This window comes from Sulfitobacter sp. 1A12056 (assembly GCF_043558125.1).
Taxonomy (GTDB): Bacteria; Pseudomonadota; Alphaproteobacteria; order Rhodobacterales; family Rhodobacteraceae; genus Sulfitobacter; species Sulfitobacter faviae.
The window spans coordinates 1-54816 of sequence record NZ_JBIFFY010000010.1; the positions used below are offsets into that span (position 1 = coordinate 1).

Below are 54816 nucleotides of genomic sequence, written 5' to 3' on the forward strand. Positions count from 1 at the left end.
CGCTCAGTGAACGAGCAACACCAGCTATGAAGAAGCAGGTGGACGCCAGCTCCTACACCACTCCCCGGGACACTACCTAAATCAGCAAGGTACCACCGCTTCGCCATCAGTCCTTGGGCAGGAAATCGAGACAAAAATCAGCAAAATCTCCAAACTTCTAGATGACTTATCGACGTCCGAGATCGCGCCCCCCTTGGCCGCCCGGCTGGAACAGCGTCTGCAGATGGCACGGCGTGCGACGGATGCGACAGTAGTCAGCCTTCAGGAGATGCGGCGCGCAGAGGCGCAAATCGTCTCAACCCTCGATTCTGTCGAGCAAATTCAAGAGCAAAGTCACCTCATTATCGACGAGCTGGCCTATCGGCTTTCCAGGCAGACCGAAGCTGTTCTGGACGAACCCTTTGGGATTTCGAGTTCCGGCCAGCTTCAAAATCCTACGTCCCGCTTTCCCGAATTGCTGTTAAGTGCGGTCAATTTGAATGACATTCGGCTCAGTCTCGACACGCTGATCAATATCGTCATGTCGCAAGGGCTACAGAACCAACCCCTTCAACTCGAGCGTGCGAAACTACTTGTCGACGAACATTTTCAGGATGCCATAACCCGCTTACCGCGCATTCACGAGACAGCAAGCAGGCGGTCACTTGCCCGCCAAATTGACGCGTTGCGCGACCTGCTGCTGCGTGCCGAAACAGGGTTCTTTGCCCATACAACGGCCCGCCTGCGGTTCCATAATAGCTTCGAAAGGCTGCAAGCCGAACACCTTCCCATGATCGTGGAAATTTCCGATATCTCCTCCGATCTGACCCAGAATACCCTAGAGCGGGTGGATGCTGCGACGCAGGCCCTGCGTGATACCATCAACCAAGTCATTTGGACCGTGGGTCTCACCATGGCCTGCGCCTTTCTCGTGATTGCGATGGCAAACGGCTTGGTTATCGAACGGCAGTTTAACCGCCGGATCAGACGCTTGACCGATTCCGTGACCGCGATTGCTCGGGGGGATCTCGACCATCCGATTACCGTGAGAGGGCGGGACGAACTTGGAGAGATGGCGCGCGCATTGACCGTCTTCCGCACCACGGCGGAGGAGCTTCGGCGCTCGAATATCGAGTTGGAAAAATTCGCCTATGTCGCTGCGCACGACCTGCGGTCGCCCCTCCGGGCGGTGCATGAATTGAGCCTTTGGGTGCTGGAGGACGAGGACAACGCGCTAAGTGCCGAAAGCCGAAGCTATTTGCTGATGTCTCAACAGCGGATCGACCGGCTAAACCGTCTTTTGGCCGATCTGTTGGACTACGCCCGCGCAGGGCAGGACCAACCTGCGTCGGAGCCCGTGCATCTTGGCCGCTTGGTGACGGAGCTCGCTCGCTACATTGATACCGAAGGCCGTTTCAAAATCACCTTTACCGGGGCGGAGCAGGTCGTCGACGCGCAGCTCACACCCTTGCAGCAAATCTTGGGCAATCTCATCTCGAATGCGATCAAGCACCATGACCGGGATCATGGGACGATCCATATCAGTGCACAACGTCGGCAGAACCACCTTGTCTTGACCGTCCGCGATGATGGGCCGGGTATAGAGCTTCGGCATCAGCAAAAGATATTTGAACTCTTTCAAACCCTTAAACCCCGCGATGAGGTTGAGGGGAGCGGCTTGGGCCTCGCCATCGTAAGCAAGCTTGCGGCCCACCAAAAAGGCAAGGTCACGCTATTTTCCGACCCTGACAAAGGGCGCGGCGCGACCTTTGTGGTTGAGCTTCCACTGGCACCACAAGCACATCAATTCCTGCCCGTGGCGGCCGCAGCGTGACAGAAGTCGGAAAGGAATATCGGATGAAAACGACGCCCGCGAAATTTCTTATCGTCGATGACGACAAAGTCAGCGTGATGGCCATGCAACGGGCGATGCGCAAATTGAAAATCGTCAATGAGACGGCGGTTTGCCATGACGGCCAGCAGGCGCTTGAGTTTCTGGCGGAGGAGGTGAAGCGGCACGGGCGATTGCCGCCTTACATCATCACGCTCGACCTCAATATGCCGCGCATGGGCGGGCTTGAGTTCTTGGAGGTCGTTCGGGCCGATCCCGCCTTGGAGCGTATGGTGGTTTTCGTCTTCACCACCTCCGACATGCCCACGGATGTGCAATCGGCCTATAGCAAGAATGTCGCGGGCTATATCGTGAAGGAGAACCCGTCAGAGACCTTTGCCAATGCGCTCGACATGCTTAATACCTACGCGCGGATTGTGGAGCTGCCCAGTTAGCCCGATGAGAACCGGTTAACCGCCAGTCAAAGCCCCCCGAAATGAAAAGAGGCGCGCCATTGCTGGCGCGCCTCCGGAACCTTAGCCGAAAGGGCTGGCTTACATCATGCCGCCCATGCCGCCCATGTCGGGCATGCCGCCTGCGGGGGCTGCGCCCTCTTTGGCGGGCTTGTCGGCAACCATCGCTTCGGTGGTGATCAGCAGACCTGCGATCGAAGCTGCGTCTTGCAGTGCGGTGCGCACCACTTTCGCCGGGTCGATGACGCCGAAGGAGAACATGTCGCCATATTCTTCGGTCTGTGCGTTGAAGCCGAACTTCAGGTCGTCGCTTTCGCGGATTTTGCCGGCCACAACCGAACCGTCCACACCGGCGTTCTCAGCGATTTGACGCAGCGGTGCTTCCAGCGCCTTGCGGACGATGGAGATACCGACGTTCTGGTCGTTGTTGTCGCCTGTGAGGCCTTCCAGCTTCTTGGCGCCTTGAACCAGAGCCACACCACCGCCAACGACGATGCCTTCTTGAACAGCGGCACGTGTCGCGTTCAGCGCGTCATCGACGCGGTCTTTGCGCTCTTTCACTTCGACTTCGGTCATGCCGCCAACGCGGATCACGGCAACACCGCCTGCCAGTTTGGCAACGCGCTCTTGCAGCTTCTCGCGGTCGTAGTCGGAGGTGGTCTCTTCGATCTGGTTGCGGATCTGGGCCACGCGGGCTTCGATCTCGGCCTTCTCGCCAGCACCGTCGACGACGGTTGTCTCGTCCTTAGTGATGGAGACCTTCTTGGCCGAACCCAGCATGTCCATGGTCACGGACTCGAGCTTCATGCCGAGGTCTTCGGAGATCACTTGACCACCGGTCAGGATCGCGAGGTCTTGCAGCATCGCTTTGCGACGGTCACCGAAGCCCGGTGCCTTCACAGCAGCAATTTTCAGACCGCCACGCAGCTTGTTCACGACGAGGGTCGCCAGGGCTTCGCCCTCGACGTCTTCGGCGATGATCAGCAGCGGCTTCTGGGACTGGATCACCTGCTCGAGCAGCGGCACCATCGGCTGAAGGCTCGACAGTTTTTTCTCGTGCAGCAGGATGATCGCGTCTTCCAGCTCGACAGTCATCTTGTCGGAGTTAGTGACGAAATAGGGGCTCAGGTAGCCACGGTCGAACTGCATGCCTTCGACGACATCGGTCTCGGTTTCCAGACCTTTGTTCTCTTCGACGGTGATCACACCTTCGTTGCCGACTTTCTGCATCGCGTCCGCGATCTGGCGGCCGATTTCACGCTCGCCGTTGGCGGAGATGGTGCCAACCTGCGCGACTTCGTCGCTATCGGACACGTCGCGTGCGGCGGCTTTGATCGCGTCGACGACCTTCGCAGTTGCCAGATCGATGCCGCGCTTGAGGTCCATCGGGTTCATGCCAGCGGCAACCGATTTCATGCCTTCGCGCACGATGGCTTGGGCCAGAACGGTCGCGGTGGTGGTGCCGTCACCGGCTTCGTCGTTGGTCCGGGAAGCGACTTCCTTGACCATCTGCGCGCCCATGTTTTCGAACTTGTCTTCCAGTTCGATTTCCTTCGCCACGGATACACCGTCTTTGGTGATGCGCGGTGCGCCGAAGGATTTGTCCAGAACCACGTTCCGGCCTTTGGGGCCGAGTGTGACTTTCACCGCATCGGCAAGGATGTTCACACCCTTGAGCATCCGGTTGCGGGCATCGGTGTCAAATTTGACGTCCTTAGCAGCCATGTTGTCTTCTCCTAAAATCTTGGATTGATGTGAGCGTCTTCAAAGGGTCGGCAAGCCAGGTGGCTTACGCGATGATCCCCATGATGTCGCTTTCTTTCATCATCAGCATTTCTTCGCCGTCGACGGTGACCTCTGTGCCGGACCACTTGCCGAACAGGATTTTGTCGCCGGGTGCGACGGCCATTTCGATCAGCTCGCCGTTGTCTTTGCGGGCGCCGGTGCCGACAGCCACGACTTCACCTTCGGAAGGCTTTTCCTTGGCGGAATCGGGGATGATCAGCCCGCCGGCGGTTTTCTCTTCGCTTTCTGTGCGCTTGACCAGCACACGGTCATGAAGCGGTTTCAATGCCATCTTTGCAGCTCCTTAAGGCTCAAAGTTACTCTTCCAAGCCACCCCCTCCGGGCGAGGGGTGCAGCCGTTAGCACTCGACCCATGTGAGTGATAACGATGCATAGCTAAGGAGCGGCCCGCGGCCTGTCAACAACGGCGTTGAAAAATTTTTAGCGCATTGGAACCATCATTCGGCCCCCAAAATGCGCCCCGCAGTCGCAACGGCCTCGGCCCCCTTTGGGGTCAGCCCGTATATGCCTTTGTCGACCTTTTCAAACCAACCATAGTGATCGTCCCGCATCATGCGGGTCGCCGCCGAGACGCCTGTCGCGCGGGCCACATCCGCGCCTTTGCTGGCGCCCGCTTCGAACAGATAAACCGCGAGCTTCAGCGCATCCTGTCGGTAAGCCGTCACCAACCCCGCCCGGGTCTGGCCGCCGTCGTTCGGATCGCCCTGCCGCCGGGCAAACTCTCGCAAGAGCAGCGCTGCCCGTTTGGCATTCTTGCGCGGCGCATAGGGGCCGGGATCGCAATGCACCTCGACCAGCCCATCCGACAGCCGTACGGTGATCAGCCCCAGCCCCAGCCGCCGGGCCAGCGTGACGTTGTCCTTCACCGCTTTGGCAAAGCGCTTTCCCGGTTGGCGCGCCACAGCAAGGTAGACATCATCCGCCACTTTCAGCCGCGCCAGACATTGGTGGAACAGGGCCAGCGAAAAGCCGAGCTTCAACTCGACCACTACCGGCGGCTCTGCCCCGCGCACGGCCACCACATCCGCCGCGCCGACCTCGGCCTTCACCACATAGCCCTGATCCTCAAGGAAGGCTTTGATCGGCGGGTAAAGATCGGTTTCGCGCGGATTGCTCATGGCGCGCAACTTGCCCCATCGCGCGGCGCTATGCAAAGGGCGGCAGCGGCTGAAAGTGCCGCGCAATGCCGCATTGCAGCGCGCGCAGGTGACAAGCCTATTCAACCTGCTATAAGGCGCGCAAATCCACCCGAACAGACAGGACCGCCCCATGACAACGCTTGTTTTTGGCCATAAATCCCCCGACACCGACAGCACCGGCAGCCCGATCGTTTGGGCGTGGTATCTCAATGAGATCAAAGGCATCCCCGCCAAACCCGTCCTGCTGGGCGAGCCGAATACCGAAGCGCTGTTCATGCTCGACAAATGGGACCTCGAAAAGCCCGAAATCCTGACCGAGCTTGAAGCCGACACCAAGGTTGTCATTGTCGACACCAACAACCCCGCCGAACTGCCCGACAACATCAACGATGCCGACATCACCGGCATCATCGACCACCACCGTCTGGTGGCGGGGCTTGAGACACGCGGCCCGATCGAGATCAACATCCAGCCGCTCGCCTGCACCGCGACGATCATGTACAAGATGATCGGCAAGGATTGGGCGCAGGCCCCGCGCGGTGTGAAGGCCGCGGCCCTGTCGTGCATCCTGTCGGACACGCTTGAGTTCCGCAGCCCGACCACCACCCAAGAAGACCGCGCCATCGCCCATGACATCGCGCAGGATCTCGGCGTCGATATCACGGATTATGCGACCGAAATGTTCGCCGCGAAATCCGATGTGTCCTCCTTCAGCGAAGCGGAACTGCTGCGCATGGACAGCAAGGGCTTCGACCTTGATGGTACCAACCTGCGCGTGAGCGTGTTGGAAACCACCTCCCCCGCGCCGCTGCTCGAGCGTAAGGACGCGCTGATGGCCGAGATGCCCAAAGTGGCCGAAGCCGACGGTGCCGCGCAGGTGCTTTTGTTCATCGTCGACATTCTGAAAGAAGAGGCGACGCTCTTGGTGCCCAACGACATGGTCAAACATATCGCCGAGCAGAGCTTCGGCGCTGAGGTCTCCGGCGACACGGTCGTGCTGCCCGGTGTGATGAGCCGCAAAAAGCAGATCATCCCGAACCTCAAGATGTAAGCCAATCGGGCGGGCCAAGTGCCCGCCTCACTTTTTGAAAGGCCGCCCATGACCCGCATTATCTCTGCTCTGCCCGACGTATCCGATCAATATGACGCGCTTTTCGTCGATCTTTGGGGCTGCGTGCATGATGGGCGCAAAGCGCTGCCCGCGGCGGTGGCGGCCTTGCAGGCCTATCGCAAGACCGGCGGCAAGGTCGTCTTGGTCACCAACTCCCCCCGCCCCCGCGAAGGCGTGGAGAAACAGTTGCAGCAATTCGGCGTGCCGCAAGACGCATGGGACAGCATCGCAACCTCCGGCGATTCCGCCCGGTCGGCGATGTTCCGGGGGGCCGTGGGCGAAAAGGTCTGGTTCATCGGCCATCCCGGAGAGCGCAAGTTTTTCGAGCCGCTGACCATTCTGAAAGACCCGGTCGAGATCGAGACCGTCCCGCTGGCGCAGGCCGAGGGGATCGTCTGCACCGGCCCCGTCGACGCCATGGCCGATCCGGAAGTCATGCGCCCCGAATTTGAGCAGGCCATCGCCCGCGGGCTGAAGCTGCTCTGCGCCAACCCCGATATCGTGGTCGACCGGGGCGAGGTACGCGAATGGTGCGCCGGGGCGCTGGCTGCGCTCTATACGGAAATGGGGGGCGAAAGCCTCTATTTCGGCAAGCCGCATGCCCCGATCTATGACCTCGCCCGCCGCCGTCTTGACGCGCTTGAGGTCGACATCCCCGACAATCGCATCCTCGCCATCGGCGACGGCATCCTGACGGATGTCAAAGGCGCAATGGACGAAGGCATCGATTCGCTCTTCATCACCGGGGGGCTGGCCGCCGCGGAAACCGCTACGACCGAGCAGCCTGACGAAGCCAAGCTCCGCGCCTATCTCGACCGCGAGGCATCGGCCCCGACCTATGCCATCGGATTCCTACGCTAACCCAGAAAGAGCTTGATTTTCTGCGTCTGCGAAGTAATAAAGTTGCAACTCGACGCAGCTTAGCGTCACTTTGTTACCAAGGAGCCGTCATGTTGGACAATATGCCACGCGGGACGATCTGCATCGAAGATATCGAAATCGGCATGTCGCGCCATCTGCGCAAGGTCGTGACCGATATGGATATCGAACTTTTCGCGCAGGTCTCGACCGACCGCAACCCGGTGCATCTGGATGACGACTATGCCCGCGAAACGATATTCGAGGGGCGCATCGCCCATGGGATGCTGACCGCCGGGCTGATCTCGGCGGTGATCGGGGAACAGCTGCCCGGTCATGGCACGATCTACCTTGGGCAATCGCTCAAATTCCTCGGCCCCGTGCGCCCCGGCGATATGGTGCTGGCCGAAGTCACCGTGACCGACATGGACATCGCCAAACGCCGCGTGAAAATGGACTGCCGCTGTACGGTCGACGGCAAACCCGTGCTGGCCGGAGAGGCCACGGTGCTGGCGCCCTCGGCCAAGCTTGACTGAGCGGGCAGTTTTCGCCGCCCGTGCATCTTGCTCTTGCCCCGCTGCACGGCTAGGCAAGGCGCATGCGGATCATCCGAGATTATCAATTCGTCGACCTGCCATATCGCGGTGCCACCGCCGCGATCGGCAATTTCGATGGCGTCCACCTTGGCCACCGGTCGGTGATCGAACTGGCGCAGCAGGCGGCCCCCGACGCGCCGCTTGGCGTCGTCACCTTTGAGCCGCATCCCCGCGAATATTTCGCCCCCGACGCCCCGCCCTTTCGCCTGATGGGGCGCGAAGCCCGCGCGCACCGGCTGGAGAAGATCGGCGTCAAACGGCTCTATGAACTGGCCTTCAACAGCACGCTTGCGGGCCTCTCGCCCGAGGCTTTTGCCCGCGACGTGCTCCACGAAGGGCTGGGGCTGGCCCATGTGGTCGTCGGCGCTGACTTCTGCTTTGGCAAGGGCCGCGAAGGCACGGCTGAGGATCTGGTCCGCTTCGGCGTGCAATATGACTTTGGCGTCACCATTGCCCCGCTGATGGCGCGTGATGAGCTGACCGTGTCGTCGACCGCCATCCGCGAAGCACTGACCCGCGGCGCGCCGCGCGAGGCCGCCGCCATGCTGGGCCATTGGCACCGTATTGACGGGCCCGTTATCTCGGGCGAGCAGCGTGGCCGCGAGTTGGGCTTTCCCACCGCGAATATGTCCATCGACGGCCTGCACCCGCCCGCCTTTGGCGTCTATGCCGTGCTGGTTGACGTGCTGGAGGGGCCGCATAAGGGCAGCTATCACGGTGCGGCCAGCATCGGCACCCGTCCGATGTTCGGTGAGAACAAAGCCAATATCGAGACCTATGTCTTTGACTTCAAAGGCGACCTTTATGGCGCGCCGCTCTCGGTCGGGCTGGTCGAACATCTGCGCGGCGAAGAGAAGTTTGACAGCCTCGATGCGCTGATCGCCCAGATGGGGCAGGACTGCGACCGCGCCCGGACCATTCTGGCGGCGTTATGAGCGATCCGATCCCCCGCAAGGGCCTGACCCCGAAGTTCTGGGAGAAGAAACCCCTGACGGAAATGTCCCAGACCGAATGGGAAGCGCTCTGCGACGGTTGCGGCAAATGCTGCCTCAACAAGCTCGAAGACGAAGACAGCGGCGAAGTGGCCCTGACCCGCGTCGCCTGTCGCCTGCTCGACGACAGCAGCTGCCGCTGCGTGCATTACGAGAACCGGCATGAATTCGTGCCCGATTGCATCGTGCTGCGCCCCGACAACCTTGATACCCACGCCTATTGGATGCCGCAGACCTGCGCTTACCGCCTGCTGTGGGAGGGCAAGCCCCTGCCCGAGTGGCACCCGCTCAAGACCGGCACGCCGGACAGCGTGCATGACGCCGGGGTCAGCGTGCAATTTGATACCGTGTCTGAATTTGATACCCCGTTCGAAGAATGGGAAGACCATATTATCGAGGAGCCCACCTGATGTTTTTCGCCTCTGACAACGCCGGTCCCGTCCACCCCAAGGTGATGGAGCGCGTGATCGCCGCCAATACCGATTACGCGATGCCCTACGGCAAAGACCCGATCATGGATGAGGTCCGCGACCAAATCAGGCAGCAGTTCGAGGCACCAGAAGCCGAGGTCTACCTCGTTGCCACCGGCACCGCGGCCAATGCGCTGGCGCTGGCCTGCTACACCCAGCCGTGGCAGACGATCTTCTGTTCCAAGGTCGCGCATATCGAAGAGGATGAGTGCAACGCGCCCGAGTTCTACGCAGGTGCGGCCAAGCTGACGCTGGTAGAGACCGAAGACAAGATGACTCCCAAGGCGCTGCGCCGCGCCATCGTCGCGCGGGTGGCGGGCGACGTGCACACGCCGCAACGCGGTCCGGTGTCGATCACGCAAGTCACAGAACGCGGCGGGGTGCACAGCCTTGAAGAGCTGCGCGCGCTGACCGCGGTGGCCAAGGAATACGACCTGCCCGTCCATATGGACGGCGCGCGTTTTGCCAATGCGCTAGTGGCCTTGGGCTGCACCCCGGCTGAGATGACGTGGAAATCGGGCGTCGATGTGGTGAGCTTTGGCGGCACCAAGAACGGCTGCATGGGTGTCGAAGCCGTGGTCTTCTTCGACCCCAAGAAGGCGTGGGAGTTCGAGTTGCGCCGCAAGCGCGGGGCGCATCTCTTCTCCAAACATCGGTATCTCTCGGCCCAGATGGCGGGCTACCTTGCAGATAGCACATGGCTGGAAACGGCCAAAGCGGCCAATGCCAATGCGGCCCATCTTGCCCAAGGGCTGCGCGCGGCGGGGGCGGAATTCCTGCATGAGCCTGCGGCGAACATGATCTTCGCCCGCTTCCCCCGCGCCATCCACCGCAAGCTGCATGAAGCGGGCGCGCGCTATTATCTGTGGGACGGCACGCTGGACGGTGATGATGACGAGATGGTCGCGGCGCGTATGGTCTGCGACTGGTCAATCAGCCGTGAGCAGATCGACCAGTTCCTAAGCCACTTCTAAACGCTCACGCCAGCGGCACGTCGTTCAGGAAATCACGGATCGCCTCGGCGACCTCGGCGGCATGGGTGATGGGCACCATATGCCCTGCCCCCTCGACCGAGACGCGCCGCGCGTCCGGCAAGCGGCGCATCAGCGACGCGTTGATCGCATGGGCCGCTTTGGGAGAGGCGCTGCCTTCGACCAAAAGCGCGGGCATCGACGCACGGTCGAACATGCCCGGCGCCAGCAAGCCAGCGCTATCCTCGCCCAAGAAGGGCGAAGAGGCGGGGATGAAGCCGATGCGATCGACCATATAGGCGCGGGTCGGCTCGGGGATTTGATCCCATTTCGTGCCATCGCCCCAAACCCGGTTGAAGAGCCGCGCGGCGGTTTCCGCGTCGCCTTCGGCCAAAGCCGCCTCAAAGGCCGCGTTCTGTTCGTTGTATTCGGCCATCGCCTCGGGGTCATCCTGTTTGGCGGCGGCGAAATAGACCGGCTCGATCAGTGTGATGCTGCGCACCAGTTCGGGATGTTCAATCGCCAACCGCATCGCCACGGTTGCGCCAAAGGAATGGCCGATCAGGTCCATCGGCGCTTCGAGCAGGCTCAGCGCCATCTCGGTCGCCACGTCGTGGATATTCCCCTGCCCGTCCCAATCGCCCGACCGCCCGTGCATCGGCAGATCGAAGGCGCGGAGGGTCAGCTCATCCGACAGCGCCGCCCCGATGCCCCGCCAAGCGCCGGAATGCGCCAGCGAGCAATGGATCGCCAAGGCCGGGCGCGGACCGTGACCAAAACGGCGCGCGTTAATCTCTGGAATCACAGCTTGCCCCCGAGGTGCAGATCGAGGTCTTCTAAACGGTCCTGCCCCCAGAACTTCTGATCCCCGACGATATAGAAAGGCGCGCCAAAGACGCCCTGCGCCACAGCCTCTTCAAGGTTCGCGGCATAGGTTTCGGCCCCCTGCAACAACCCGCTGTCAGCCAGCGCGGGATCGAACCCTGCCTCACTCAGACAGGCGCGGACCACATCGTCATGGCCGATGTCCTTTTCCTCGGCCCAGACGGCGCGGGTGATGGCATGTGTCAGCTTGCCCAAATCACCCCCGCCCGCGTTCTGCGCCGCGATCACCGCATAGGCCGCGGGCGCGCCATTCGTCGGCCAATGCGCGGGCTTAAGGTTGAACGGCAGGCCCAGCTTGCGCGCCTGCCGCGGCAGGTCTTGGGCGCGGTATTCATTCCGGCTGGGGTGACGCTCTGCCGGGGGCAGCCCGCCGGTACGCGGGAACGCAGCAACGATGTCGAAAGGTTTGTAAACGATCTCGGCCCCGTGCTTTTCGGCAATCGCCTCAAGCCGATTCCCGGCGAGGTAGCAATAGGGTGACAGCGTTGCGAAAAAATAGTCGATCCGGGCCATTTGGCTCTCCTTCGGGGGCGGTGCAGCTTTGCCCGACCGTAAGCGCATGCTAAGCGGTGTCAACGTCACGAATCTGCAACCTACCGCTGCCCCGGAGCTCCTATGCCACGCACTTCAGAACCTAAACTGATCTCAGGCAATGCCAATATGCCGCTTGCCAAGGCCATCGCGCGGCGCATGTCGCTGCACCGCGGCGTCAATGTCGGCCTTGTCGATGCACGGGTCGAACGGTTCAACGACGGCGAGATTTTCGTCGAGGTTTATGAGAACGTGCGCGGCGAGGATATGTTCATCATCCAGCCCACGTCGAACCCCGCGAACGACAACCTGATGGAACTGATGATCATGGCCGACGCGCTGCGCCGATCCTCTGCCGCGCGGGTCACTGCCGTGCTGCCCTATTTTGGCTACGCCCGTCAGGACCGCCGCACCAAGGCGCGCACGCCGATCACCGCCAAGATGGTCGCCAACATGCTGACCGGCAGCGGGATCGAGCGGATCCTGACCATGGACCTGCACGCCGCGCAGATCCAAGGTTTCTTCGACATTCCGGTCGACAACCTCTACGCCTCCCCGATCTTTGCGCTGGATATCAAGGACGCTTTCAAAGACCGTATGGATGAGTTGATGGTCGTCAGCCCCGACGTTGGCGGCGTGGCCCGCGCACGCGAACTGGCCAAGCGGATCAACTCCCCCCTGTCGATCGTCGACAAACGCCGCGAGAAAGCGGGCGAAGTGGCCGAGATGACCGTGATCGGCGATGTAAAGGGCAAGACCTGCCTGATCGTGGACGACATCTGCGACACCGCGGGCACGCTCTGCAAAGCCGCCGAAGTGCTGCTTGAGAACGGCGCAAAGGAAGTGCACTCCTACATCACCCACGGCGTCATGTCCGGCCCGGCGGTCGAACGTGTGGCCAATTCGGTAATGAAATCGTTGGTCATCACCGACAGCATCGCGCCGACCCCCGCGGTCAAGAAAGCGCCGAACATCCGCATCGTGCCCACCGCGCCGATGTTCGCCCAAGCGATCCTGAACATCTGGAACGGCACCTCCGTCTCCTCGCTGTTCGAGGCGGAAACGCTGGGCCCGATCTATGACGGGATGTATGCCGCGAGCTAAGCCGCGTGTTGTGATCTAGGGCCGGCCCAAACGGGCCGCCCGCGCCTTCTGGGCCCCTCCCGCCGAAGCGACGGGCCTAGCCGATGACCCAGTCATCCTCCTCCCCCAGTGATCCAATCGCCGTCCAAGCCAGCCGCGCCCGTGCGACGCGGGTGTCTCCCCATGTGCGGAACACCATGTCAAAGCCTGCCTCGGTCACCGCCTCGGCGCAGATGTCGGCGCGGGTGACGGTGCTGGCATCAATGTCCCAAAGCGACATCGTGACCTGAACATGCGGCGGCTCTCGGAAAGGTTCGGAAAAATTGATCCGGCGGCGGCGTTCACGCTGGCCATGGCCCGTCCACATCGAACCGCCGTCTTCGAACTCTGAAAACAGCATGACATCGCCATTATCCACGCCGATGGTATGGCTGCGCAGTCGTTTCATATCCCTAGCCTGCCCGCTTTTTTGTTCACTTCACAATGATGCCGCAGCAGCGAGAGGCAGAAAAGCAAAAAGCCCCGCCGAAGCGGGGCTTTTCACGAATTTTCAACGCATTACAGGTTGGGCTGCTTGCTCGACAGACCGATGTGATCGCCAACGGCAACCATGTCGGCCAGAAGCTTGGCCGCGTCATCCACGGGACCGGGCTCGTTCTCCCAGTTGTCCTTGGCGCGGGTGTAGAGGGCATGCGCCTCTGCCACCATGTCGTCCATCTGCTCCTGCGTCATGTCGGCACGCGCCACGGCACGTTCCGCCAGCACAGACACGCCGCCCTGACCGCCGATTTCGGCGAAGCCGCCGGTCACGACATATTCGGTCGTGCCCTCCGGCCCTTCCACGCGCAGAAGGCCCGGACGCAGGGTGGTGATGGTGGGCGCATGATCGGCCATGGCCGTCATGTCGCCCTCAGTGCCCGGAATCTGCACGGCCGTCACCTGCATCGATGCCAGCCGCCGTTCCGGCGAAACGAGGTCGAATTGCATTGTGTCTGCCATTGTCAGCGCTCCTTAAGCGGCGTCTGCCGCCATTTTCTCGGCTTTCGCCTTCACTTCGTCGATGCCGCCAACCATGTAGAAGGCACCTTCGGGCAGGTGGTCATACTCACCGGCAACCACGGCCTTGAAGGAGGCAATGGTTTCTTCCAGCGGCACCTGAACGCCGTCGGACCCGGTGAAGACTTTCGCCACGTCGAAGGGCTGGCTGAGGAAACGCTCGATCTTACGGGCGCGTGCCACGGTCAGCTTGTCCTCCTCGCTCAACTCGTCCATGCCGAGAATGGCGATGATGTCTTGAAGCGATTTGTAGCGCTGAAGCACCTGCTGCACGTCCGTCGCCACCTTGTAGTGCTCGTCGCCGATGATCAGCGGGTCAAGCAGACGCGAGGTGGAGCCGAGCGGGTCAACCGCAGGGTAGATGCCCTTTTCCGAGATCGAACGGTCGAGAACCGTTGTCGCGTCGAGGTGCGCAAAGGAGGTCGCCGGCGCGGGGTCGGTAAGGTCGTCCGCGGGAACGTAGACGGCCTGAACCGAGGTGATCGAACCGTTCTTGGTCGAAGCAATACGCTCCTGCATCACGCCCATGTCGGTCGCCAGTGTCGGCTGGTAGCCCACGGCCGAAGGAATACGGCCCAGAAGGGCGGACACTTCGGAACCGGCCTGTGTGAAGCGGAAGATGTTGTCGACGAAGAACAGAACGTCGGAACCGGATTCGTCGCGGAACTGCTCGGCCAGTGTCAGGCCGGTCAGGGCGATACGCATACGCGCGCCCGGAGGCTCGTTCATCTGGCCGTAGACCAGCGCAATTTTCGAATCGACGAGGTTATCGGGGACGATAACGCCAGATTCGATCATCTCGTGGTAGAGGTCGTTGCCCTCACGGGTCCGCTCACCCACGCCCGCGAACACGGAAAGACCCGAGTGCACTTTGGCGATGTTGTTGATCAGTTCCATAATGAGAACGGTCTTGCCCACGCCGGCACCGCCGAAGAGGCCAATTTTACCGCCCTTGGTGTAGGGGGCCAGCAGATCGATGACCTTGATGCCGGTGACGAGGATCTCCGTCTCGGTCGACTGGGCCGCGAACTCGGGCGCTTCGCCGTGAATGGCGCGGGAGTTGTCCGCGTTGACCGGGCCCTGCTCGTCCACGGCTTCGCCGGTGACGTTCATGATGCGGCCCAGGGTCGCGTTGCCGACGGGCACGCGGATCTGGTCGCCTGTGTCTGTCACCGCTTGACCGCGCACCAGACCTTCGGTCGCGTCCATCGCAATGGCACGCACAGTGTTTTCGCCAAGGTGCTGCGCCACTTCGAGAACCAGCGTCTTGCCTTGGTTCTCGGTGTGGAGCGCGTTGAGAATCTCGGGCAGGTCGCCCTCGAATTGAACGTCAACGACAGCGCCGATGACCTGTGTAATTTTACCGACAGCTTTTGCCATGTCGTGTCTCCGATTTGCTTACAGCGCTTCCGCGCCGGAAATGATTTCGATCAGCTCGTTGGTGATGACAGCCTGACGCGAGCGGTTGTACTCGATGGTCAGCTTGTCGATCATCTCACCCGCGTTGCGTGTGGCGTTGTCCATCGCCGACATCCGGGCACCCTGTTCGGATGCACCGTTCTCCAGCAGGGCCGAGAAGATCGCCGTGGCGACCCCGCGCGGCAGAAGGTCGGCCAAGACCGCCTCTTCGCTGGGTTCATAGTCGAACAATGTGGACGCTGCGCTGTCGTCGCCTTCTTCGCCGTCGAATTTGGCGGGGATGATCTGCTGCGCCGTCGGCGTCTGCATGACCACGTTGACGAACTTCGCGTAGAAGATCGTCGCCACGTCGAATTCGCCCGCGTCAAAGCGGTTCAGCACGTCCTGCGCGATGTTCTGCGCGTCGCCGTAGCCGATCTTTTTGACTTCGCTGAGGTCAACATGGCCCACCAGATGATCGCCCAGATCGCGGCGCAGCGCGTCGCGGCCTTTCTTACCAACGGTGAGGATTTTCACCTCTTTGCCCTGGGCCAGCAGATCGCGCGCATGGGCCTTGGCCTTCTTCGCGATGTTGCTGTTGAAGCCGCCGCACAGCCCGCGTTCGGCGGTCATGACCACCAGCAGATGCACCTTGTCTTCACCCGTGCCGCTGAGCAGCTTGGGCGCGCTGTCGGAACCGCCGATGCTGGCCGCGAGCCCTGCCATCACGGCATTGAACCGCTCAGAATAGGGACGCGAAGCCTCGGCAGCCTCCTGCGCGCGGCGAAGTTTCGCCGCGGCAACCATTTGCATGGCCTTGGTGATCTTGCGGGTCGATTTGACCGACGAGATCCTGTTCTTCAGGTCCTTGAGATTTGGCATTGCCTTATCTCCCGTTTAAGCGAAGTCGGCGGCGAAACCGTCGATGGCGGCTTTGATCTTCTCTTCCAACTCGCCTTTGACCTTGCGGTCGTTGTTGGTGATGTCCTTGAGAAGGTCGTCGTGCTTGCTGCGCAGATGCGCCAGCAGACCCGCTTCGAAACGGCCGACGTCCGAGATGTCCACCTTGTCGAGATAGCCGTGGGTACCGGCGTAGATCACGCAGACGATTTCGGAGTTGGTCAGCGGCGCGTACTGCGGCTGCTTCATCAGTTCGGTCAGACGCGCACCACGGTTCAGCAGCTGCTGGGTCGCGGCGTCGAGGTCGGAGCCGAACTGGGCGAAGGCCGCCATTTCGCGGTACTGGGCCAGCGACAGTTTCACCGGACCGGCCACCGAGGACATCGCCTTGGTCTGGGCCGAGGAGCCCACGCGGGACACCGACAGACCGGTGTTCACGGCGGGACGGATGCCCTGATAGAACAATTCGGTCTCAAGGAAGATCTGACCGTCGGTGATCGAGATCACGTTGGTCGGAATAAACGCGGAAACGTCGCCACCTTGGGTCTCAATGATCGGCAGCGCGGTCAGAGAGCCGTTCCCGGCCTCATCACCCAGCTTCGCCGAACGCTCGAGCAGGCGGGAGTGGAGGTAGAAAACGTCGCCCGGGTAGGCTTCGCGGCCCGGCGGGCGGCGCAGCAGCAGGGACATCTGACGGTAGGACACGGCCTGCTTGGAAAGGTCATCGTAGATGATCAGCGCGTGGCGGCCATTGTCGCGGAAATGCTCGGCCATCGCGGTGGCGGCATAGGGTGCGAGGAACTGCATCGGCGCGGGCTCGGAAGCAGTCGCAGCCACGACGATGGAGTAGTCGATGGCGCCGGTCTCTTCGAGCTTTTTCACCAGCTGCGCAACGGTCGAGCGCTTCTGGCCGATCGCGACGTAGACGCAGTACATCTTCTTGCTCTCGTCGTCGCCAGCGGCTTCGTTGACCTGAGCTTGGTTCAGCATGGCGTCGAGCGCGACGGCGGTCTTGCCGGTCTGACGGTCGCCAATGATCAGCTCACGCTGGCCACGGCCAATCGGGATCATCGCGTCGACGGACTTGAGGCCAGTGGCCATCGGCTCGTGCACGGATTTACGGGGGATGATGCCCGGTGCCTTCACGTCGGCGATGCCACGCTTGGTGGCGCCGATGGGGCCTTTGCCGTCGATGGGGTTGCCCAGACCGTCAACAACGCGGCCCAGCAGTTCGTCACCGATTGGCACGTCCACGATGGAGTTGGTGCGCTTGACGGTGTCGCCTTCGGTAATGTCGCGGTCGGAGCCGAAGATAACGACACCCACGTTGTCGGCTTCGAGGTTCAGGGCCATGCCCTGAATGCCGCCGGGGAACTCGACCATTTCACCGGCCTGAACGTTGTCCAGACCATAGACGCGGGCGATACCGTCACCGACGGAGAGAACGCGACCCACTTCGGCCACTTCGGTTTCCTGACCGAAATCCTTGATCTGGTCCTTCAGGATCGCAGAAATCTCTGCTGCTTGGATACCCATTTATCCGACCTCTTTCATTACATTCTGGAGGGAATTGAGCTTGGAGCGGATCGAGGTGTCGATCATCTTCGAGCCCACTTTGACGACAAGACCGCCGATGAGGCTTTCATCAACGGTCGCATGAAGTGATACTTTTTTGCCGGTGGAAGCGGTCAGCGATTTCGCCAGCTTGTCCGACTGTGTCTTCGTCAGTGCCTTGGCCGTGGTGACCTCGGCAGTGATTTCGCCTTTGGCTTCGGCAATGGTCTCGCGCAGCGCTTTGACCAGCGCGGGCAGCGCGAACAGGCGGCGTTTTTGCGCCATCAGTTGCAGCGTGTTCGCCATGGTCTTGGTCAGGCCCATCTTTTCGGCCAGCACCTTGATCGCCTGTTCCTGCTCGTCGCGGGTATAGAGCGGCGAAGTGGTCAGGCGGCGAAAATCGTCGCTGTCGTTCAATGCCGCTTCAAGCGCGGTAAGATCGCCCTCGATGGCATCGACCTGATTGGCCTCGCGGGCCAGATCGTACACGGCTGTCGCATAACGTTCCGCGATACCGGTGGAAATGGAAGCAGGTTCGGACACGTCCATCCTCTCGTTCAATAAGCGCCGGATATGCGAAGATGTCGCGTCACCAGCAGTTGGCGCGGCTTGAAGTTACCCAAGACGTCTAAATCAGGGGCGATGTAGCAGACAGGTTCACGCCCGGCAACACAGTATAGGCAGGTAATGTCGCGGCGTGCTGCAATATTGCAAGGGCTGCGGCCTATCGCGGCTCTTTGCCGCAGAAAAATGCCACCCCACTCACCGTTGGAGCGGGCCCACGAATCCAGCCCGCTCGCCCACTGCATGCGCTAAGTCTACAAGGCGCTGAGGCGTTTAGACCGGTTTGGCCTGCGGCTCTGCCATCCCCTCCAACACCCCGATGGCGCGCCTTGCGGTGCTGCGTTGCGGGCGGCCTCGCGGCGGGTAAACCAGTTTCGTGGCCTCCACCAAGATCGCGCCTCCGCCCATCATCGTCGGCATCTGACGTCCGATTTTTTCGAACAAAGGCGCCGATTTCATCCAGATTCGCTGCTGCGACGGGAACTGATAAAGCGCGCCGAGGTGCCGTTCGGGCAGGAACTGATGTTTGCGCAACTGCGTCTCTAACTGCCCCGGCGAATAGGGCCGCCCATAGCCGAAAGGCGTGCGGTCCCGCCGCGCCCACATGCCCGCGCGGCTTGGCACGATGAACAGCGCCTTGCCCCCCGGCCCCAGCACGCGCCAGCATTCGTCGAGCAGTTCACTGGGCCGTTCGGAGGTTTCGAGCCCGTGCATCAGCACCAGCTTATCCACCGCCCCCGTCTCGACCGGCCAAAGCGTCTCTTCCGTCAGGACCGAGGTGTTGGGCATCCCCGCCGGCCAAGGCATCACCCCCTGCGGGCCGGGCATCAAGACCATCACCCGCCGCGCATCCGCCAAATAGGGGCGCAGCAGGGGCGCGGCAAAGCCAAAGCCGACAACGGTCTGACCCTTCGCCTCGGGCCACAACTCCAACAACCGCCCGCGCAGGGATTTCTGCGCCGCACGTCCCAACGCGCTGCGATAATAGAAATTGCGCAGATCCTGTACATCAAGATGCATTGCAGCCCGCCTTGGTGAGTGTCACTCTTACCGGACCATAACAACACAGCGAGGTAAGACGCCATGGCCTTTGATCTGGTCACGATTCCCTGTCTGTCGGACAACTACGCTTTTCTGCTGCGTGACCATGACAGCAGCGCGGTGGCGCTGATCGACGTGCCCGAGGCTGCGCCGATCATGGCAGAGCTTGACCGCCGCGGCTGGACGCTGAGCCAAGTCTGGTTGACCCACCACCACCCCGACCACGTTCAAGGTCTGGCCGAACTGCTGACCCGCTTCCCCGCCGAGGTGATCGGCGCCAAGGCCGACACCCACCGCCTGCCCCCGCTCGACCGCGCGGTGGCCGAGGGTGACAGCATTAAGCTGGGTGCGCTTGAGGCCCAAGTGCTCGACGTATCTGGCCATACCGTCGGCCATATCGCCTTTCATGTGCCCCAAGCCAAGGCGGCCTTTACCGCAGACAGCCTCATGGCGCTCGGCTGCGGCCGCCTCTTTGAAGGCACGCCCGCGCAGATGTGGGAAAGCCTGCAAAAGCTGGCCGCCCTGCCCCGTGACACGACGATCTGCTCGGGCCACGAATACACCGCCGCCAACGCAAAATTCGCCCTGACCGTTGATCCGGACAATGCCGCCCTTATATCAAGGGCCAAGGACATCGACAGCGCCCGTGCCAAGGGGCAGCCGACCGTCCCCTCGTCGCTTTCACTGGAACTAGAAACCAATCCCTTTCTGCGCCCCGCCGACCCGGCAATTCGCGCGACCTTGGGGATGCCAGACGCCACCGACACAGAAGTGTTCACCGAAATCCGCAGGCGAAAAGACCAGTTCTGAGCGCCTGCAATCATGGCTCAAAGTCCTCGCTCACGGCAAATGTGACCGATTCGGACCAGAATCTTCTTGAAGATGGGCGATGATCAACCAAACTCTAATACTATGAGGCCATGGTCGGACCGGGGCCTGAGACATCTCAGCACCTCACCGACCCCGATCGAAAAGGAGCACGCCCGTGCCTTCATTCTCGACTACACTTGAGCAGGCAATCCACGCGGCCCTCGCGCTGGCCAATGCCCGCCGCCACGAATTCGCAACGCTTGAACATCTGTTGCTGGCCTTGCTCGATGAACCCGATGCCGTGCAGGTCATGAAAGCCTGTTCCGTCGATGTCTCTGACCTGCGCGATACGCTGGTGGAATTCGTCGACGATGATCTCAGCAATCTGATCACCGACATCGACGGTTCCGAAGCGGTGCCAACGGCGGCTTTCCAGCGCGTGATCCAGCGCGCCGCGATCCATGTGCAATCTTCGGGCCGGACCGAGGTGACGGGGGCCAACGTGCTCGTCGCCATTTTCGCCGAGCGTGAGAGCAACGCCGCCTATTTCCTGCAAGAGCAGGATATGACCCGCTATGACGCGGTGAACTTCATCGCCCATGGTGTCGCCAAAGACCCGGCATATGGTGAATCCCGCCCCGTCACAGGCGCGCCCGAGACCGAGGAAGAGGCCCAAGGCGTCACCGATGGCGACAAGAAGGAATCCGCGCTGGCGAAATACTGCGTGGACCTCAACGCCAAATCCCGTGAGGGCGACATCGACCCGCTGATCGGCCGCGAGGGCGAGGTTGAGCGTTGCATTCAAGTGCTCTGCCGCCGTCGCAAGAACAACCCGCTTCTGGTGGGGGATCCCGGTGTCGGCAAGACCGCCATCGCCGAAGGGCTGGCGCGCAAGATCGTCGCCGGTGAAACGCCTGAGGTGCTGGCCAATACCACGATCTACTCGCTCGACATGGGCGCGCTCTTGGCCGGCACCCGCTACCGCGGTGACTTCGAAGAGCGGCTCAAGGCCGTGGTGACCGAGCTTGAGGATCACAAGGACGCCGTGCTTTTCATCGACGAGATCCATACCGTGATCGGTGCCGGTGCCACTTCGGGCGGCGCAATGGATGCCTCCAACCTGCTGAAGCCCGCACTTCAGGGCGGCAAGCTGCGCACCATGGGCTCCACCACCTATAAGGAGTTCCGCCAGCACTTCGAGAAGGACCGCGCGCTGAGCCGCCGGTTCCAAAAGATCGATGTGAGCGAGCCTTCGGTCGAAGACGCCACCAAAATCCTCAAGGGTCTCAAGCCCTATTTCGAGGAGCATCACAGCGTCAAATACACCTCCGACGCGATCAAGACCTCCGTTGAACTGGCGCATCGCTACATCAACGACCGCAAGCTGCCCGATAGCGCGATCGACGTGATCGACGAAGCCGGTGCCGCCCAGCACCTCGTCGCCGCTTCCAAGCGCCGCAAGACCATCGGCACCAAGGAGGTCGAGGCCGTGGTGGCCAAGATCGCCCGCATCCCGCCGAAGAATGTCTCCAAAGACGATGTGGTGGTGCTGAAGGATCTGGAAAGCTCGCTCAAGCGGGTGGTCTTCGGTCAGGATGACGCCATCGTGGCGCTGTCTTCGGCGATCAAACTGTCCCGCGCGGGCCTGCGCGAGCCGGACAAGCCCATCGGGAACTACCTCTTCGCTGGCCCCACTGGGGTCGGCAAGACCGAGGTCGCCAAGCAATTGGCCGACACCCTCGGCGTGGAACTGCTGCGTTTCGACATGTCGGAATATATGGAGAAACACGCAGTTAGCCGTCTGATCGGCGCGCCTCCGGGCTATGTCGGCTTTGACCAAGGCGGCATGCTCACCGATGGCGTGGACCAGCATCCGCATTGCGTGCTGCTGCTCGACGAGATGGAGAAGGCGCACCCGGACGTCTACAACATCCTGTTGCAGGTGATGGACCACGGCAAGCTGACCGATCACAATGGCCGCACGGTGGATTTCCGCAATGTGGTGCTGATCATGACCTCCAACGCGGGTGCTTCCGAACAGGCCAAAGCGGCAGTGGGCTTTGGCCGCGACCGCCGCGAGGGCGAGGATACCGCCGCGATCGAGCGGACCTTCACGCCGGAGTTCCGCAACCGTCTGGACGCCGTGATCTCCTTCGCGCCGCTGCCGAAGTCGGTGATCCTGCGGGTGGTCGAGAAGTTCGTGCTGCAACTCGAAGCGCAGCTGATGGACCGCAACGTGACCATCGAGCTCTCCAAGAAGGCCGCCGAATGGCTTGCCGACAAGGGCTATGACGACAAGATGGGCGCGCGTCCCTTGGGCCGTGTGATCCAAGAGCACATCAAGAAGCCGCTGGCCGAGGAACTGCTCTTTGGCAAGCTGGCCAAGGGCGGTGTCGTCAAGGTCGGCGTCAAAGATGATGAGTTGACGCTCAAAGTCTTGGGCAGCGAAAGCAAGCGTCTTTCCGGTGATCGCCCCCCGCTGCTCACCGCGGAATGATCTCTCGGGCCGCACTGGCCCTGATCCTCTCCTCCGCCAGCCCTGCGCTGGCGGAGGATTTGCAATTGGCCTTCCCGCTGGATTGCACCCTTGGGCAGGACTGCCACATCCAACAATATATGGACCGCGATCCGAGCGGTGACGCGCGGGACTACCGCTGTTCCGGTCTGACCTATGACGGCCATAAGGGCACGGATTTCGCCCTGCCCGACCGCGCGGCGATGGCGGCGGGTGTGACTGTGCGTGCGGCGGCGGCGGGGGTGGTTAAAGGGCTGCGGGACGGGATTCCAGATGGTGCGCCGCTCTCGGAGGTCCAAGGGCGCGAATGCGGCAATGGCGTGGTGATCGACCTCGGCCAGGGATGGGAGATGCAATATTGCCACCTCCGCCGCGGATCGCTCCGCGTGCAGGAAGGGCAGGAGGTGGCGGTTGGCGACGCCCTCGGCCTCGTTGGCCAGTCCGGCAAAGCGGCCTTTCCGCATCTGCACCTGTCGCTGCGCCATCACGGCCAGCCCGTCGATCCATTCGCGCCCGAGGGCCATAGTTGTGACGTCGAACCGCGCGAAACCCTCTGGCAAGACACCCCGCCCTACCACCCCGGCGGGCTGATTGCGCTTGGCTTTGCCGACCGCGTGCCCAGCTATGATGAGATCAAGGCGGGCGAAGCCCATCGCGACAGCCTGCCCAAAGAGGCCCCTGCCTTGGTCATCTATGGCTACAGCTATGGCACGCAAAAGGATGACGTGCTGCGCCTCAGCCTCGCGTGGCCAAAAGGCACGGTCATCGAAAGGGATGTGGTGATGGAGAAGCCGCAGGCGCAAGCCTTCCGCGCCATTGGCAAACGCGCGGCTTCTGCGCCATGGGCAGCCGGGCGCTATACGGGCAGGGTCACCCTGCTGCGTGAGGGCCGTGTGATCGACGAAAAGACTGGCGTTCTGACCCTGCGATAGGCCGGGACTGCCTGCCTACTTTTCAGTAAACTTCAACTCGATCCGCCTGTTCTGCGCCCGCGCAGCCTCGGTATTGCCCTCGGCTACGGGCTGATACTGGCCAAAGCCATTTGCGGCCAAACGATCCGGCGCGATGCCGAGGAAATTTACCATATATTTGACCACCGACAGCGCCCGCGCTTGGCTGAGTTCCCAGTTGTCCGCAAACTCCCCAAAGCCGGAAAGCGGCACATTGTCGGTGTGACCATCGACGCGGATCACCCAATCGATCTCGGGCGGGATGTCGTCCACAACGCTGCGCAGAATGCCCGCCACCTTGGCGATCTCACCCTGCCCGTCTTGGCTCAGCACCGCACTGCCCGGCGCGAAAAGCACCTCGGAGGAGAAGACGAAACGGTCGCCTTCGATCCGCACACCCTCCTGATTGCCCAGCAGATCACGCAACCGCCCAAAGAATTCCGAGCGGTACTGGGCGAGGTTCTTACTCTCTTCCTCAAGCCGCTTGCGCTCTGCCGCCTCCAATTCGGCGCGGCGGCGTTCCTCCGCCGCGACCCGCGCCAACGCGGTGTTCAACTCGGAGCCAAGCGATTGCAATTCCACCGATTTCGCCGCATCCCGCGCCACTGCGTCATCGAGCAGCGCCTGTAGGTTCCCCAGTTGCGCGCGCAGTTCCGCGACTTGCTGGTTCAACAACTCAGTCTGCCGCTGCGCCGCCGCGCTCACGGCTTTCTCCTCGGCCAGCGTCTCTTCGGCCTGCGCCAAAAGGGCAGCGCGGCGTTCGGCGGCAGTGGTCTTATCCTCGGCCAAAGTCTCCGCCGCGATTTTTGCCGCCAGCGCCTGCGCCAGACGTTCGCGCAGGTCCTCTTCGGTGCCTTCTGCGGCGTCCAACTCTTCGGCGAGCGCGGCGCGCTCGGCCTCCAGACCCGCGCCGCTCTCCTCCAGCCGCTCCATCCGCAGCAACGCTGCGGCAAGCTCACTGTCGAGATCGCTGCGCGCCGCGCGGGCAGCGGCCAAAAGAGTCAGCGTCTCTTCGGCCTTCTTGCGCTGCGTCTCAAGCGAGAGGGTCATGGCCGTCAATTCCGCATCCGCATCCTCCAGCCGGTCGCGCAGGGCCTGCGCCGCTGCGGCTTCGGCCAGACGGGCGGCTTCCTCGGCGCTGAGCGCCTCTTCGGCCTCCGCCACCTCGGCATTGAGGGCGTCGACTTCGGCCTCGGCTTCGGCGTTTTGCGCCCGCAGATCGGCCACCAGCGCATCCAACGCCTCGCGTTTCGCGGCGGCAAGCCGGGCCGTTTCTGCCTGCGCGTCGATCTCCTCCCGCGCGGTGCTAAGCGCGAGGTTCAGCGCCTCTTGCTCATCCAACAGCGCGGCTTCGCGGTCTTCCAAATCACCGATGCGCGCCTGATCTTCCGCCTGCGACGCCAAGAGCGCGGCCACCCGCGCCTCAAAGCCGGTGATCTCGGCCTCCGCCGCCTGCAAGGCAGCCGCTTGCGCTTCGCGTTCAGAGGTCAGCCCGGCGATCACCGCCTCTTGCCGCGACACCTCATCACGCGCGTCGTTTAGCGAGGCATTCAGCGCGCCGAGCCGAGCCTCCAAACGCGCGGTGGTGCGTTCCTCGACGCCAAGCGCTTGGGAAAGGGCCGCGACCTCTCCGGCCAGTTCGTTAAGCTCGCTTTCCTGCCCGCTGATCCGCTCTGTCAGGACGAATTGCACCACCATGAAGATGGTCAGCACGAACATCAGAACCAGCAAGAGCCCGGTCATCGCATCGACGAACCCCGGCCAGATGGAGCCCTGAAACCGTGCGCCTGTCCGCCGGGAAAGTGCCATTACTGGTCCCCGCCACCGGGAATATCGCTGGCCCGCAGGCGGCGGGCCTCAGGGGCGCGGTGCCCGGAGAGCGCCTTGGCCAGCAAAGAGATATCCTTGCGCAATTCGGCCATGGTTTCCTGCCGCCCGGCAGAAATCTCTTCCAAGATACGCAGCATCTGCACGTCGATGGAGCGCAGGCGCATCCGGCTTTCTGCGTCGATCCCTTCGCCCGCAACCTGACCTTCGAGCGTGGCGATCAATCGGTCTTGCCCATCTGCCACCCGCTCCAGCGCGCTGTTGGTGGTCGTGTCATGTTCCATCCGCGTGGTCATCCGGTCCACGGCATCGGCCAGCTTGCCCAGCTTGTCGTCGACCATGGCGCGGCTGACGTCTGATTGGGTGAACATCTGCTGCATTTCAGCCATCTGTTCGACCATCTGATCCATCACGCTGGCCATGATGTTCTGATCGCTCACATCGTCGCCCGAGGTCAGCCCGACCCGCGTGATGGAACTCAGCCAATCTTCCAGCTCTTGATAAAAGCGGTTTTGCCCGTGGCCCGCAAAAAGCTCCAACAGCCCGACGACGAGAGAGCCCGCAAGCCCCAGAAGCGAGGAGCCGAAGGCCACGCCCATGCCGCCCAACTGCGCCTCTAGCCCGGTCATCAGACGGCCAAAGACATCGACGCCCGCCTCCCCCTCACCGGGGGCGAGGGAGCGGATCGTATCGACCACCGCCGGAACGGTCGTGGCCAGCCCATAAAACGTCCCCAGAAGGCCGAGGAAAATCAACATATTGACGATATAGCGCGTGATCTCGCGCACTTCGTCGATGCGCGAGGCGACGGAATCGAGGATCGACCGGGTGGAGGTCGTACTGACCTGCATCCGCGCGCCACGCTGGCGCAGAAGAGACGCCAAAGGCGCCAGCAATTGCGGCGGTTTGGCATCGGGTTCGGCATTGCCAGCGGCGAAATCCTCGATCCAGCGGACCGAGCCGATAAGCTGCATCACCTGATAGAAACAGGCCAGCACACCGACGATGAAGACAAAGATGATGACCCCATTCAGCCATGGGTTCGCGGCAAAGATCGGCAGCACCCGGGGCAGCGCCAGAAAGACCCCGGCCCCCGTGAGGCCGAGCGCGATCAGCATCAGAGAAATCTGACGCACCGGTTGTGAAAACTGCGGTTTTGCCTTGCGGTCTGGCTGTGCCATGCGGCCTTTCCTGACCCTTTGTTCTGCTCTTGCCGCAGCTTACACTGAAACGGCAAAGAGTTGCCAAGTTTTTATGAGGTCAAAGCCTTCACCCGGTCATGCAACCACTCCAACGCGGGGTCATGCAAGCCCACTTCGGACAGATGCACGGCAGTGTTGATTAAATACTCGGTATTGGGCCCGCGTCCGCCTACGGCGCGGGCAATGATCTGCGCTTGTTCTTCCAAGGGCAGGCCACCGCAATATTGATCATGCGCCGCGTCGATCACATAGGTCACCGCCTCCACGTCGCGGCCATCGGTCAGATGCACGGTGAGGTTTTTCTCGACATAGGCCGAAGAGATCAGCTCACGCTCGCGCAGGTACTCCAGCGTCTGCGCCTCATGCCCCGCAGCCACCCGCATCGCCATGCCTTCGCAGGCCGAGCGGACGGATTCGTCGAGCGCCAGCACCAGCCCCGGCTGTTCGACCGTGCCCCGGTGATGGATCGAGCGCATGCAGAACGAACGGGCATAGCCCGGCAGCGTGGCGATCACGCTTTCCGCTACCTCGAATCCGGGGTTCCACAAGAGGCTGCCATAGCCAAATACCCACATTGTCATCCTGCTGGTCCTTTCTGCTGGCCTTCGGTAAACCGCATCTGAAGCACGATTTGAAGGGCTATCGAAATGCGGAAATTGGTTTGGCTGCTGATTGTGCTCGCCGCACTTTGGGGCGCGTGGTGGGCTGCCGCCACGACGCAGATGCAAAGCACCCTGACCCGCCTGCTCGACACCCGCCGCGCGGCGGGTTGGGAGGTGACGCTCAAAGACATCGACAAAGCGGGCTTTCCCCTGTCCTTGCAAAACCGGCTGAGCGGGTTTGCCGTGGCAGACCCGGCCCGCGGTCTGGCATTTGAGGCCCCGCAGCTTGATCTCTCCGCCCCGGTCTGGTGGCCCGGTGATCTCTCGGCCCGCGCGCCTGTTGCGGCGGCCGACCTGCCCGCAGGCGCATTGCCCCTGACGCTGAAGATGCGCGACCTGCGCGCCGATCTGGAACTGCATCCCGGCACCTCGCTTCAACTGGAGGCGATGGAGCTTCGCAGCACGCATCTTGAGGTCGACGGGCCCGACGGGCTGCTGCTGGAGGCCGAAGAGCCGCGGATGCGGATCGCGCAATCGGGCAGTGCGGCGCGGGATTATGACATCGCGCTGCTGCCCGGCGGCATCACCCCCGGCCCCTTGCTGCGCAAGGTTTTGGGCGATGGCGCGGGCCAGCCCGGCGGGCAGCCGATCCTCTCGGCGCGGATGGCCGTGACCTTTGCCCACCCGCTGGACCGGCACAGCGCGATGGCAGGCACCCCGCCGCAGATCGACGCGCTGACGGTTGAGAATGTGGATGCCGCTTGGGGCGAGGTGGCTTTGGGCGCCGAAGGGGCGCTGACCTTTGACGCCGCGGGCATTCCCGATGGGGTGCTGAGCCTGCGGGTCACCAATTGGTCCAAACTGCTCGACGCGGGCGAACGTGCGGGCTTTCTGCCGCCGTCGATGCGCGGGCAGGTCGACACCATGCTGCGGCTGTTGGAAGCGCGGGGCGGCACGCCGGGCGGATTGGACCTCGACCTGATCTTTACGGATGGTCAGATGATGCTGGCGGGGATCCCGCTTGGCCCTGCGCCGCGGTTGGTTCAGCCCTAACGGCCGCTTAGCGGCAGTAGCTACCACTGCGATAGCGCGCCGTGTCGAAGTGAAAGTGGTCTTGGTGAAAGCGGTCCGCCTCTGGTCCCAGCACCGTGCCAAACGGCCCGCAGGCGCCCCGGTGCATCCGTCGCAAAGCCGCGCTGCTGCGCCGCGCGCGCCAGCCCTTCAACAGGCTGATCGTGCTGCCGTCCGCCAGCTCAAACCCGGAAATGTCGATCGCGCGGCCCTTGCCATGTTCGGAAATCTTACCCCCCTTGCGGTTGTTCCGCGTCCGGCAGGCGTAATGCGCGGCGACCTTGAGCTCCTTCAGCCCGCCGCCCTGCCCCGCCAAAGCTGGCACCGCCGATTGGCGCACCCATGTGTTCAGCGCCTTTGCCGTGGTGCAATCCATCACCGCCGCGGTGCTGAGCCGGATGCCCGAGACCGAGCGTATCTTGACCGCATTCTCAACCCCGCAACCGTTGATCCGGCCCGGCACCCGGCCCACCCGCGTGCCCTGTATCGCCAGATCGCCGCAGACCGCGCCCTTGGCCAACATCCGCTGCCGCGCACGGGCGGCCTGTTCGACCTTTGCACTGCGCAGGGTGGGACGGAGCGATGCTTTCATCCCCTGCCCGCCCTCGGCGGCGGCACGGGCGGCGGGGTCACGTTCGGGCGGGGCGATCGCGCCGCCGGGGGCGACGCTGACCGGCAAGCTATCCCCCTGCTGACGCGCCACGGGGCGCTCAGAACTGTCCGGCCCCGCAGCCAAGGCGATTTGCCCCAGCATGATCAGCGGCAGGACAGCCCAGCCCCTCATGACTTGGGCGCGCCCCGGCCAAAATCGGGCGCGTCGGTATCCTGCCCCGCCTCGATGATGCCGCGCCGGATCGCGCGGGTACGAGTGAAATAGGCGTGCAGATGATCGCCGTCGCCGGTCCGAATGGCGCGTTGCAGGGCGAAAAGCTCTTCGGTGAAGCGGCCAAGGATTTCCAGCGTCGCGTCCTTGTTGGTCAGAAAGACATCGCGCCACATCGTGGGATCACTCGCCGCGATCCGGGTGAAGTCGCGGAAACCGGCGGCGGAATACTTGATCACCTCGCTGTCGGTCACCCGGCGCAGATCGTCGGCGACGCCCACCATCGTATAGGCGATGAGGTGCGGCGCGTGCGAGGTGACGGCCAGCACCAGATCATGGTGTTCGGCATCCATCTCCTCCACATTGGCACCCGCCCCTTCCCAGAGCGCGCGCAGCCGCGCGATGGCGTCTTTGTCGGTGCCTTCCACGGGGACCAGCAGGCACCAGCGGTTGTCGAAGAGCTCGGCAAAGCCGCTGCGCGGGCCGGAATGCTCGGTCCCCGCCAGCGGGTGGCCGGGGATGAAATGCACGCCGTCGGGCAGATACGGCCCCACCTGCGCAATCACGTCGGCCTTGACCGAACCCACATCCGTCACCGTGGCACCGGGTGCGAGATGCGGCGCGATCTCGGCGGCCACGGCGCCCATGACGCCCACCGGCACGCAGAGCACCACCAGATCGGCGCCCGCGACAGCCTCGGCGGCACTGTCGCAGACCCGGTCGCAGAGGCCGATCTCGCGCGCCGTGGCGCGGGTCTCGTCGCTGCGGGCATAGCCGGTGACTTCGCCCGCCAGACCGCCGCGCTTCATCGCCCAGAACAGTGAGGAGGCAATCAGCCCCAACCCAATGAGGGCGACCCTGTCATAGACCTGCGCCATCAGTTGCCCCCTTTGAACTGCCGCACGGCATGGACGACGCGGCGGCAGGCGCTTTCATCGCCCACGGTGATGCGCAGACAGTTGGGCAGGTTGTAGCCCGCCACCCGGCGCACGATCAGCCCTTGGGTCTTGAGGTAGTCGTCACAAGCCTCGGCCTCGGCCTGATTGGCGAAGCGGGCCAGCACGAAATTGGCGAGCGAGACGTCCGAGGGCACGCCGATCTCGGCCAGCGCATCGGCCAGCCACGTGCGCCAGCGGGCGTTCTCGGCCCGGCAATGGTCGGTATAGGCGCGGTCGCGCATCGCCGCCTCGGCGGCGTTGAGTGCGGCCTGCGACAGGTTGAAAGGACCGCGCACGCGGTTCAGCACGTCGATCACATGGGCTGGCCCATAGCCCCAACCGATGCGCAGCCCGCCCAGCCCGTAGAGCTTTGAGAAGGTGCGCGTCATCACCACGTTGTCGCGGCGGTCCACCAAGGCGGCGCCGCCGTCATAGCCCTCGACATATTCGGCATAGGCCCCGTCGAGCACCAGAAGCGCCTGCGGCGGCAGGGCTTCGGCCAGACGTTCAAGCTCGGCCAGACCGATCATCGTGCCGGTGGGGTTGTTGGGGTTGGCGATGAACACCAGCCGCGTCGCCTCGGTGCAGGCGGCGAGGATGGCATCGACATCGGTCACCCGCTCACGCTCGGGCACCTCGACGGGCGTAGCCCCCGCGGCGAGGGCGGAAATGCGGTACATGGCAAAGCCGTGCTCGGTGTGCACGACCTCGGTGCCCGGACCGGCATAGGCTTGGCAGAGAAAAGCGATGATCTCATCCGAACCCGCGCCGCAGATGATCCGCTCGGCATCGAGGTCCAGCACCTCAGCAATGGCGGCGCGCAGGGCGCTATGGTCGGAGGATGGGTAGCGATGCAGGTCATAGGCCGCGCGACGATAGGCTTCGACGGCGGCAGGGCTGGGCCCCAGCGGGTTCTCGTTCGAGCTGAGCTTGACCACATTCTCAAGGCCCGCGACATGCGCCGCACCCCCTTGATAAAGGTCGATCTCCATAATGCCCGGTTGCGGTGCGATCTGTGTCATCTCGCTCTCATCCTCACGCTACTGCCGCCCTTCTATCGGGGGTGTCGCGGTGATGCCAGAATCATTCTGCATCCTCGGCGCCAGCGGACAGGCTGTTGCCCTGCTGCCGCCGCCCTGCGCAAAAAGAAAAGGCCGCGCGGTTTGCACCACGCGGCCTTTGGTATTCGACAGGCGAAGAAGCTTAGTTCTTCGCGTAGAATTCCACGACGAGGTTCGGCTCCATCACAACCGGGTACGGCACGTCGCCGAGGCTCGGTGTGCGCACGAAAGTCGCGGTCATTTTTGAGTGGTCACACTCCAGGTAGTCCGGCACGTCACGCTCGGGCAGTTGCACGGCTTCGAGAACCGAGGTCAGCTGCTTGGAACGGTCACGCACTTCGATCACGTCACCCTCTTTCACGCGGTAGGAGGGGATGTTGACCTTGCGGCCGTTCACTTTGACGTGGCCGTGGTTCACGAACTGGCGTGCAGCGAAAACTGTCGGCACGAACTTGGCGCGGTAGACAACGGCGTCCAAACGGCGCTCGAGCAGGCCGATCAGGTTCTCACCGGTGTCGCCCTTGACGCGCTCGGCTTCGCCGTAGATGCGGCGGAACTGCTTCTCGGTCAGGTCGCCATAGTAGCCCTTGAGCTTCTGCTTGGCGCGCAGCTGGATGCCGAAGTCCGACATTTTGCCCTTGCGGCGCTGGCCGTGCTGGCCGGGGCCATATTCACGACGGTTCACCGGGGACTTCGGACGGCCCCAGATGTTTTCGCCCATACGGCGGTCTAGTTTGTGCTTGGCAGCTGTGCGTTTTGTCACGGCTGATCTCCTTTATAAAGCCCCGAGGGGCGGTAAAGGGCGTTGTCCTTTGGCCGAAGCCCGACAGGCTTCCCCTTGCGGGGTCCACCAACACCAATGAAGGGGCGCTTATACGGGGCCATGGCGGGGAGTCAACGGGGGATTTTCGGCGAATTTGATCCGCCCCGCCCCTAACGTGCCATCGCAGCGCAGGGCGCGTGGCGGTGACAGGTCAGGATATGATCGTTCACCAGCCCGCAGGCCTCCATCCAGGCATAGGTGATCGTCGGCCCGCAGAACTTGAAACCGGCTTTCTTCAAGTCTTTGCTCACCTGCTCGGACAAGGCCGTCTTCGGCGGCACCTCGGCCTGTGTGGCAAAGCGGTTTTGCAGCGGTTTGCCATCGACATAGCGCCACATGAAGGCGTCGAACCCCTCGCGCGCCTCCAACTCCTGCCAGGCCCGCGCGTTGGTGATGGCGGCCTCGATCTTGCCCCGGTGGCGGATGATGCCCGGATCACTCAGCAGGCGCAGCACATCCGCCTCGCCCCATTCGGCGATCTGATGCGGGTCGAACCCGGCAAAGGCCGCACGGAAATTATCGCGTTTTTTAAGGATCGTGATCCAGCTCAGCCCCGCCTGAAACCCGTCAAGGATCAGCTTCTCCCAAAGCGCGCGGCTGTCGTATTCGGGCACGCCCCATTCGGTGTCATGGTAGGCTTGGTAAATCGGGTCATCCCCGGCCCAGTCACAGCGCTGCATCTTCGGCCCCCCTCTGCGCGATCCACCGCGGAAATCGCCGCCGATTAAGACCGTATTATCACCTTTGCGCCCATACCAATTGCAGGACAGCAAGAGAGTACCGCCGTGCCCCGTCGATTCCAACGCCCTTTCGCCGACGTTCCCCCCGGTGGGGACAGCCCGCTGAACCATGCGGTGATGCAGCGCGATGCCGCGACGCTTGAAATGGTGCGGGAGGCTGTGGCCCATCGCCAAACGCTGCTGGCGTTCCAGCCCGTCATGCTGGCCAGCGATCCGACAAATATCGCCTTTCACGAGGGGCTGATCCGCCTGCTTGATCCTACGGGTCGCGTGATTCCGGCCAAGGATTTCATGCCCGCGATCGAGGACACGGATACCGGGCGGCAGGTGGATGTTCTGGCCCTGCGCCTGGGGCTGAACGCGCTGCACCACCATCCCGGCCTGCGGCTGTCGATCAATATGTCCGCCCGCTCCATCGGGTATCAGGAATGGACTCGCGTCTTGCGCCACTGGCTGGCCCGCGACGCGACCTTGGGCGAACGGCTGATCCTTGAGATCACGGAAAGCTCTGCCATGATGGTCCCGGAACTGGTGACAAGCTTCATGAACCAGTTGCAGCCTCACGGCATCTGCTTTGCCATGGATGATTTCGGGGCGGGGCAAACGGCGATCCGCTATTTCAAGGATTTCTACTTTGATGTCCTGAAGCTTGACGGGCAGTTCATCCGCGGCATCGCCACCAACCCCGACAACCGCGCCCTGACCGCCGCACTGATGTCCATCGCCACGCATTTCGACATGCTGACCGTGGCCGAATGCGTGGAGAACGCCGCCGATGCGGCGGTGCTGACCGAGATGGGCGTCGATTGCCTGCAAGGCTACCACTTCGCCGCGCCAACCACCCGGCCCCCATGGCTGAATTTCGACCGGGTGCGGGCCACCGGCTAGGCCCGCGCGGGCAGGCCGCCGGGGCTGCGGCGGCGGGCTGCCTGCTCAGTTGCCGCATTGCAGCGCATCCGCTATCACTACCTCAGAGGGACGGGAGCGCCCACGCCCGACGATGGCGCGTGTCGGTGTGCCCCCGCCCAACAAGGTAGAGGAAAGTCACATCATGACCAATGTCGTCATCGCATCCGCCGCCCGGACCGCCGTGGGCAGTTTCGGCGGAGCGTTCGCCAATACGCCCGCCCATGACCTTGGTGCCGCCGTTCTGAAAGAACTGGTGGCCCGCGCCGGGGTGGACCCGTCCGAAGTCTCCGAGACCATTCTGGGGCAGGTGCTGACCGCCGCCCAAGGTCAGAACCCGGCGCGTCAGGCGCATATCAACGCAGGGCTGCCGAAAGAGAGCGCAGCTTGGGGCATCAACCAGGTCTGCGGCTCGGGCCTGCGCGCCGTGGCGCTGGCGGCCCAGCATATCCAACTTGGTGACGCGAACATCGTGGCCGCTGGCGGGCAAGAGAACATGACCCTCAGCCCCCATGCGCAAAACCTCCGCGCGGGCCAGAAAATGGGCGATTTGCAGTTCATCGACACGATGATCCGCGACGGTCTCTGGGATGCGTTCAACGGCTACCACATGGGCCAAACCGCTGAGAACGTGGCCGAGAAATGGCAGATCAGCCGTGACCAGCAAGACGAATTCGCCGTCGCCTCGCAAAACAAGGCCGAAGCCGCGCAGAAGGCTGGCAAATTCGCCGATGAGATCGTTCCCTTCACCATCAAGACCCGCAAGGGCGAGACGGTCGTCGACCAGGACGAATACATCCGCCACGGCGCCAATATCGAAGCGATGCAGAAGCTGCGCCCGGCCTTCACCAAGGACGGCTCCGTCACCGCGGCCAATGCCTCGGGCATCAACGACGGTGCGGCAGGTGCGCTGCTGATGAGCGCGGATGAGGCCGAAAAGCGGGGCATTCAGCCGCTGGCGCGGATCGCCTCCTATGCCACCGCCGGTCTCGACCCGTCGATCATGGGCGTCGGCCCCGTCTATGCATCGCGCAAGGCGCTGGAGAAAGCCGGTTGGTCGCCCGAAGACCTTGATCTGGTGGAAGCCAACGAAGCCTTCGCCGCACAGGCCTGCGCCGTGAACAAGGAAATGGGCTGGGATCCGGAAATCGTGAACGTCAACGGCGGCGCCATCGCCATCGGCCACCCCATTGGTGCCTCGGGCGCGCGGGTGCTCAACACCCTGCTGTTCGAAATGCAGCGCCGTGACGCCAAGAAAGGTTTGGCGACGCTGTGTATCGGCGGCGGTATGGGTGTTGCCATGTGCCTAGAGCGCCCCTAAGACTAAATCGGCGCGCAACTTTCTTGCGCGCCGATACATGCATTTGCAAGAACATTACCTTGAGGGAGGGATTACATGTCACGCATCGCTTTGGTCACCGGGGGAAGTCGCGGGATTGGCGCGGCCATTTCGACCACGCTGAAGGACAAAGGCTATACCGTCGCCGCCACCTATGCCGGCAATGACGAAGCCGCCGCGAAATTCACCGAAGAGACCGGCATCGAGACCTACAAATGGAACGTGGCAGATTACGACGCCTCCAAAGCGGGGATCGAACAAGTCGAAGCCGAGCTTGGCCCCATCGAGGTGGTGGTCGCCAATGCGGGCATCACCCGCGACGCGCCCTTTCACAAGATGACCCCCGATCAGTGGAATGAAGTCATCGCCACCAATCTGACCGGCGTCTTCAACACGATCCACCCGGTCTGGCCCGGCATGCGCGAACGCAAGTTCGGGCGCGTCGTCGTGATCTCTTCGATCAACGGGCAAAAGGGTCAGTTCGCGCAGGTGAACTATGCCGCGACCAAGGCGGGCGATCTGGGCATCGTGAAGTCATTGGCCCAAGAAGGCGCCCGCGCAGGCATCACGGCCAATGCCATCTGCCCCGGCTATATCGCGACCGATATGGTCATGGCGGTGCCCGAAAAAGTCCGTGAAAGCATCATCGCGCAGATCCCCGCCGGGCGGCTGGGAGATCCCGAAGAAATCGCCCGCGCGGTGGCCTTTCTCGTTTCCGACGATGCGGGTTTCATCAATGGCTCGACGATCTCTGCCAATGGGGCGCAATTCGTCGTCTGACGGGACGATGTTCTGGAAATTTAATGGGCCAGTCTTTTCCAAAGACTGGCCTTTTTAATGGGAAAACAGAACCCGACTGCGTCCTTTACCAGCCGTCCAGCCTGCCGCCCCGCCAGAGCGGAACGACAGCGATCAAAAACGCCGCATTCCGCGGCGAGGGTCAGCTCGACAGGCGGCTAATCTCCTCTTTCAAACGCAGTTTTTCCTTCTTCATGGAAGCCACTTTCAAATCGTCCATACCGGGGGCGCGTTGCGCGGTTTCCACCGCCTCACTCATCGCCTGATGCTTGCGCTTCAGGGTGTCCAGATGTGCGTTCAAAGCCATACAATCCTCCATGATTGGTGTGTAGAATTTCAGTGGACCACAGCGCGACCCACAAGTCACGCGGCACCGCAGCATAGGGGTGAAGTTGGTAAAGAAACGCTTAAGAAGTAGGATAGACCAGCGGCGCCCCCCGGCGCAGGACCGCTTCGATTTCCGGCACATAGCTATCGCCGTCCCCCTCATGCCGCGCGCCACGGTGCATGACAAAGCTGTGATAGAGCCGAAAAGCACCGCGTCCGTTCTTGCGCGCACGCAAAAGAATCAACTCCGGCATCCTTCCCGCGCGCGAGGCGAGCGGCAGCACCTCGACCGATCCCATCTCATGCGGCAGCGCCGCCAGAATCTCGGGCAGCCGTTCGGCGCGATGGATAAAATGCGCCTGCCCTTTGGGCTTTAGCCGCCGCGCGGCGGTGCGGACCCATTGTCGCAGGGGCGTCGCCTCACCCAAGGCCGTCTCGCGCCCGGGATCGCGGGACTGGACCGAGGCGGCCCGGTCGAAATAGGGCGGATTGGCAAGAACGTGGTCAAATTGTCGCTGGCGCAGATGCAGGGGCATCTCGGTCAGATCAGCCTCCACCACCTCCAGCGCCGCGCCGCCATTGCGCCGCGCCAGTTCGGCATAGGCGGGTTGCAGCTCACAGCCCGTCAGCGTCAGCCCCGGCACCCGCGCCCCCAGACAAAGCACCGCCGCACCGGCCCCGCAGCCAAGCTCCAACACGCTTTGCCCTGCCTTGGCCTCGATGCTCGCGGCCAGCAAAACCGGGTCCACCCCGGCACGATAGCCCCGACCCCGGCGCGGCTGCCAGAGGTGCAGCTTGCCGCCGAGAAAAGCGTCGCAGGTCAGGTCGTCTTCGGTGAAACGGGTCACAGCCCCAGCGGAATCTCATTGTCGCGCATCACCCGCAGGGCGGCGTCATGGTCATCAGGATGCACCATCAGGCGGCGCGGGAAAATCCCGATGCCTCCTTCGAGCACGCTCATGTTTACGTCCATTTCAAAGCAGTCTATATCCTCCCCCCTGAGAAGGGCGGTGGCAAAGGCGATGATGGTCATGTCGGTGCTGCGCAAAAGTTCCTTCATATCAAAGATGTAGAGCCGGATCACCGGCATGTCGAGCGGGACGCGGGAAATGATGATGAAAAGTGATGCAACGGGCAAACCGCACGACCGCATGGCGGCCTATCTAAGCGATGATATGGCGGCGGTCAGCGCCCTGATCCGCGAGCGGATGGCGTCGAAACACGCGCCCCGCATCCCCGAGGTCACCGCCCATCTGGTTGAGGCGGGCGGCAAGCGCCTGCGCCCGATGCTGACGCTGGCCGCGGCCCGGATGTGCGGCTATGACGGGCCCTATCACGTCCATCTGGCCGCCACGGTTGAGTTCATTCACACCGCGACCCTGCTGCACGACGATGTGGTGGACGAAAGCGCCCAACGGCGCGGGCGGCCCACGGCGAACCTTCTGTGGGACAACCAGTCGTCGGTGCTGGTGGGGGACTACCTCTTCGCCCGCAGCTTCCAGTTGATGACCGAGCCGGGCTCGATGCCCGTCATGCGCATCCTGTCGAACGCCGCCGCGACCATCGCGGAGGGGGAGGTGCTGCAACTGACCGCGGCGCAGAATCTGGCCACGGATGAACAGGTCTATCTGCAAGTCGTGCGCGGCAAGACGGCGGCGCTCTTCTCAGCCGCGACTGAGGTGGGCGGCGTGATCGCCGATGCGCCGGAGGATCAGGTCACGGCGCTCTATGACTATGGAGACGCCCTTGGCATCGCCTTCCAGATCGTCGACGATCTGCTGGATTATCAGGGTGATACAGGGGCCACGGGCAAGAACGTCGGTGACGATTTCCGCGAGCGCAAGCTGACCCTGCCGGTGATCAAGGCCGTGGCCAAGGCCGACGAGGATGAGCGCGCCTTTTGGACCCGCACCATTGAGAAGGGCAAACAGGAAGAGGGCGACCTTGACCATGCGCTGATGCTTTTGGCCAAACACGACACGCTCACCGCGACGCGGCGCGATGCCTGTGACTGGGCGGAGAAGGCCAAAGCGGCGCTTGCCCCCCTGCCCGACCACGAGTTGAAAGACATGTTGATCGATCTGGCCGACTACGTCGTCGCCCGGATCAGCTAAGCGGCCAAGATCGGCGCGGCGGCGACCCACCATTGCGGCGCGGCCTTGGCGATGCGATGGGCGGCGGCTTCTGCCTGCGCTGCCGTGGCGTAGAGGCCGAAACAGGTCGCGCCCGAGCCGGACATCCGCGCCAGCGCCGCATCGCTCAGCGCCTCCAGACAGACCCCGATGATCGGCTCCCGCGCGATGGCGGGGGCGGCAAGGTCGTTGCGCTGCGCGGTCAGAAATTCGATGAAATCGGAAAAGCCCGCGAACTTCGGGATCACCTCCGGCATCGGCGGCTGGTTCTTGTCGCTGAGCGCCGAGAAGACAGCGGGCGTCGGCACATCGACACCAGGGTTTACCAGCACCATATGGCAAGGCGGCAGCGCGGAGAGCGGCGTGAGGACCTCCCCCACCCCCTGCATCCGCTGCGGGCCGCGTGTCAGACAGACCGGCACATCTGCCCCGAGCTGCGCCGTCTCTTCGGGCAGCGGAACGCCCCAATGCGCCGCAAGCAGCTCCAAGGCCGCCGCCGCATCGGCAGAGCCGCCCCCGATCCCCGCCGCTGCGGGCAGGTGTTTCTCAAGATGCAGTGCGGCGCCACGGCCCGCGCCTGCGTCCAGCATCTCTGCCGCGCGCAGGACAAGGTTGCGCACATCGGTCGGCACCCCTTCGGCCCGCGGGCCGCTGACCGTCAGGGTCAGATCATCCGCGGCAGCCACACACAGCCGATCGCCCACACCAGCCCGCACCACCAGCGAATCCAGCAGGTGATAGCCGTCGGCCCGCTGGCCGGTGCAATGCAGGGTCAGGTTCACCTTGGCCCAAGCCATCCGCGACGCCGCAGCGCCGGGGTCGGCGGGCGCCCCATCCTTCGAAAGGCTCATTCGTCCGCAGCAACCTTGAGCGGGGCCGCGCCCTCTTCGGCCAGCACGGCATCGAGCCCCACTTCCAGCTTGCGGCGCATCCGCTCGGGGTCGGCCTCCGAATCCGCATCCGTCAGGTCAACGAAAGAGAGCGCCCGGCGCCACTGGAATTCGGCCTCGCGCTTGCGGCCCACGGCCCAGTAAACATCCCCGAGGTGATCGTTCACCACCGGATCGACCGGCTCCAACTCGACCGCGCGTTCCATCTGCTCTACCGCCTCATCGTAGCGGTCAAGGCGGTAAAACACCCAGCCCAGCGAATCGACGATATAGCCACTGTCGGGGCTGGCGGCGACGGCGCGTTCGATCATCTCTAGCGCCTCGTCCAAGTTGCGCTGCTGTTCGACCAGCGAGTAGCCGAGGTAGTTCAACACCTGTGGCTGTTCGGGGTTCAACTCAAGTGCGGCGCGGAAATCGGCTTCGGAGCCTTCCCAATCGCCGCTGCGTTCCTTGGCGATGGCGCGGGCGTAGAACAGCACCCAGCGGGCGCGGGCGGTTTCGGGCGTTAGCGCGAGCGCTTGGTCGTAGGAGGCGATGGCCGCCTCATAGTCCTCTTCGGCCCGCAGCATATCGCCTAGCGTGGAATGCACCACGGCCAGATCACCATGGCTGCGCGCGAGCTGTTCCAGCACTTCGATGGCCTGCGCGGTCTTGCCCGAGCGACGCAGCGCATCGGCGCGGCCCAGTTCGGCGGCGTGATAGGCCGGGCTGTCGGCAGGCAGGGATTTATATTCGGCAATCGCCAGATCATGCTCGCCAAGGTTCTCCAACAGGCTTGCCGTCAGCAAAAGCGCATCAACATGGTCCGGGCGCAGGTAACGCGCGATGCGCGAATAGAGCAGAACGTAATAGTCCCCCGCCGCCTCATTGCGCAGCACGGCGGCGAAGGTGAAAAACACCTCGGCCATGCCCGCTTGGGCGTTGGGCATATGGCTGAAGGGCGCGGGCGTTTCCTGCTGCAAACCTTCGATGAGCCGCGCGATTTCAGGATCGCTATCCGTGCCAAAACCGTCAGAGAGCACGGCCAGCGCATCCTCGCTGCGCCCCAATTGGCCAAGGATCTCGGCATGGGCCATCACGCCGCGCCGGGTCTGGCCTGCGGCCCCTGCCTCACCACTGGCAAAGATCGCCTCCGCCCCTTCGAAGTCGCCCACGCTCGCCAGCGCGAGGGCCTTGTGATACATCACGAAGCCCTGCATCCCGGCCTCTTCGCTCAGGCTGTCGAAAGCCTTTATCGCGGCGGTTACATCGCCCGCCCCCATATGCGCCCAAGCCTGCACCAGCCCGCCGACCCAAGGGCCGATGGCCGAGGTATCGCGTTCAAGCAGGGCCATGTAATCGCCCTCTTTCGCCAAGGCGGCCACGAGGGTCATCTCGGCCACCTGGCTCTTGGTGCCGAGGGTGATCATATTGCGTGCCAGCGGCAGCGCCTTGTCCACCCGCCCGAGCGAGAGATAGGACAGCACCGCGCTTTCCATCAGTTCGATGTTCTTAGGGTCCCGCGCCAGCGCTTCGGTGTAATAGCGCGCGGCCTCGGGGTAGTCGCTGTTCACGGCAGCATGACGCCCCGCCAGATAGGGGCCCGCGACCGATTGCGCCATCAGCGGCGCCGACAGGCCGATGCAAAGCGCCGCAACGCTGGTGAAACCTAGGACATTCCGAAACATGCAAACCGCCTCATATCGCTTTGCTCGCAGGCTATCATCTTCGTGCCGGGGCGCAATGGCGGGGCGGTGATGTCGCCCATGGCCGACAGGTTTTCGCCGAAAAGACGAAAAAGACCGACACGCCTGCGCGTGCCGGTCCTTTAATTGCGCCTTTGGCGATGGCTCACATATTCGGGTAGTTCGGCCCGTCGCCGCCCTGCGGGGTGGTCCAGACGATGTTCTGCGTCGGATCCTTGATATCGCAGGTCTTGCAATGCACGCAGTTCTGGAAGTTGATCTGGAACCGCGTCTCGCCGGTTTTGTCATCCTCGACGAACTCGTAAACCCCCGCCGGGCAATAGCGGGCCGAGGGGCCCGCGTATTTCGGCAGGTTCACCTCGACCGGAATGTTCGGGTCTTTCAGCTTGAGATGCGCAGGCTGGCTTTCCTCGTGATTGGTAAAGGAGAAGGCCACATTGGTCAGACGGTCAAAGCTGAGTTTGCCATCGGGTTTGGGGTAGTCGATCTTCTTGTGCTTATCCGCAGGCTCGGTCGCTTCGGCGTCCGATTTCCCGTGCCCGAGCGTGCCCAAGAGCGAGAAGCCGAGCGTGTTGGTCCACATGTCAAAGCCACCAAGCGCCAGCGACGCGGTGAGCCCGTATTTCGACCACAGCGGTTTCACGTTGCGCACCTTCTTAAGGTCCGTCGCGATCGGCCCTTCACGAACATCGGTCTCATATTCGGTCAACTCATCGCCGCCACGGCCCGCTTGGATCGCCGCATAGGCCGCCTCTGCCGCTGCCTTGCCCGAGAGCATGGCGTTGTGGTTGCCCTTGATGCGCGGCACATTGACCATGCCCACCGAACAGCCCAGCAGCGCCACGCCGGGGGCCACCATCTTGGGCATCGACTGATAGCCGCCCTCGGTGATCGCCCGCGCGCCATAGGCCACGCGTTTGCCGCCTTTGAGCAGTTCGGCCACCATCGGGTGATGCTTGAACCGCTGGAATTCCATGTATGGGAAGACATGCGGGTTCTTGTAGCCGAGGTGAACAACGAAGCCGACGTAAACCTGATTGTTCTCAAGGTGATAGATGAACGACCCGCCGCCCGCATTGCTGTTGAGCGGCCAGCCCATTGTATGGGTCACGGTGCCTTCTTTGTGCTTGGCGGGGTCGATCTCCCAGATCTCTTTCATGCCAAGACCGTATTTCTGCGGCTCTTTGCCCTCATCCAGCCCGTATTTCGCAATAACCTGCTTGCTGAGGCTGCCGCGCACGCCCTCGGAGAGGAAGACATATTTGCCGTGCAGCTCCATGCCCGGCTCATAGCTTGGGCCGGGGGTGCCATCGGCCTGACGCCCCATCTCACCGGCAACAACGCCTTTGACTTCGCCATTCTCGCCGAAAACCAGTTCCGAACAGGCCATGCCGGGGAAGACTTCGACGCCCAGTTCCTCGGCCTGTTCGGCCATCCAACGGCAGACATTGCCCATCGACACGATGTAGTTGCCGTGGTTCTTCATCAGCGGGGGCATCGGAAACTCGGGGATGCGCAGCTTGCCCGCCTCGCCCAGCAGGTAAAAGTTGTCTTCCTTCACCGGCACGTTCAGCGGCGCGCCTTTTTCCTTCCAATCGGGGATCAGCGCGTCCAGCCCGCAGGGGTCGAGCACCGCGCCCGACAGGATATGCGCGCCGACTTCCGAGCCCTTCTCCAGCACCACGACATTGCAATCGGCATCCAACTGCTTGAGCCGGATCGCAGCCGACAGGCCAGCAGGCCCGGCGCCGACGATCACAACGTCATATTCCATCGCTTCGCGTTCAATCTCGGCCATTTTGGTGCTCCCTCACGGCAAATTCGGTTTGGATTTGGCTAAACCACCGCCGCGCGCAATGCAATCGCGACCCTGCGTTTATTGCGCAAAACGTGGGCTCCACGACATAACATGACGCGCGACCTTGCGGATCGCCGGCTCTTCCCCCTTGAGGTAGTGCTGCCGCGCCCGGTTTCACCACTCAAGCGCTGCGGCCCGCACGGCGAAAACGGGACCGGATTGACGGCAGTCAACCGCCGATCCCGGGGCCGTTAGCCCCTTGCAATTGGCGGGCAGTTTGGGTCAGGTATCTGCCAAGTTAACACGCAATTGGCCGCCCCCCGGCGAAAACCCGGGTGCGGCCCTCATTATGTAGGCACACCGCCATGGAAAAAATCCCGATGACCCGCGACGGTCACACCGCGCTCGAAGTCGAACTCAAGCAGCTTAAAACGGTTGAACGCCCCGCCATCATCAAGGCCATCGCTGAGGCGCGTGAACATGGTGACCTGTCGGAAAATGCCGAGTATCATTCCGCCAAGGAAAAACAGTCTTTCATCGAAGGCCGCATCAAAGAGCTTGAGGGCGTGATCTCGCTCGCCGATGTGATCGACCCCAAGAAACTGTCGGGCTCGATCAAATTCGGCGCCACGGTGACGCTGGTCGATGAGGACACGGACGAAGAGAAAACCTATCAGATCGTTGGCGAATATGAGGCCAATATCGAAAAGGGTCTTTTGAACATCAAATCCCCTATCGCGCGCGCGCTGATCGGCAAGGAAGAGGGTGATTCCGTCGAGGTGCGCACCCCCGGCGGGCAGAAATCCTATGAGGTTCTCAAGATCGTCTACGCTTGAACGGGAAAGCTGACATGGCAGAGCCCGACGCTTCCGCATCCCCAGAGCAAGTCCCCCGCGCCCCGCGCGGCGGGACCGGCGCGGCACGGCCCACGCCGATGGGCATTTACGACCGGCCCAAGGCCAATAGCATCACCGAGATCGAGGTCATCGCGGGCGCGCTTTCGGCGCTCTGGCTGCTTGGCACGGCGATCTATTTCACCTTCATCCCCGCCGAGGTGCCCGAGGGCACGCCCGACAGCGGGCTGCGCGGGCTATTGATCCTGCTGGTGGTGATCATGCCCGTCGCGATGATCTGGGTCGGGGCCACCGCCGCCCGCGCCGGGCGGGTCATGCGTGAGGAAAGCCAACGTCTGCAAGCCGCGATCGACGCGATCCGGCATTCCTATATCTCGCAACAGCAGGGCAACAAACCGGCGGGCGAGGGCAGCATTGCCCGCAAGCTCGATGAACTCGCCGCCAGCGTCCGCAAGACCGAGATTGCGCTGGCCGGACTTCAGGGCCGCGATGCACCATCGCGCCCCGTCGATCCGGCCCCCGCGCCGACACCGCCCGCCGCAGAAGAGCAGCCGACGCTGGCCCTTGGCACGCAGGCGGGCGACAGCGCGCAGCCGCTCTCTGCCGAGGATTTCACCCGCGCCCTCAACTTCCCCGAAACGGCGGAGGATCAGGCCGGTTTCGACGCCCTGCGCCGCGCGTTGAAAGACCGGTCTGCCGCGCAGCTTGTACAGGCCGCGCAGGATGTGCTGACCCTGCTAAGCCAAGACGGCATCTATATGGACGACCTGCGCCCCGACCGCGCCCGCCCCGAAGTCTGGCGGCAATTCGCCAGCGGCGCGCGGGGCCGGACCATCGCGCCTTTGGGCGGCATTCGGGATCGCTCCTCGCTGGCGCTGGCCAATGCGCGGATGCGGCAAGACCCGATCTTCCGCGACGCCGCGCATCACTTCCTGCGCCGCTTTGACCGGACCTTTGCGGAATTCGAAAAACAGGCCACGGATGAGGAAATCTCGATGCTGGCCGATACCCGCACCGCCCGCGCCTTCATGCTGTTGGGCCGCTGCGCGGGCACCTTCGATTGACGCGCGGCCCTAGCCGGTAAAACTGCCGTAGGGGATGAAACGGACGGTATCGCCCGGCGCGATGTCGCGGGCGGCCTCGTCCAATTCGACCAGCCCTTCGGCCCAACTGAGCCCGCTGATGCGCCCCGACCCTTCGGAGGCAAAGACCTCGGCCCGGCCATCGCGCATCCGCGCGCGCAGGTATTCCCGCCGCCCGGCCTTTTTGCGCTTCTCGAAGGCGGCAGGCACGTCGAAACCCTGCGGCTCTTGCCAGCCGCCCCCGGCCAACAGCGCCATGGCGGGCCGGGCGAAGATCAGCGAACAGACCATCGCCGCCACCGGATTGCCCGGCAGGCCAAAGACCGGCACCCCCTGCCACATTCCAAGCGCCAAGGGCCGCCCCGGTTTCACCGCGATCCGCCAAAGCTGCATCGCCCCCGCTTCGGTCAGCAGGGCCGAGACGTGGTCTTCGTCCCCCGCCGATGCGCCGCCACTGGTGAGGATCACATCGACCTGCCCTGCCGCCGCGTCAAGCCGCGCGCGCAGCGCGGCGCGGTCGTCGGCCACGCGGCCCAGATCGACCGCCTCATGGCCAAAACCGGTGGCAAGTTGCAAAAGCATCGGGCGGTTGGCGTCGTAAATCTGCCCGTCGCGGGCCGCCGCGCCCATCTCGACCAATTCGTCCCCGGTTGAGATCACGCCGACCTTGAGCCTTTTGCGCAAAGACACCTCCGCCACCCCGGCGGCAGCCAGAAGCGCCAGTTCCGCCGGGCCGATGCGCGTGCCCGCGGCGAGGATCACGTCGCCCGCCTGCACATCCTCCCCTGCCTTGCGGGTGTTGGCCCCCTGTTTGACCGGCCCGTGAAAGCGCAGCACGCCCTCCTCAGCGGTCACATCCTCTTGCAAAATGACGGTATCGACGCCTTCGGGCAGTGCCGCACCGGTCAGCACACGGATCGCTTGCCCCGCAGGCACCGCACCGGGGCGGTCGCCCGCCGCCGCGCGGCCCGGCACCAGCGGCATTTCCTGCAGCCCCTCGCCCCGTCCTCCGGCAAAGCCATAGCCATCGACCGCCGTATTGGGCAGCGGCGGATTGGCGCGGATGGCGGTCACATCTTCGGCCAAGATGCGTCCCCCGGCATCGGCGGCGGGGCATGGCTCGGCCCCTGTCACCGCGTGAAGCCGCGCACGCAGCAGGTCCAGCGCTTCATTCACCGGGGTCCAATGGACGCCGGGGGGCAGGGCAAAACAGTCGTTGCGCAGGGGCGGCGGCGCGGTGCTGACGGGCGCCACCGGGACGGCGATCAGCCCCACTTCGCGCAGGATGAAATCGGCAATCGCACGGGTGTCGTTCAGGTCAAAAACAGGCCGGTCCATCTCAAGCGCCACGTCGCTGGCCACCGCCCGCACCGTCGGGTCATCCGGCGCGATCAGCGCGTTTCCGGTCTCGGCCCGGTGCGCTTCGACCTTGGGATGGCCATCGCGTTTGTAGCCTTCGATCAGCACCAGATCGACAGGCGAAAGCCGCGCCAGATGCGCGTCGAGCGGTGGCTCTTCGGCCCCGCGCAACTCATGCATCAAGGCAAAGCGCGCGCCGGAGGCCAGCAGCACCTCGCGCGCGCCCGCGACGCGGTGGCGGTGGCTGTCCTTGCCGGGGTGGTCCACGTCGAAAGTGTGATGCGCATGTTTGACGGTCGAGACGGTGAAGCCGCGCCCGGTGATCTCGGCCACCAACCGCTCCATCAATCCGGTCTTGCCCGCGTTCTTCCAACCGACGACACCGTAAACCCTCATGCCATCGCCTCTGCTTTCGCCAAATCCTCGGGCGTGTTCACGTTGAAGAAAGCGGCCTCATCGGGGAACAGCGCCTCGCGCCCATCGTGCTGTTCGGTCCAGAGCACCACCTTGCGCAGCCCGCCCGCCAAAGCGCTGCGCAGATCGTCGCGCAGCGCCACGGGCCAGAGGCCAAAGGTCGGATGCCGCGCCGTGCCGCGTTTGGCATCCGGCGTCGCGGCCAAGGCGAGCGGATGGGCCATATCATCAGCGGCGAGTAGCAGACGGGGAACCAGATCACAGGGGAAGAAAGGCGTATCGGCAGCGGCGGTCACAATCGTATCGGCCCCCTGTTCGGCGGCCCAGTCGAGCCCGGCCAGCACGCCCGCAAGCGGCCCGGCGAAACCCTCGATACTATCCGCCAGCACCGGCAGGCCCAGATCCGCAAAGCGCACCGCATCGCCATTGGCATTGAGCGCAAGTCCCGCGACCTGCGGCTCCAGCCGGTCGATCACCGAGGATAGCAGCGTGCCCTGCCCCAGCGGCAGCAAGCCCTTGTCACCGCCGCCCATACGAGTCGCCTGCCCGCCCGCCAGAATGACGCCAAGTGGTTGTTTCATCGCTTTATTCCTTCGCGCCCTTGCGCCCGCTTTTGCGCGGCTCTTCGGCCACGCTGGCCGGATCCGCATCGCGGATCAACCGCCCCTCCCCGGCCAGACAGGTAAAGCGCTGCCCGCGCATCCGCCCAATCAGGGTCAGGTTCACCTGCTGGGCGATCTCCACCCCCCAAGCGGTAAAGCCCGAGCGGGACGCCAGCACCGGAATGCCCATCATCGCCGTCTTGATCACCATCTCAGAGGTCAGCCGCCCGGTGGTATAAAGCACCTTATCCTCGGCCCCGACCCCTTCGGAAAGCATCCAACCCGCGATTTTGTCGACCGCGTTGTGACGGCCCACATCCTCCATATAGACCAAAGGCCGGTCGCCTTGGCAAAGCACCGTGCCGTGGATCGCCCCGGCCTCCAGATAGAGGCTCGGCGTGCGGTTGATCTTGGCCGCCAGCGCATAGAGGTCCGAGGTGCGCACCGGCGTATCGGGCAAGCTCACCTCCGCTAGCCCCTCCATCATATCGCCAAAGACGGTGCCCACGGCGCAGCCGCTGGTGCGGGTCTTGCGCTGCATCTTGTCTTCGTAATCGGTGGCCCGTTTGGTGCGGACGACGACGGTCTCAAGCTCTTCGTCGTAATCGACACCGGTGATCTCTTCGTCCGGGCGCAGCATCCCCTGATTGCGCAGAAACCCAAGCGCCAGATAGGCTGGGTAATCGCCAATGGTCATGGCGGTCACGATCTCTTGCCGGTTGAGGAATATCGTCAGGGGGCGCTCTTCGACCACATTGATCGCCACCTCGGCCCCGGTGTGATCCACGCCAGAGACGCTGCGCGTCAGCCGAACAGCAGTCGGATCCGGGGCGATCAGATAATTGCTAAGTTCATTGTCTCGGGCCAATTGTATCCCCCTGCGGTTAGGTCTAAGCCTTTGACATTATATTTAAGAGTTCGCCATGGCCATCACCACCACCAAATCCGCCTATCGCAAAGGGATCGTCGACGCGCTGCCCTTCGTGCTGGTGATCATCCCCTTCGCCTCGCTCTTTGGCCTATTGGCGACCGAGGCCGGGTTGAACGTGTTCGAAACGCTGACCTTTTCGATCGTGGTGATCGCCGGGGCCGCGCAGTTCACGGCGCTGCAACTGCTGCAAGAAGACGTGCCCACGGCGATCATCCTCGCCTCTGCACTGGCGGTGAACCTGCGCATGGCGATGTATTCGGCCTCTCTCACCCCGTGGATCGGCGGCGCGCCACTGTGGCAGCGGGCGCTGGCGGCCTATATGACGGTCGATCAATCCTATGTCGCCGCGATGACGCAATATGAGCGCGACCCTCAGATGACGGTGCCGCAGCGCATGGCCTATTTCTTTGGGACCGTGACGCCGGTGGTGCCGCTTTGGTATATCTTCACGCTGATCGGCGCGATGGTCGGCTCCAGCGTGCCGGATAGCTGGGCGCTGGACTTCGCCATCCCGATCACCTTCCTTGCCATGATCGCGCCGATGTTCCGCACGCTGGCCCATGTGGCGGCGGCGGTCGTGGCGGTGGTCGTGAGCCTTTTCGCCGTCGAGGTGCCCTATGCGCTTGGGCTGATCATCGCGGGGCTCGCGGGCATGATCACCGGCGCGCAGGTCGAGGCGTGGATGGAACGGCGCAAACCGGGGAGCATGGCATGATGATCGATAGAACCGCACTTTGGGTCGTGATCATCGGCCTCGGGCTGGGCAGCTTTTTCCTGCGCTTTGTCTTTACCGGATTGGTCGGCAACAAACAGATGCCCGCATGGCTTTTGCGGCATCTGCGCTATACCGCTGTGGCGATTCTGCCCGCGCTGGTGGCTCCGCAGGTGATCTGGCCTTCGGCCACCGGGGGGCAATTCGATCTGCCGCGCGTTACCGCGGCGGCGGTGACATTGGGCGTGGGGCTGGTGACCAAGAACGTCCTCGCCGCGATCCTGTCGGGGGCCGCGGCGCTTTATGGGATGCTCTATCTGGTGGGGTAAGCGCGGGCGCTACTGTTGGGCCAGTTGCGCCGCGCGCAGGGCGTCGATCACATCGCCCTCATCGTCTTCGTAATATTTTGTCGTGGTGACGCCCGGCAGGGCCTCGAACCGCTCTTGCAGCTTGACGGGATAGTAGGTCGACCCAATGCTTTGAAACCCCGGCAACTGGCTGAGAATGCCGCTGGTGGCATTGGCGCAAAAGGCACCGGGCACCGCGCCATGGGCGGTCACCAGTTCAAGCGCGCGTTCGGCCACCCCGGGGCTGACGGGGATTTCCTGACTGACCACATGAAAGGTGCTGCGCGCATGGGCGGATTTATAGGCTTGCAACCAGGCAGGCGTCACCCCGTAGAGCACATCGCCCCGCTCGGCCATCCGCGCATCCCGAAACGACCCCGCGGGGTCAAAGATCACCCGCTGCGAGCCGTTCACCATCAGCGCGCTATGGCCGCCGCTGCCGGTGCGGTTGTTCACCATGGTCATCAATGTGAGGGACGGCGGCTCGGGCGCGCGGTAGGCTGCACGCGCCACAACGTCGGGCGGGCTATCGGGGCTTTGATCCACCGAACAGCCAGCCAGAACGCCAATAAGTGCAATCGACGCTAAGAGAGTTCTCAAACCGTTACCCTCGCGCCTAGGGATAGGACGTGATCAACCGGCAAAGATCGCCAACAGAACAAGGATCGCGAGGATGACAACGGTGCCGCGTGTCACGAAGGACATGAATCCGTCAAAGGTCTTTTGCTGCTCTTCGTAATTCATGCTGCCGTGTTCATGTTCAGCCATTTTCGTCTCCCTAAGACAATTTGTTGGCGCTGATTAACCTATTCGCATCACCCTGTCACGGGGGATTGATGCGCAGAAAACCATACTAGCTTTGCGCAGAACCACGCGCTATAGGGGAATCTTACACTTCCCCGCACGTTATAGAGTCTCTCAGGTTTCGTCGTCTTCCAGATCGGCAACCAGTCGAAAGCCGATCCGTTGCGGCGCGGCATCGGGCACCTTTTTCGGCAGGGCCCGCAGCATCACGTTCAACTGCCCCACATGCTGCACCAGTTGAGCCCGCGCCCCTGCCGGATCGACGCCGTAAAAGGTGATGATATCGGGGTCGAAATACCCCATGCCTTCGATCCGCAGCACCCCGGCATCGCCCCCGGCAAAGCCGATCGCCGCCTCGTGGTCGTTGTCGAGCTTTTCCTCGAAATTCTTGAGGTAGAGCACGACCCGCTCATAGGCCCATTGCGCGGGGGATTTCTGTTTCACCGGCTTGTCGGTCACCGATTTGGGCAGGGGTTGATCGCCCGACTTGGGCTGATCGGTGCCCGTATGCACCTCATGCATGCGCGGTAATGCCGCAGCCTCATAGGCCTCGGCTGCCGTTTTCACCTCATCGCCCATCGCTCACCCCTTGCGCTGATACACCCATGCGCCATCCGCCGCGCGCAAGCTGCGCGTGGCCTCTCCGGCTTGGTAAAGGTGGCTCAGATGGGCGACGGCTTCAACCAGCGCGAGGCCATATTCCGCCTCGCCGATGCTGCGCTTAAACAGCGGCGCGAAACATTCCGAGGCCGATTTCGGCGTGTCGATATAGGCCAGAAGCCTGCGCAGGGCGCTGTGGTGGTTCTCAATCAGTTGCTTTAGCCGCGTCGGCAGGCCGGTGAAGGGCAGCTTGTGCCCGCCAAGCACCAGATGATCCTCCCGCGCCAAGGGGACGAAACTCTCGCAAGCCTCCAGCCATTCGCCGATGGGGTCGGCCATCGGCTCGGTCGGGTAGACGCCGATGTTGGGGCTGATGGAGGGCAGGATCTGATCCCCCGCGATCACCAGATTGTCGTCACGGCTCCAAAAGGTCGCGTGTTCGGGGGCGTGGCCATTGCCGATATGCACCTCCCAATCGCGCCCGCCCATGCGGATTACATCGCCCTGCCGGATCCGCGTGAACCCCAGCGGCAGTGGGGCCACCACATCGGCGAAATTGAAAGGCCGTTCGTTGGCGCGTTTGTCATAGAGCGCCGCTGCCATCCCCGCCTTGCGGTAGAACGCGAGGGCTTCGGCGACCGGCACCTCCTGAACATCCAACGTCAGCATCCGCGCCGTCAGCCATGCCGTGCGTGTGGTGACCAGTTCCGCCCCGAATTCGGTCTGCAACCACCCGGCAAGGCCAACGTGATCGGGGTGGTGATGGGTGACGACCACGCGCGAGATCGGCTTGCCGCCAAGCGGCCCTGTCATCAGCCCGCGCCAAATTTCCTTGGCCCGGCGCGAGGCAAAGCCCGTGTCGATCACCGTCCAGCTATCGCCCTCGTCCAAGGCATAGACGTTGACGTGATCGAGCTTCATCGGCAGCGGCAGGCGGAACCAAAGCACCCCCGGCGCCACCTCGATCGCCTCCCCCTCGGCGGGCGGCACCTCCCAAGGATAGCGCAGCCCCTTGGGCGTTTTTGGCGAAGCGGTGGAGAGGGTGGCCTGCTCTGTCATCAGCTTCTCAGGTCTTCGACATCAAGCGCATAGAGGTCTTCCGCCCCGGCCTGCGCATGGGCCAGCAGGCCCTGATGCTCGGGCAAGAGACGTTGGATATAGAACCGCGCCAGCTTGGCCCGCGCATCGCCTGCGCCGGCGGCCTTCTCGGCCATGGCGGCTTGCAGATGCAGATGCCCGCCCATCACGCGGGCGAAGGCGCGCAGATAGGGGACGGCACCGGCGAAACGGGCGTTCATGTCCTTCTGCGCGGTCATCCACTCGGTCGCCTCGCGCAGGGTCTCGCTCGCCTGCCAGACCGCATCGGCCATGCGCGGGAAAGGGCCGCGGGCGGATTCGGCATGAGCTTCGATCTCATCCAAGAGCCGGTTCGCCGCCTCGCCGCCGTCCATCATCTTGCGGCCCACAAGGTCCATCGCCTGAATGCCGTTGGTGCCCTCGTAGATCGCGGTCACGCGCACATCGCGGCTGAACTGCGCCGCGCCGGTTTCTTCGATAAAGCCCATGCCGCCATGCATCTGCACACCCATCTCGGCGACGCCTATGCCCACATCGGTGCCGAATGCCTTGGTGATCGGGGTGAGGAACGCGGCCCGGGCAGCCCATTCATCCCCCTGCCCGGCGCGCGCCATATCACTGGCATAGGCACAGCTCAGCGCAATCGCGCGGGAGGCAAAGATATCGGCCTTCATGCTCAAAAGCATCCGGCGCACATCGGCGTGATCCACGATGGTGCCGGTGCCGCCCTCGACCGGGGAACGGCCCTGCTTGCGCTCCAGCGCGTAGTCCAGCGCCAGTTGATAGGCCCCTTCGGCCGCACCGATGCCCTGTTCGCCGACACCAAGGCGCGCGTTGTTCATCATGGTGAACATCGCCGCCATACCGCCGCCCTCGCGGCCCACCAGCCAGCCGGTGGCCTTGTCATATTGCATCACCGCGGTGGGCGAGCCGTGCAGGCCCATCTTATGCTCCAGGCTGACCACATTCACGCCATTGCGCTGGCCCGGCTCGCCATTCTCGTCAGGGATGAATTTCGGGACAAGGAAGAGGCTGATCCCCTTGGTCCCCGCAGGTGCACCCGGCAGTCGCGCAAGAACCAGATGGCAGACATTGCCTGCAAAATCATTGTCGCCCCAAGAAATGTAGATCTTCTGACCAGAGACCGCATAAGTCCCGTCGCCATTGTCTTCGGCCCGGCTGCTCAGCGCGCCTACGTCCGAACCGGCCTGCGGCTCCGTCAGGTTCATCGTGCCGGTCCATTCGCCCGAGATCAGTTTGGGCAGGTACAATTCCTTGATCGCGTCCGAGGCATGGTGCTCCAGCGCTTCGATCTGGCCTTGGCTCATCAGGGGGGCGAGTTGCAGCGACAGGCAAGCGCCGCTCATCATCTCGTTGACCGCGCTGGTCAGGGTCATCGGCAGGCCCATGCCGCCAAACTCCGGGTCCGCCGACATGCCGATCCAGCCGCCTTCCGCAATCGCGGCGAAACCTTCGGCAAATCCGGGAGAGGTGCGCACGACGCCGTTTTCCAGCTTGGCAGGGTGCAAATCCCCGCCCCGTTGCAGCGGCGCCAACACGTCATCGCAAAGCCGTCCGGCCTCTGACAGGATCGCGCCGGTGACGTCTTCACTGGCCTCAGCGAAACGGTCGGTGCTGCGAAGCGTTGCGAAATCCAACACGTCCTCGATCAGAAAACGGTAGTCATCCACGGCGGCGCGGTACGGCATATCATATCCTCCTGAAAGGCGCGCTTGTTCTGGCAAGCCTGACATGGCCCTGATAAAGGCTGGTTTATGTTGCCGCCAGCATGAAATGCCAGGCCGCCCCCCGCAACCCAAACGCGGCGTCACGGGATGCTGCATGATCCGACAGGCCGAAACACCCGATGACCCAGCCGACCGAGACCCTGACCGCCACGCCCCAAGGCATTGCCCGCGCGGCACGCCTGCTGCAAGACGGCGCGCTGGTCGCCCTGCCGACGGAGACGGTTTACGGCCTGGGCGCGGATGCCCGCAATGGCGAGGCTGTCGCGGGCATCTATGCCGCCAAGGGGCGACCCAGTTTCAACCCGCTGATCGTGCATCTGCCGGATATCGACACCGCCAAACGCTATGTCGACTGGACCGAGCAGGCCGACCGGCTGGCGCAGACCTTTTGGCCCGGCGCGCTCACGCTGGTCCTGCCGCTGAAACCCGACAGCGGGCTGTCGTCGCTGGTCACGGCGGGGCTGCCGAGCCTTGCGGTGCGGGTGCCCGCCCATTCCGCCATGCGGCAGGTCTTGCAGGCGCTCGGCGGTCCGGTCGCCGCGCCCTCGGCCAACCCCTCGGGCAAGATCAGCGCGACCACGGCGGATCATGTGCGGGCGGGCCTCGACGGTAAGATCGCAGCGGTGCTGGACGACGGTGCCTGCCCCGTTGGGTTGGAAAGCACGATCATCGGCCTGACCGGCCCCCACCCCGCTCTGCTGCGCGCAGGCGGCCTGCCGAGCGAGGCGATCGAGGCCGCACTTGGCCAGAGGCTGGACGTTGTCGATGGGGCCGAGATCATCGCGCCGGGGCAGCTCGCCTCGCATTACGCGCCCGGCGCGGCGGTGCGGCTGAATGCGCGAACGGCGGGGCCGGGTGAAGTGCTGCTTGGGTTTGGCGAGATGATCTGCGACCTCAACCTCTCCCCCTCCGGCGATCTAACCGAGGCGGCGGCGAAACTGTTCGACCACCTGCACCAGTTGGACGCCACCGGTCAGACCATCGCCGTGGCCCCGATCCCCGATCACGGGCTGGGCCGCGCGATCAACGACCGATTGGCCCGCGCCGCAGCACCGCGTTAGGCGTGCCCGGCTGAGGCCGACAGCCCCAAGGGGTCGATCCCCAGCGTCTTGAGCGCCGCGCCCCATTTCTCGGTATCCGGCAGGTCGAAGATCACCTGGGGCGAGGCTTCGCAGGTCAGCCATCCGTTCTGGGCGATCTCGCCCTCCAACTGCCCCGGCCCCCAGCCTGCATAGCCCAGCATCAACTGCGCCTGCGCCGGGCCCTTGCCGGTGGCGATGTCTTCGAGGATGTCACGGGTGGTGGTCAGGGCGATGCCATCGCCCACGCGCAGCGTCTCAATGGCCGAGCGGTATTCGTCGGAATGCAGCACAAAGCCGCGCCCCGTCTCGACCGGCCCGCCGAAATGCACGGCCAGCGATTTGGCCTGCGGCGGTGTGTCTTCGACCAGTTGATCCAGCACATCCGACAGGCGCAGTTCCGGGGCGGGTTTGTTGACGATCAACCCCATCGCCCCCTGTTCGGAATGCGCGGAAAGATAGATCACCGAATGCGCGAAACGCGGATCGCCCATGCCCGGCATCGCGACCAGCAGCTTGCTTGTCAGTTCCATCGTCTGCCCCGTCAACGCCCACCTCCTGAAGGTAACCTTTCTTTGAACATGGCCGCTTGCGCCCCACAAAACAAGAGAGGCGCCCCACCGCTCGCCGCATCGGCGAAACATGGATGATGCAAATGTGACTTGGCAGGCGCGAAAGGATACCGCATCAAGTCCGCATGACCATATCGCGCTTCTTTTCCGCCCTTCTCTC

58 protein-coding genes (1 of these 58 only partly in view) are annotated in these 54816 nt (G+C 63.3%); 23 read left to right on the forward strand and 35 right to left on the reverse strand.

Features of this window, described 5'->3' with window-relative positions; genetic code table 11:
- Positions 1-193: 193 nt before the first annotated feature.
- Positions 194-1813 (forward strand): ATP-binding protein, encoded by a 1620-nt coding sequence (locus ACGYLD_RS15715; protein WP_394403172.1) that lies wholly within the window; start codon positions 194-196, stop codon positions 1811-1813.
- A 23-nt stretch (positions 1814-1836) separates the two neighbouring features.
- Positions 1837-2265 (forward strand): response regulator, encoded by a 429-nt coding sequence (locus tag ACGYLD_RS15720; RefSeq protein ID WP_067267334.1) that lies wholly within the window; start codon positions 1837-1839, stop codon positions 2263-2265.
- A 99-nt stretch (positions 2266-2364) separates the two neighbouring features.
- Here ACGYLD_RS15720 and groL read toward each other — a convergent pair whose 3' ends face one another.
- The 3 genes from groL to ACGYLD_RS15735 all read right to left on the reverse strand — a co-directional run bounded on the left by groL (position 2365) and on the right by ACGYLD_RS15735 (position 5207).
- Positions 2365-4008 carry a chaperonin GroEL gene (gene groL, locus ACGYLD_RS15725; RefSeq protein WP_067267336.1) on the reverse strand — a complete coding sequence of 548 codons (1644 nt, stop codon included), beginning with the start codon at positions 4006-4008 and terminating at the stop codon, positions 2365-2367.
- Between the two features lie 64 nt (positions 4009-4072).
- Positions 4073-4360, reverse strand: a complete 288-nt coding sequence (gene groES / locus ACGYLD_RS15730) for a co-chaperone GroES (RefSeq protein WP_067267338.1) — start codon at positions 4358-4360, stop codon at positions 4073-4075.
- A 166-nt stretch (positions 4361-4526) separates the two neighbouring features.
- Positions 4527-5207, reverse strand: coding sequence for a DUF2161 domain-containing phosphodiesterase (locus tag ACGYLD_RS15735; protein ID WP_209218266.1), 681 nt, complete (start codon positions 5205-5207; stop codon positions 4527-4529).
- Between the two features lie 151 nt (positions 5208-5358).
- Here ACGYLD_RS15735 and ACGYLD_RS15740 point away from each other — a divergent pair, with 151 nt between their 5' ends.
- The 6 genes from ACGYLD_RS15740 to ACGYLD_RS15765 all read left to right on the forward strand — a co-directional run bounded on the left by ACGYLD_RS15740 (position 5359) and on the right by ACGYLD_RS15765 (position 10229).
- Positions 5359-6279, forward strand: a complete 921-nt coding sequence (locus ACGYLD_RS15740; protein ID WP_271693068.1) for a manganese-dependent inorganic pyrophosphatase — start codon at positions 5359-5361, stop codon at positions 6277-6279.
- Positions 6280-6327: 48 nt separating this feature from the next.
- On the forward strand, positions 6328-7200 hold the full coding sequence (locus tag ACGYLD_RS15745; protein WP_271693067.1) for a TIGR01459 family HAD-type hydrolase: 873 nt from the start codon (positions 6328-6330) through the stop codon (positions 7198-7200).
- 89 nt (positions 7201-7289) lie between these two features.
- Positions 7290-7733: a MaoC family dehydratase gene (locus ACGYLD_RS15750; protein WP_067267345.1), complete on the forward strand. Its 444-nt coding sequence runs from the start codon at positions 7290-7292 to the stop codon at positions 7731-7733.
- Positions 7734-7795: 62 nt separating this feature from the next.
- Positions 7796-8728, forward strand: coding sequence for a bifunctional riboflavin kinase/FAD synthetase (locus ACGYLD_RS15755; RefSeq protein ID WP_271693066.1), 933 nt, complete (start codon positions 7796-7798; stop codon positions 8726-8728).
- Positions 8725-9195, forward strand: coding sequence for a YcgN family cysteine cluster protein (locus ACGYLD_RS15760; protein WP_067262747.1), 471 nt, complete (start codon positions 8725-8727; stop codon positions 9193-9195). The genes ACGYLD_RS15755 and ACGYLD_RS15760 overlap by 4 nt, the downstream gene beginning before the upstream one ends.
- Positions 9195-10229 carry a low specificity L-threonine aldolase gene (locus tag ACGYLD_RS15765; protein ID WP_271693065.1) on the forward strand — a complete coding sequence of 345 codons (1035 nt, stop codon included), beginning with the start codon at positions 9195-9197 and terminating at the stop codon, positions 10227-10229. The genes ACGYLD_RS15760 and ACGYLD_RS15765 overlap by 1 nt, the downstream gene beginning before the upstream one ends.
- Positions 10230-10233: 4 nt before the next feature.
- On the opposite strand, the gene ACGYLD_RS15770 is transcribed toward ACGYLD_RS15765, so the two are convergent.
- Both ACGYLD_RS15770 and ACGYLD_RS15775 read right to left on the reverse strand, forming a co-directional pair.
- The gene (locus ACGYLD_RS15770; protein ID WP_394403175.1) at positions 10234-11031 is read right to left on the reverse strand and encodes an alpha/beta fold hydrolase; all 798 of its coding nucleotides are present in this window, start codon (positions 11029-11031) and stop codon (positions 10234-10236) included.
- Positions 11028-11624 (reverse strand): 2-hydroxychromene-2-carboxylate isomerase, encoded by a 597-nt coding sequence (locus ACGYLD_RS15775; RefSeq protein WP_067262740.1) that lies wholly within the window; start codon positions 11622-11624, stop codon positions 11028-11030. The genes ACGYLD_RS15770 and ACGYLD_RS15775 overlap by 4 nt, the downstream gene beginning before the upstream one ends.
- 102 nt (positions 11625-11726) lie before the next feature.
- Here ACGYLD_RS15775 and ACGYLD_RS15780 point away from each other — a divergent pair, with 102 nt between their 5' ends.
- The gene (locus ACGYLD_RS15780) at positions 11727-12746 is read left to right on the forward strand and encodes a ribose-phosphate pyrophosphokinase (RefSeq protein ID WP_067262737.1); all 1020 of its coding nucleotides are present in this window, start codon (positions 11727-11729) and stop codon (positions 12744-12746) included.
- Positions 12747-12822: 76 nt separating this feature from the next.
- Here ACGYLD_RS15780 and ACGYLD_RS15785 read toward each other — a convergent pair whose 3' ends face one another.
- The 7 genes from ACGYLD_RS15785 to ACGYLD_RS15815 form a co-directional block, all read right to left on the reverse strand.
- On the reverse strand, positions 12823-13173 hold the full coding sequence (locus ACGYLD_RS15785) for an H-type lectin domain-containing protein (protein WP_067262736.1): 351 nt from the start codon (positions 13171-13173) through the stop codon (positions 12823-12825).
- A 110-nt stretch (positions 13174-13283) separates the two neighbouring features.
- Positions 13284-13724: a F0F1 ATP synthase subunit epsilon gene (locus ACGYLD_RS15790; protein ID WP_271693063.1), complete on the reverse strand. Its 441-nt coding sequence runs from the start codon at positions 13722-13724 to the stop codon at positions 13284-13286.
- Positions 13725-13736: 12 nt separating this feature from the next.
- Positions 13737-15161, reverse strand: a complete 1425-nt coding sequence (gene atpD, locus ACGYLD_RS15795) for a F0F1 ATP synthase subunit beta (RefSeq protein ID WP_271693062.1) — start codon at positions 15159-15161, stop codon at positions 13737-13739.
- An 18-nt stretch (positions 15162-15179) separates the two neighbouring features.
- Positions 15180-16061, reverse strand: a complete 882-nt coding sequence (locus ACGYLD_RS15800; RefSeq protein WP_271693060.1) for a F0F1 ATP synthase subunit gamma — start codon at positions 16059-16061, stop codon at positions 15180-15182.
- 15 nt (positions 16062-16076) lie between these two features.
- Positions 16077-17615: a F0F1 ATP synthase subunit alpha gene (gene atpA / locus ACGYLD_RS15805; RefSeq protein WP_209218275.1), complete on the reverse strand. Its 1539-nt coding sequence runs from the start codon at positions 17613-17615 to the stop codon at positions 16077-16079.
- Entirely contained in the window at positions 17616-18176 is a 561-nt protein-coding gene (locus ACGYLD_RS15810; RefSeq protein WP_394403223.1) for a F0F1 ATP synthase subunit delta, read from the reverse strand. It abuts the gene before it with no gap.
- Between the two features lie 294 nt (positions 18177-18470).
- Positions 18471-19217 (reverse strand): class I SAM-dependent methyltransferase, encoded by a 747-nt coding sequence (locus ACGYLD_RS15815; RefSeq protein ID WP_067262215.1) that lies wholly within the window; start codon positions 19215-19217, stop codon positions 18471-18473.
- A gap of 63 nt (positions 19218-19280) precedes the next feature.
- On the opposite strand from ACGYLD_RS15815, the gene gloB reads away from it, so the two are divergent.
- From gloB to ACGYLD_RS15830, 3 genes are all read left to right on the forward strand, one after another.
- Positions 19281-20048, forward strand: a complete 768-nt coding sequence (gene gloB / locus ACGYLD_RS15820) for a hydroxyacylglutathione hydrolase (protein ID WP_394403178.1) — start codon at positions 19281-19283, stop codon at positions 20046-20048.
- 175 nt (positions 20049-20223) lie between these two features.
- Positions 20224-22545: an ATP-dependent Clp protease ATP-binding subunit ClpA gene (clpA, locus tag ACGYLD_RS15825; RefSeq protein ID WP_067262217.1), complete on the forward strand. Its 2322-nt coding sequence runs from the start codon at positions 20224-20226 to the stop codon at positions 22543-22545.
- On the forward strand, positions 22542-23495 hold the full coding sequence (locus ACGYLD_RS15830) for a M23 family metallopeptidase (RefSeq protein WP_271693057.1): 954 nt from the start codon (positions 22542-22544) through the stop codon (positions 23493-23495). Before clpA ends, ACGYLD_RS15830 begins: the two co-directional genes overlap by 4 nt.
- A gap of 15 nt (positions 23496-23510) precedes the next feature.
- Here the strand turns inward: ACGYLD_RS15830 and ACGYLD_RS15835 are convergent, their stop codons facing one another.
- The 3 genes from ACGYLD_RS15835 to ACGYLD_RS15845 form a co-directional block, all read right to left on the reverse strand.
- Positions 23511-25322: a peptidoglycan -binding protein gene (locus ACGYLD_RS15835; protein ID WP_271693056.1), complete on the reverse strand. Its 1812-nt coding sequence runs from the start codon at positions 25320-25322 to the stop codon at positions 23511-23513.
- Positions 25322-26521, reverse strand: coding sequence for a biopolymer transporter ExbB (locus ACGYLD_RS15840; RefSeq protein WP_271693055.1), 1200 nt, complete (start codon positions 26519-26521; stop codon positions 25322-25324). The genes ACGYLD_RS15835 and ACGYLD_RS15840 overlap by 1 nt, the downstream gene beginning before the upstream one ends.
- A gap of 71 nt (positions 26522-26592) precedes the next feature.
- A complete protein-coding gene (locus tag ACGYLD_RS15845) occupies positions 26593-27123 on the reverse strand; it encodes a gamma-glutamylcyclotransferase (protein WP_271693054.1) in 531 nt (176 codons plus the stop codon).
- 66 nt (positions 27124-27189) lie between these two features.
- On the opposite strand from ACGYLD_RS15845, the gene ACGYLD_RS15850 reads away from it, so the two are divergent.
- Positions 27190-28197 (forward strand): DUF2125 domain-containing protein, encoded by a 1008-nt coding sequence (locus ACGYLD_RS15850; RefSeq protein ID WP_271693053.1) that lies wholly within the window; start codon positions 27190-27192, stop codon positions 28195-28197.
- A gap of 7 nt (positions 28198-28204) precedes the next feature.
- On the opposite strand, the gene ACGYLD_RS15855 is transcribed toward ACGYLD_RS15850, so the two are convergent.
- The 5 genes from ACGYLD_RS15855 to ACGYLD_RS15875 form a co-directional block, all read right to left on the reverse strand.
- A complete protein-coding gene (locus ACGYLD_RS15855; protein ID WP_394403180.1) occupies positions 28205-28999 on the reverse strand; it encodes an extensin family protein in 795 nt (264 codons plus the stop codon).
- The gene (locus ACGYLD_RS15860; protein ID WP_067262228.1) at positions 28996-29916 is read right to left on the reverse strand and encodes a prephenate/arogenate dehydrogenase family protein; all 921 of its coding nucleotides are present in this window, start codon (positions 29914-29916) and stop codon (positions 28996-28998) included. Before ACGYLD_RS15860 ends, ACGYLD_RS15855 begins: the two co-directional genes overlap by 4 nt.
- Positions 29916-30998 carry a histidinol-phosphate transaminase gene (hisC, locus tag ACGYLD_RS15865; protein ID WP_271693052.1) on the reverse strand — a complete coding sequence of 361 codons (1083 nt, stop codon included), beginning with the start codon at positions 30996-30998 and terminating at the stop codon, positions 29916-29918. Before hisC ends, ACGYLD_RS15860 begins: the two co-directional genes overlap by 1 nt.
- Positions 30999-31179: 181 nt before the next feature.
- Positions 31180-31800 (reverse strand): 30S ribosomal protein S4, encoded by a 621-nt coding sequence (gene rpsD / locus ACGYLD_RS15870; protein WP_271693051.1) that lies wholly within the window; start codon positions 31798-31800, stop codon positions 31180-31182.
- A 170-nt stretch (positions 31801-31970) separates the two neighbouring features.
- Complete coding sequence (locus ACGYLD_RS15875) at positions 31971-32540, reverse strand: DNA-3-methyladenine glycosylase I (protein WP_271693050.1); 570 nt, start codon at positions 32538-32540, stop codon at positions 31971-31973.
- 105 nt (positions 32541-32645) lie between these two features.
- Here ACGYLD_RS15875 and ACGYLD_RS15880 point away from each other — a divergent pair, with 105 nt between their 5' ends.
- The 3 genes from ACGYLD_RS15880 (at position 32646) to phbB (ending at position 35625) form a co-directional block, all read left to right on the forward strand.
- Entirely contained in the window at positions 32646-33488 is an 843-nt protein-coding gene (locus tag ACGYLD_RS15880) for an EAL domain-containing protein (protein WP_271693049.1), read from the forward strand.
- Between the two features lie 163 nt (positions 33489-33651).
- A complete protein-coding gene (locus ACGYLD_RS15885; RefSeq protein WP_209218288.1) occupies positions 33652-34827 on the forward strand; it encodes an acetyl-CoA C-acetyltransferase in 1176 nt (391 codons plus the stop codon).
- Positions 34828-34902: 75 nt separating this feature from the next.
- Positions 34903-35625, forward strand: coding sequence for an acetoacetyl-CoA reductase (gene phbB / locus ACGYLD_RS15890; RefSeq protein ID WP_271693048.1), 723 nt, complete (start codon positions 34903-34905; stop codon positions 35623-35625).
- Between the two features lie 160 nt (positions 35626-35785).
- Here the strand turns inward: phbB and ACGYLD_RS15895 are convergent, their stop codons facing one another.
- The 3 genes from ACGYLD_RS15895 to ACGYLD_RS15905 form a co-directional block, all read right to left on the reverse strand.
- Entirely contained in the window at positions 35786-35950 is a 165-nt protein-coding gene (locus ACGYLD_RS15895; protein ID WP_082852182.1) for a YdcH family protein, read from the reverse strand.
- A gap of 100 nt (positions 35951-36050) precedes the next feature.
- Positions 36051-36818 (reverse strand): tRNA1(Val) (adenine(37)-N6)-methyltransferase, encoded by a 768-nt coding sequence (locus ACGYLD_RS15900; protein ID WP_271693046.1) that lies wholly within the window; start codon positions 36816-36818, stop codon positions 36051-36053.
- Entirely contained in the window at positions 36815-37030 is a 216-nt protein-coding gene (locus ACGYLD_RS15905) for a DUF2007 domain-containing protein (RefSeq protein WP_040700850.1), read from the reverse strand. Before ACGYLD_RS15905 ends, ACGYLD_RS15900 begins: the two co-directional genes overlap by 4 nt.
- Positions 37031-37085: 55 nt before the next feature.
- Between ACGYLD_RS15905 and ACGYLD_RS15910 the strand changes: the two genes are divergently transcribed.
- Positions 37086-38084, forward strand: a complete 999-nt coding sequence (locus ACGYLD_RS15910) for a polyprenyl synthetase family protein (protein ID WP_271693045.1) — start codon at positions 37086-37088, stop codon at positions 38082-38084.
- Here the strand turns inward: ACGYLD_RS15910 and ACGYLD_RS15915 are convergent.
- From ACGYLD_RS15915 to ACGYLD_RS15925, 3 genes are all read right to left on the reverse strand, one after another.
- Positions 38081-38953, reverse strand: coding sequence for a 4-(cytidine 5'-diphospho)-2-C-methyl-D-erythritol kinase (locus ACGYLD_RS15915; RefSeq protein WP_271693044.1), 873 nt, complete (start codon positions 38951-38953; stop codon positions 38081-38083). The two genes, ACGYLD_RS15910 and ACGYLD_RS15915, sit on opposite strands and share 4 nt — an antisense overlap.
- Positions 38950-40659: a tetratricopeptide repeat protein gene (locus tag ACGYLD_RS15920; protein WP_271693043.1), complete on the reverse strand. Its 1710-nt coding sequence runs from the start codon at positions 40657-40659 to the stop codon at positions 38950-38952. Before ACGYLD_RS15920 ends, ACGYLD_RS15915 begins: the two co-directional genes overlap by 4 nt.
- Before the next feature lie 163 nt (positions 40660-40822).
- Complete coding sequence (locus ACGYLD_RS15925) at positions 40823-42475, reverse strand: electron transfer flavoprotein-ubiquinone oxidoreductase (RefSeq protein ID WP_271693042.1); 1653 nt, start codon at positions 42473-42475, stop codon at positions 40823-40825.
- Positions 42476-42840: 365 nt separating this feature from the next.
- Between ACGYLD_RS15925 and greA the strand changes: the two genes are divergently transcribed.
- Both greA and ACGYLD_RS15935 read left to right on the forward strand, forming a co-directional pair.
- Entirely contained in the window at positions 42841-43311 is a 471-nt protein-coding gene (gene greA / locus ACGYLD_RS15930; protein ID WP_067268537.1) for a transcription elongation factor GreA, read from the forward strand.
- Between the two features lie 14 nt (positions 43312-43325).
- Positions 43326-44393 (forward strand): hypothetical protein, encoded by a 1068-nt coding sequence (locus ACGYLD_RS15935; protein ID WP_394403184.1) that lies wholly within the window; start codon positions 43326-43328, stop codon positions 44391-44393.
- 9 nt (positions 44394-44402) lie between these two features.
- Here ACGYLD_RS15935 and ACGYLD_RS15940 read toward each other — a convergent pair whose 3' ends face one another.
- The 3 genes from ACGYLD_RS15940 to ACGYLD_RS15950 are packed head-to-tail and all read right to left on the reverse strand — an operon-like array spanning position 44403 to position 47654.
- Entirely contained in the window at positions 44403-46166 is a 1764-nt protein-coding gene (locus tag ACGYLD_RS15940; RefSeq protein ID WP_271693041.1) for a bifunctional molybdopterin-guanine dinucleotide biosynthesis adaptor protein MobB/molybdopterin molybdotransferase MoeA, read from the reverse strand.
- On the reverse strand, positions 46163-46765 hold the full coding sequence (gene mobA / locus ACGYLD_RS15945; protein ID WP_394403186.1) for a molybdenum cofactor guanylyltransferase MobA: 603 nt from the start codon (positions 46763-46765) through the stop codon (positions 46163-46165). The genes ACGYLD_RS15940 and mobA overlap by 4 nt, the downstream gene beginning before the upstream one ends.
- A gap of 4 nt (positions 46766-46769) precedes the next feature.
- Complete coding sequence (locus ACGYLD_RS15950; RefSeq protein WP_394403188.1) at positions 46770-47654, reverse strand: formate dehydrogenase accessory sulfurtransferase FdhD; 885 nt, start codon at positions 47652-47654, stop codon at positions 46770-46772.
- A 55-nt stretch (positions 47655-47709) separates the two neighbouring features.
- On the opposite strand from ACGYLD_RS15950, the gene ACGYLD_RS15955 reads away from it, so the two are divergent.
- Both ACGYLD_RS15955 and ACGYLD_RS15960 read left to right on the forward strand, forming a co-directional pair.
- Positions 47710-48432, forward strand: a complete 723-nt coding sequence (locus tag ACGYLD_RS15955; RefSeq protein WP_271693038.1) for an AzlC family ABC transporter permease — start codon at positions 47710-47712, stop codon at positions 48430-48432.
- Complete coding sequence (locus ACGYLD_RS15960; RefSeq protein WP_067265610.1) at positions 48432-48758, forward strand: AzlD domain-containing protein; 327 nt, start codon at positions 48432-48434, stop codon at positions 48756-48758. The genes ACGYLD_RS15955 and ACGYLD_RS15960 overlap by 1 nt, the downstream gene beginning before the upstream one ends.
- A gap of 9 nt (positions 48759-48767) precedes the next feature.
- Here the strand turns inward: ACGYLD_RS15960 and ACGYLD_RS15965 are convergent, their stop codons facing one another.
- The 5 genes from ACGYLD_RS15965 to ACGYLD_RS15985 all read right to left on the reverse strand — a co-directional run bounded on the left by ACGYLD_RS15965 (position 48768) and on the right by ACGYLD_RS15985 (position 52966).
- Positions 48768-49376 carry a hypothetical protein gene (locus ACGYLD_RS15965; RefSeq protein ID WP_271693037.1) on the reverse strand — a complete coding sequence of 203 codons (609 nt, stop codon included), beginning with the start codon at positions 49374-49376 and terminating at the stop codon, positions 48768-48770.
- A gap of 33 nt (positions 49377-49409) precedes the next feature.
- Positions 49410-49544, reverse strand: coding sequence for an aa3-type cytochrome c oxidase subunit IV (locus tag ACGYLD_RS15970; RefSeq protein ID WP_271693036.1), 135 nt, complete (start codon positions 49542-49544; stop codon positions 49410-49412).
- Positions 49545-49694: 150 nt separating this feature from the next.
- Positions 49695-50159, reverse strand: a complete 465-nt coding sequence (locus tag ACGYLD_RS15975) for a DUF6173 family protein (protein WP_271688201.1) — start codon at positions 50157-50159, stop codon at positions 49695-49697.
- 3 nt (positions 50160-50162) lie between these two features.
- Positions 50163-51239, reverse strand: a complete 1077-nt coding sequence (locus tag ACGYLD_RS15980; protein WP_271693035.1) for an MBL fold metallo-hydrolase — start codon at positions 51237-51239, stop codon at positions 50163-50165.
- Positions 51239-52966, reverse strand: a complete 1728-nt coding sequence (locus tag ACGYLD_RS15985) for an acyl-CoA dehydrogenase (protein WP_271693034.1) — start codon at positions 52964-52966, stop codon at positions 51239-51241. The genes ACGYLD_RS15980 and ACGYLD_RS15985 overlap by 1 nt, the downstream gene beginning before the upstream one ends.
- A gap of 158 nt (positions 52967-53124) precedes the next feature.
- Between ACGYLD_RS15985 and ACGYLD_RS15990 the strand changes: the two genes are divergently transcribed.
- A complete protein-coding gene (locus tag ACGYLD_RS15990; RefSeq protein ID WP_271693033.1) occupies positions 53125-54066 on the forward strand; it encodes an L-threonylcarbamoyladenylate synthase in 942 nt (313 codons plus the stop codon).
- Here the strand turns inward: ACGYLD_RS15990 and ACGYLD_RS15995 are convergent.
- A complete protein-coding gene (locus ACGYLD_RS15995) occupies positions 54063-54617 on the reverse strand; it encodes a YqgE/AlgH family protein (RefSeq protein ID WP_394403191.1) in 555 nt (184 codons plus the stop codon). The two genes, ACGYLD_RS15990 and ACGYLD_RS15995, sit on opposite strands and share 4 nt — an antisense overlap.
- Before the next feature lie 164 nt (positions 54618-54781).
- Here ACGYLD_RS15995 and ACGYLD_RS16000 point away from each other — a divergent pair, with 164 nt between their 5' ends.
- Positions 54782-54816, forward strand: the 5' end (the start) of a protein-coding gene (locus ACGYLD_RS16000; RefSeq protein WP_394403193.1) for a protein-disulfide reductase DsbD domain-containing protein. Its footprint extends 778 nt past the window's final position; 35 of the gene's 813 nt are visible here — the first part of the coding sequence; its start codon is at positions 54782-54784; its stop codon lies off the right edge, out of view.

Coding starts and splice junctions, on each gene's coding strand:
- ACGYLD_RS15720 (WP_067267334.1), top strand. CDS start 1,837: ATGAAAACGACGCCCGCGAAATTTCTTATCGTCGATGACGACAAAGTC.
- groL (WP_067267336.1), bottom strand. CDS start 4,008: ATGGCTGCTAAGGACGTCAAATTTGACACCGATGCCCGCAACCGGATG.
- groES (WP_067267338.1), bottom strand. CDS start 4,360: ATGGCATTGAAACCGCTTCATGACCGTGTGCTGGTCAAGCGCACAGAA.
- ACGYLD_RS15735 (WP_209218266.1), bottom strand. CDS start 5,207: ATGAGCAATCCGCGCGAAACCGATCTTTACCCGCCGATCAAAGCCTTC.
- ACGYLD_RS15740 (WP_271693068.1), top strand. CDS start 5,359: ATGACAACGCTTGTTTTTGGCCATAAATCCCCCGACACCGACAGCACC.
- ACGYLD_RS15745 (WP_271693067.1), top strand. CDS start 6,328: ATGACCCGCATTATCTCTGCTCTGCCCGACGTATCCGATCAATATGAC.
- ACGYLD_RS15750 (WP_067267345.1), top strand. CDS start 7,290: ATGTTGGACAATATGCCACGCGGGACGATCTGCATCGAAGATATCGAA.
- ACGYLD_RS15755 (WP_271693066.1), top strand. CDS start 7,796: ATGCGGATCATCCGAGATTATCAATTCGTCGACCTGCCATATCGCGGT.
- ACGYLD_RS15760 (WP_067262747.1), top strand. CDS start 8,725: ATGAGCGATCCGATCCCCCGCAAGGGCCTGACCCCGAAGTTCTGGGAG.
- ACGYLD_RS15765 (WP_271693065.1), top strand. CDS start 9,195: ATGTTTTTCGCCTCTGACAACGCCGGTCCCGTCCACCCCAAGGTGATG.
- ACGYLD_RS15775 (WP_067262740.1), bottom strand. CDS start 11,624: ATGGCCCGGATCGACTATTTTTTCGCAACGCTGTCACCCTATTGCTAC.
- ACGYLD_RS15780 (WP_067262737.1), top strand. CDS start 11,727: ATGCCACGCACTTCAGAACCTAAACTGATCTCAGGCAATGCCAATATG.
- ACGYLD_RS15785 (WP_067262736.1), bottom strand. CDS start 13,173: ATGAAACGACTGCGCAGCCATACCATCGGCGTGGATAATGGCGATGTC.
- ACGYLD_RS15790 (WP_271693063.1), bottom strand. CDS start 13,724: ATGGCAGACACAATGCAATTCGACCTCGTTTCGCCGGAACGGCGGCTG.
- atpD (WP_271693062.1), bottom strand. CDS start 15,161: ATGGCAAAAGCTGTCGGTAAAATTACACAGGTCATCGGCGCTGTCGTT.
- ACGYLD_RS15800 (WP_271693060.1), bottom strand. CDS start 16,061: ATGCCAAATCTCAAGGACCTGAAGAACAGGATCTCGTCGGTCAAATCG.
- atpA (WP_209218275.1), bottom strand. CDS start 17,615: ATGGGTATCCAAGCAGCAGAGATTTCTGCGATCCTGAAGGACCAGATC.
- ACGYLD_RS15815 (WP_067262215.1), bottom strand. CDS start 19,217: ATGCATCTTGATGTACAGGATCTGCGCAATTTCTATTATCGCAGCGCG.
- gloB (WP_394403178.1), top strand. CDS start 19,281: ATGGCCTTTGATCTGGTCACGATTCCCTGTCTGTCGGACAACTACGCT.
- ACGYLD_RS15830 (WP_271693057.1), top strand. CDS start 22,542: ATGATCTCTCGGGCCGCACTGGCCCTGATCCTCTCCTCCGCCAGCCCT.
- ACGYLD_RS15835 (WP_271693056.1), bottom strand. CDS start 25,322: ATGGCACTTTCCCGGCGGACAGGCGCACGGTTTCAGGGCTCCATCTGG.
- ACGYLD_RS15840 (WP_271693055.1), bottom strand. CDS start 26,521: ATGGCACAGCCAGACCGCAAGGCAAAACCGCAGTTTTCACAACCGGTG.
- ACGYLD_RS15845 (WP_271693054.1), bottom strand. CDS start 27,123: ATGACAATGTGGGTATTTGGCTATGGCAGCCTCTTGTGGAACCCCGGA.
- ACGYLD_RS15850 (WP_271693053.1), top strand. CDS start 27,190: ATGCGGAAATTGGTTTGGCTGCTGATTGTGCTCGCCGCACTTTGGGGC.
- ACGYLD_RS15855 (WP_394403180.1), bottom strand. CDS start 28,999: ATGAGGGGCTGGGCTGTCCTGCCGCTGATCATGCTGGGGCAAATCGCC.
- ACGYLD_RS15860 (WP_067262228.1), bottom strand. CDS start 29,916: ATGGCGCAGGTCTATGACAGGGTCGCCCTCATTGGGTTGGGGCTGATT.
- hisC (WP_271693052.1), bottom strand. CDS start 30,998: ATGACACAGATCGCACCGCAACCGGGCATTATGGAGATCGACCTTTAT.
- ACGYLD_RS15875 (WP_271693050.1), bottom strand. CDS start 32,540: ATGCAGCGCTGTGACTGGGCCGGGGATGACCCGATTTACCAAGCCTAC.
- ACGYLD_RS15885 (WP_209218288.1), top strand. CDS start 33,652: ATGACCAATGTCGTCATCGCATCCGCCGCCCGGACCGCCGTGGGCAGT.
- phbB (WP_271693048.1), top strand. CDS start 34,903: ATGTCACGCATCGCTTTGGTCACCGGGGGAAGTCGCGGGATTGGCGCG.
- ACGYLD_RS15895 (WP_082852182.1), bottom strand. CDS start 35,950: ATGGCTTTGAACGCACATCTGGACACCCTGAAGCGCAAGCATCAGGCG.
- ACGYLD_RS15905 (WP_040700850.1), bottom strand. CDS start 37,030: ATGAAGGAACTTTTGCGCAGCACCGACATGACCATCATCGCCTTTGCC.
- ACGYLD_RS15910 (WP_271693045.1), top strand. CDS start 37,086: ATGAAAAGTGATGCAACGGGCAAACCGCACGACCGCATGGCGGCCTAT.
- ACGYLD_RS15915 (WP_271693044.1), bottom strand. CDS start 38,953: ATGAGCCTTTCGAAGGATGGGGCGCCCGCCGACCCCGGCGCTGCGGCG.
- ACGYLD_RS15920 (WP_271693043.1), bottom strand. CDS start 40,659: ATGTTTCGGAATGTCCTAGGTTTCACCAGCGTTGCGGCGCTTTGCATC.
- ACGYLD_RS15925 (WP_271693042.1), bottom strand. CDS start 42,475: ATGGCCGAGATTGAACGCGAAGCGATGGAATATGACGTTGTGATCGTC.
- greA (WP_067268537.1), top strand. CDS start 42,841: ATGGAAAAAATCCCGATGACCCGCGACGGTCACACCGCGCTCGAAGTC.
- ACGYLD_RS15935 (WP_394403184.1), top strand. CDS start 43,326: ATGGCAGAGCCCGACGCTTCCGCATCCCCAGAGCAAGTCCCCCGCGCC.
- ACGYLD_RS15940 (WP_271693041.1), bottom strand. CDS start 46,166: ATGAGGGTTTACGGTGTCGTCGGTTGGAAGAACGCGGGCAAGACCGGA.
- mobA (WP_394403186.1), bottom strand. CDS start 46,765: ATGAAACAACCACTTGGCGTCATTCTGGCGGGCGGGCAGGCGACTCGT.
- ACGYLD_RS15955 (WP_271693038.1), top strand. CDS start 47,710: ATGGCCATCACCACCACCAAATCCGCCTATCGCAAAGGGATCGTCGAC.
- ACGYLD_RS15960 (WP_067265610.1), top strand. CDS start 48,432: ATGATCGATAGAACCGCACTTTGGGTCGTGATCATCGGCCTCGGGCTG.
- ACGYLD_RS15970 (WP_271693036.1), bottom strand. CDS start 49,544: ATGGCTGAACATGAACACGGCAGCATGAATTACGAAGAGCAGCAAAAG.
- ACGYLD_RS15975 (WP_271688201.1), bottom strand. CDS start 50,159: ATGGGCGATGAGGTGAAAACGGCAGCCGAGGCCTATGAGGCTGCGGCA.
- ACGYLD_RS15980 (WP_271693035.1), bottom strand. CDS start 51,239: ATGACAGAGCAGGCCACCCTCTCCACCGCTTCGCCAAAAACGCCCAAG.
- ACGYLD_RS15985 (WP_271693034.1), bottom strand. CDS start 52,966: ATGCCGTACCGCGCCGCCGTGGATGACTACCGTTTTCTGATCGAGGAC.
- ACGYLD_RS15990 (WP_271693033.1), top strand. CDS start 53,125: ATGACCCAGCCGACCGAGACCCTGACCGCCACGCCCCAAGGCATTGCC.
- ACGYLD_RS15995 (WP_394403191.1), bottom strand. CDS start 54,617: ATGGAACTGACAAGCAAGCTGCTGGTCGCGATGCCGGGCATGGGCGAT.